This window comes from Streptomyces sp. NPDC001339 (assembly GCF_042895955.1).
Taxonomy (GTDB): Bacteria; Actinomycetota; Actinomycetes; order Streptomycetales; family Streptomycetaceae; genus Streptomyces.
Window position 1 is genome coordinate 1 of the sequence record NZ_JBIAWT010000022.1, and the last position, 51,580, is coordinate 51,580.

Annotated in this window: 49 protein-coding genes and 1 pseudogene; 39 read left to right on the forward strand and 11 right to left on the reverse strand. The window is 65.4% G+C overall.

Annotated elements, in window-relative coordinates; all coding sequences use genetic code 11:
• The first annotated feature begins 445 nt into the window (after window positions 1-445).
• From ACFY12_RS34680 to ACFY12_RS34710, 7 genes are all read left to right on the forward strand, one after another.
• Entirely contained in the window at window positions 446-1,681 is a 1,236-nt protein-coding gene (locus ACFY12_RS34680; RefSeq protein WP_390719971.1) for a HEAT repeat domain-containing protein, read from the forward strand.
• A gap of 121 nt (window positions 1,682-1,802) precedes the next feature.
• A complete protein-coding gene (locus ACFY12_RS34685; RefSeq protein WP_390719972.1) occupies window positions 1,803-2,042 on the forward strand; it encodes a hypothetical protein in 240 nt (79 codons plus the stop codon).
• Entirely contained in the window at window positions 2,039-2,254 is a 216-nt protein-coding gene (locus ACFY12_RS34690) for a winged helix-turn-helix transcriptional regulator (protein ID WP_390719973.1), read from the forward strand. Before ACFY12_RS34685 ends, ACFY12_RS34690 begins: the two co-directional genes overlap by 4 nt.
• A gap of 168 nt (window positions 2,255-2,422) precedes the next feature.
• Complete coding sequence (locus tag ACFY12_RS34695) at window positions 2,423-2,965, forward strand: hypothetical protein (protein ID WP_390719974.1); 543 nt, start codon at window positions 2,423-2,425, stop codon at window positions 2,963-2,965.
• Window positions 2,952-4,490: a terminase large subunit domain-containing protein gene (locus ACFY12_RS34700; RefSeq protein ID WP_390719975.1), complete on the forward strand. Its 1,539-nt coding sequence runs from the start codon at window positions 2,952-2,954 to the stop codon at window positions 4,488-4,490. Before ACFY12_RS34695 ends, ACFY12_RS34700 begins: the two co-directional genes overlap by 14 nt.
• 199 nt (window positions 4,491-4,689) lie before the next feature.
• Window positions 4,690-5,241, forward strand: a complete 552-nt coding sequence (locus ACFY12_RS34705) for a hypothetical protein (protein WP_390719976.1) — start codon at window positions 4,690-4,692, stop codon at window positions 5,239-5,241.
• Window positions 5,242-5,360: 119 nt separating this feature from the next.
• Entirely contained in the window at window positions 5,361-7,016 is a 1,656-nt protein-coding gene (locus ACFY12_RS34710) for a hypothetical protein (RefSeq protein WP_390719977.1), read from the forward strand.
• Here ACFY12_RS34710 and ACFY12_RS34715 read toward each other — a convergent pair.
• Window positions 6,994-7,470: a hypothetical protein gene (locus ACFY12_RS34715; protein WP_390719978.1), complete on the reverse strand. Its 477-nt coding sequence runs from the start codon at window positions 7,468-7,470 to the stop codon at window positions 6,994-6,996. The two genes, ACFY12_RS34710 and ACFY12_RS34715, sit on opposite strands and share 23 nt — an antisense overlap.
• A gap of 157 nt (window positions 7,471-7,627) precedes the next feature.
• On the opposite strand from ACFY12_RS34715, the gene ACFY12_RS34720 reads away from it, so the two are divergent.
• From ACFY12_RS34720 to ACFY12_RS34760, 9 genes are all read left to right on the forward strand, one after another.
• Entirely contained in the window at window positions 7,628-8,296 is a 669-nt protein-coding gene (locus ACFY12_RS34720; protein WP_390719979.1) for a hypothetical protein, read from the forward strand.
• Window positions 8,297-8,367: 71 nt separating this feature from the next.
• Entirely contained in the window at window positions 8,368-8,835 is a 468-nt protein-coding gene (locus tag ACFY12_RS34725; protein WP_390719980.1) for a head decoration protein, read from the forward strand.
• Window positions 8,832-9,881: a major capsid protein gene (locus ACFY12_RS34730; RefSeq protein WP_390719981.1), complete on the forward strand. Its 1,050-nt coding sequence runs from the start codon at window positions 8,832-8,834 to the stop codon at window positions 9,879-9,881. The genes ACFY12_RS34725 and ACFY12_RS34730 overlap by 4 nt, the downstream gene beginning before the upstream one ends.
• Before the next feature lie 266 nt (window positions 9,882-10,147).
• Window positions 10,148-10,465: a hypothetical protein gene (locus ACFY12_RS34735; RefSeq protein WP_390719982.1), complete on the forward strand. Its 318-nt coding sequence runs from the start codon at window positions 10,148-10,150 to the stop codon at window positions 10,463-10,465.
• A 639-nt stretch (window positions 10,466-11,104) separates the two neighbouring features.
• Window positions 11,105-14,386, forward strand: coding sequence for an ATP-binding protein (locus ACFY12_RS34740; RefSeq protein ID WP_390719983.1), 3,282 nt, complete (start codon window positions 11,105-11,107; stop codon window positions 14,384-14,386).
• Window positions 14,383-14,862, forward strand: coding sequence for a hypothetical protein (locus ACFY12_RS34745; RefSeq protein ID WP_390719984.1), 480 nt, complete (start codon window positions 14,383-14,385; stop codon window positions 14,860-14,862). Before ACFY12_RS34740 ends, ACFY12_RS34745 begins: the two co-directional genes overlap by 4 nt.
• 54 nt (window positions 14,863-14,916) lie before the next feature.
• Complete coding sequence (locus ACFY12_RS34750) at window positions 14,917-17,769, forward strand: DUF1156 domain-containing protein (RefSeq protein WP_390719985.1); 2,853 nt, start codon at window positions 14,917-14,919, stop codon at window positions 17,767-17,769.
• A gap of 11 nt (window positions 17,770-17,780) precedes the next feature.
• Entirely contained in the window at window positions 17,781-21,086 is a 3,306-nt protein-coding gene (locus tag ACFY12_RS34755) for a DEAD/DEAH box helicase (RefSeq protein ID WP_390719986.1), read from the forward strand.
• Window positions 21,087-21,584: 498 nt separating this feature from the next.
• Window positions 21,585-21,908 carry an Lsr2 family protein gene (locus tag ACFY12_RS34760; RefSeq protein WP_390719987.1) on the forward strand — a complete coding sequence of 108 codons (324 nt, stop codon included), beginning with the start codon at window positions 21,585-21,587 and terminating at the stop codon, window positions 21,906-21,908.
• A 218-nt stretch (window positions 21,909-22,126) separates the two neighbouring features.
• Here the strand turns inward: ACFY12_RS34760 and ACFY12_RS34765 are convergent, their stop codons facing one another.
• Window positions 22,127-22,381: a hypothetical protein gene (locus tag ACFY12_RS34765; RefSeq protein WP_390719988.1), complete on the reverse strand. Its 255-nt coding sequence runs from the start codon at window positions 22,379-22,381 to the stop codon at window positions 22,127-22,129.
• A 365-nt stretch (window positions 22,382-22,746) separates the two neighbouring features.
• Window positions 22,747-23,139: an Hsp70 family protein gene (locus ACFY12_RS34770; RefSeq protein ID WP_390719989.1), complete on the reverse strand. Its 393-nt coding sequence runs from the start codon at window positions 23,137-23,139 to the stop codon at window positions 22,747-22,749.
• Here ACFY12_RS34770 and ACFY12_RS34775 point away from each other — a divergent pair.
• Window positions 23,118-23,823: pseudogene (locus tag ACFY12_RS34775) on the forward strand (nucleotidyltransferase domain-containing protein). The gene ACFY12_RS34770 and the pseudogene ACFY12_RS34775 sit on opposite strands and share 22 nt — an antisense overlap.
• 185 nt (window positions 23,824-24,008) lie before the next feature.
• Here the strand turns inward: ACFY12_RS34775 and ACFY12_RS34780 are convergent.
• The gene (locus ACFY12_RS34780; RefSeq protein ID WP_390719990.1) at window positions 24,009-25,106 is read right to left on the reverse strand and encodes a hypothetical protein; all 1,098 of its coding nucleotides are present in this window, start codon (window positions 25,104-25,106) and stop codon (window positions 24,009-24,011) included.
• A 342-nt stretch (window positions 25,107-25,448) separates the two neighbouring features.
• Between ACFY12_RS34780 and ACFY12_RS34785 the strand changes: the two genes are divergently transcribed.
• A complete protein-coding gene (locus ACFY12_RS34785) occupies window positions 25,449-26,315 on the forward strand; it encodes a GNAT family N-acetyltransferase (protein WP_390719991.1) in 867 nt (288 codons plus the stop codon).
• A gap of 180 nt (window positions 26,316-26,495) precedes the next feature.
• Here the strand turns inward: ACFY12_RS34785 and thrS are convergent, their stop codons facing one another.
• The 6 genes from thrS to ACFY12_RS34815 all read right to left on the reverse strand — a co-directional run bounded on the left by thrS (window position 26,496) and on the right by ACFY12_RS34815 (window position 32,019).
• Window positions 26,496-28,427, reverse strand: coding sequence for a threonine--tRNA ligase (thrS, locus tag ACFY12_RS34790; RefSeq protein WP_390719992.1), 1,932 nt, complete (start codon window positions 28,425-28,427; stop codon window positions 26,496-26,498).
• Window positions 28,428-28,587: 160 nt separating this feature from the next.
• Window positions 28,588-29,583 (reverse strand): phosphotransferase family protein, encoded by a 996-nt coding sequence (locus ACFY12_RS34795; RefSeq protein ID WP_390719993.1) that lies wholly within the window; start codon window positions 29,581-29,583, stop codon window positions 28,588-28,590.
• 41 nt (window positions 29,584-29,624) lie between these two features.
• Window positions 29,625-30,398 (reverse strand): phytanoyl-CoA dioxygenase family protein, encoded by a 774-nt coding sequence (locus tag ACFY12_RS34800; RefSeq protein WP_390719994.1) that lies wholly within the window; start codon window positions 30,396-30,398, stop codon window positions 29,625-29,627.
• Window positions 30,399-30,418: 20 nt separating this feature from the next.
• Window positions 30,419-30,997, reverse strand: coding sequence for a hypothetical protein (locus tag ACFY12_RS34805; RefSeq protein ID WP_390719995.1), 579 nt, complete (start codon window positions 30,995-30,997; stop codon window positions 30,419-30,421).
• Window positions 30,998-31,095: 98 nt separating this feature from the next.
• Window positions 31,096-31,272, reverse strand: coding sequence for a hypothetical protein (locus ACFY12_RS34810; protein WP_390719996.1), 177 nt, complete (start codon window positions 31,270-31,272; stop codon window positions 31,096-31,098).
• A 339-nt stretch (window positions 31,273-31,611) separates the two neighbouring features.
• A complete protein-coding gene (locus ACFY12_RS34815) occupies window positions 31,612-32,019 on the reverse strand; it encodes a helix-turn-helix domain-containing protein (RefSeq protein ID WP_390720016.1) in 408 nt (135 codons plus the stop codon).
• 482 nt (window positions 32,020-32,501) lie between these two features.
• Here ACFY12_RS34815 and ACFY12_RS34820 point away from each other — a divergent pair, with 482 nt between their 5' ends.
• The 16 genes from ACFY12_RS34820 (at window position 32,502) to ACFY12_RS34895 (ending at window position 47,006) form a co-directional block, all read left to right on the forward strand.
• Complete coding sequence (locus tag ACFY12_RS34820; protein WP_390720017.1) at window positions 32,502-33,740, forward strand: helix-turn-helix domain-containing protein; 1,239 nt, start codon at window positions 32,502-32,504, stop codon at window positions 33,738-33,740.
• Between the two features lie 548 nt (window positions 33,741-34,288).
• Window positions 34,289-35,323: a hypothetical protein gene (locus tag ACFY12_RS34825; protein ID WP_390719997.1), complete on the forward strand. Its 1,035-nt coding sequence runs from the start codon at window positions 34,289-34,291 to the stop codon at window positions 35,321-35,323.
• A gap of 137 nt (window positions 35,324-35,460) precedes the next feature.
• On the forward strand, window positions 35,461-36,870 hold the full coding sequence (locus ACFY12_RS34830; RefSeq protein WP_390720018.1) for an amino acid permease: 1,410 nt from the start codon (window positions 35,461-35,463) through the stop codon (window positions 36,868-36,870).
• Between the two features lie 230 nt (window positions 36,871-37,100).
• Window positions 37,101-38,315 (forward strand): glutamine synthetase family protein, encoded by a 1,215-nt coding sequence (locus tag ACFY12_RS34835; RefSeq protein WP_390720019.1) that lies wholly within the window; start codon window positions 37,101-37,103, stop codon window positions 38,313-38,315.
• A gap of 80 nt (window positions 38,316-38,395) precedes the next feature.
• Window positions 38,396-38,893, forward strand: coding sequence for a response regulator transcription factor (locus ACFY12_RS34840; RefSeq protein WP_390719998.1), 498 nt, complete (start codon window positions 38,396-38,398; stop codon window positions 38,891-38,893).
• 831 nt (window positions 38,894-39,724) lie between these two features.
• Window positions 39,725-40,780 (forward strand): phosphotransferase enzyme family protein, encoded by a 1,056-nt coding sequence (locus ACFY12_RS34845; protein ID WP_390719999.1) that lies wholly within the window; start codon window positions 39,725-39,727, stop codon window positions 40,778-40,780.
• A 207-nt stretch (window positions 40,781-40,987) separates the two neighbouring features.
• The gene (locus ACFY12_RS34850; RefSeq protein WP_390720000.1) at window positions 40,988-41,818 is read left to right on the forward strand and encodes an endonuclease/exonuclease/phosphatase family protein; all 831 of its coding nucleotides are present in this window, start codon (window positions 40,988-40,990) and stop codon (window positions 41,816-41,818) included.
• A 141-nt stretch (window positions 41,819-41,959) separates the two neighbouring features.
• Window positions 41,960-42,529 carry a hypothetical protein gene (locus ACFY12_RS34855; RefSeq protein WP_390720001.1) on the forward strand — a complete coding sequence of 190 codons (570 nt, stop codon included), beginning with the start codon at window positions 41,960-41,962 and terminating at the stop codon, window positions 42,527-42,529.
• Between the two features lie 624 nt (window positions 42,530-43,153).
• Window positions 43,154-43,357 (forward strand): hypothetical protein, encoded by a 204-nt coding sequence (locus tag ACFY12_RS34860; RefSeq protein WP_390720002.1) that lies wholly within the window; start codon window positions 43,154-43,156, stop codon window positions 43,355-43,357.
• The gene (locus tag ACFY12_RS34865) at window positions 43,354-43,920 is read left to right on the forward strand and encodes a sigma-70 family RNA polymerase sigma factor (protein WP_390720003.1); all 567 of its coding nucleotides are present in this window, start codon (window positions 43,354-43,356) and stop codon (window positions 43,918-43,920) included. Before ACFY12_RS34860 ends, ACFY12_RS34865 begins: the two co-directional genes overlap by 4 nt.
• Window positions 43,921-43,933: 13 nt before the next feature.
• On the forward strand, window positions 43,934-44,737 hold the full coding sequence (locus ACFY12_RS34870) for a hypothetical protein (RefSeq protein ID WP_390720004.1): 804 nt from the start codon (window positions 43,934-43,936) through the stop codon (window positions 44,735-44,737).
• Between the two features lie 420 nt (window positions 44,738-45,157).
• Complete coding sequence (locus tag ACFY12_RS34875) at window positions 45,158-45,529, forward strand: hypothetical protein (protein WP_390720005.1); 372 nt, start codon at window positions 45,158-45,160, stop codon at window positions 45,527-45,529.
• Window positions 45,522-45,944, forward strand: coding sequence for a DUF6093 family protein (locus tag ACFY12_RS34880; protein ID WP_390720006.1), 423 nt, complete (start codon window positions 45,522-45,524; stop codon window positions 45,942-45,944). The genes ACFY12_RS34875 and ACFY12_RS34880 overlap by 8 nt, the downstream gene beginning before the upstream one ends.
• Window positions 45,941-46,342 (forward strand): HK97 gp10 family phage protein, encoded by a 402-nt coding sequence (locus ACFY12_RS34885; protein ID WP_390720007.1) that lies wholly within the window; start codon window positions 45,941-45,943, stop codon window positions 46,340-46,342. The genes ACFY12_RS34880 and ACFY12_RS34885 overlap by 4 nt, the downstream gene beginning before the upstream one ends.
• Complete coding sequence (locus ACFY12_RS34890) at window positions 46,339-46,578, forward strand: hypothetical protein (RefSeq protein WP_390720008.1); 240 nt, start codon at window positions 46,339-46,341, stop codon at window positions 46,576-46,578. Before ACFY12_RS34885 ends, ACFY12_RS34890 begins: the two co-directional genes overlap by 4 nt.
• A complete protein-coding gene (locus ACFY12_RS34895; RefSeq protein WP_390720009.1) occupies window positions 46,575-47,006 on the forward strand; it encodes a hypothetical protein in 432 nt (143 codons plus the stop codon). Before ACFY12_RS34890 ends, ACFY12_RS34895 begins: the two co-directional genes overlap by 4 nt.
• 14 nt (window positions 47,007-47,020) lie before the next feature.
• On the opposite strand, the gene ACFY12_RS34900 is transcribed toward ACFY12_RS34895, so the two are convergent.
• Entirely contained in the window at window positions 47,021-47,326 is a 306-nt protein-coding gene (locus tag ACFY12_RS34900) for a transposase (RefSeq protein ID WP_390720010.1), read from the reverse strand.
• A 262-nt stretch (window positions 47,327-47,588) separates the two neighbouring features.
• Between ACFY12_RS34900 and ACFY12_RS34905 the strand changes: the two genes are divergently transcribed.
• From ACFY12_RS34905 to ACFY12_RS34925, 5 genes are all read left to right on the forward strand, one after another.
• On the forward strand, window positions 47,589-48,950 hold the full coding sequence (locus tag ACFY12_RS34905) for a hypothetical protein (protein ID WP_390720011.1): 1,362 nt from the start codon (window positions 47,589-47,591) through the stop codon (window positions 48,948-48,950).
• Between the two features lie 421 nt (window positions 48,951-49,371).
• Complete coding sequence (locus tag ACFY12_RS34910) at window positions 49,372-49,656, forward strand: hypothetical protein (RefSeq protein WP_390720012.1); 285 nt, start codon at window positions 49,372-49,374, stop codon at window positions 49,654-49,656.
• A 510-nt stretch (window positions 49,657-50,166) separates the two neighbouring features.
• Window positions 50,167-50,571: a hypothetical protein gene (locus ACFY12_RS34915; protein ID WP_390720013.1), complete on the forward strand. Its 405-nt coding sequence runs from the start codon at window positions 50,167-50,169 to the stop codon at window positions 50,569-50,571.
• Window positions 50,572-50,576: 5 nt separating this feature from the next.
• Window positions 50,577-51,164, forward strand: coding sequence for a hypothetical protein (locus ACFY12_RS34920; RefSeq protein ID WP_390720014.1), 588 nt, complete (start codon window positions 50,577-50,579; stop codon window positions 51,162-51,164).
• 26 nt (window positions 51,165-51,190) lie between these two features.
• Window positions 51,191-51,490, forward strand: a complete 300-nt coding sequence (locus tag ACFY12_RS34925; RefSeq protein ID WP_390720015.1) for a hypothetical protein — start codon at window positions 51,191-51,193, stop codon at window positions 51,488-51,490.
• Window positions 51,491-51,580: the final 90 nt, after the last annotated feature.

Below are 51,580 nucleotides of genomic sequence, written 5' to 3' on the forward strand. Positions count from 1 at the left end.
CCCGTATGAGGGCGCGATCCGTGCCACACCACATTGGTCACCGATCACCGGGTGCAGCTGATCCACTGGCAACCCGTCAAGGAGACACGGCCTAGTTGCGGTATGCGGCGGGACAGCGGCCATCGCAGGGGGTGACTACTGCAGGAGTCGACATGATCACCCGTCGGTCGATGTGACTGAGCGCCGGAGTTGGCGGGCTTCGCCGACTCGGGCGCTCAGATCGCTGCACTGATGCGGTACACCGTCACTGGCTCGGAGGGTTGGTTCGTCGCCCGTGGCCTTGTCAGGGCGCGGCGGCCTACTGCCCAGCCCGGTGCCCTCCCCCTCCCGTTAAGATCGTCTGTCCGCAAACCGGGGGTTAAGGGCCCATACGGAGCGATCCGAAGACTGCGAATGCTGCTCGGCGGGTCGGCGATGCGGCGTGACAGCGGGAGGAACAGGACACGTGGGCGAGAAGCCACTCATCGCGGCCGTACGCAGGGGGGACGCGGAGGCCGTCGAGGCACTGCTGGAGACAGGGGCCGACCCCGATGCCGTCGACGAGCATGGCACACCCGCGCTGTGCCTGGCGGTGGATGCCTTCGACCTGCCGGTTGCCGAAGCCTTGATGTCGTCGGCCTGGCTGAACCGCATCGCTCCTGACGGCCGTACACCCCTGCTGCGCGCGATCGACCTCGGCGCCTGCGACATCACGGCCGCGCTCACCCATCGTGGGGCACATCTGTGGCCCAAGGACGCCGAGGGGCGCGACGCTCTGGAGCTGGCCCGGTACTGGCACATGAGGGGCACCGAGGCCGAACTGCGCCGCAGGAGCGGTACGTCGACGTCGGTCGGGCGCAGGACGGTGCGGCACGAGTCCGAGACCGTCTGCGAAGAACTGTCGCTCGGCGGCCTGACGGTCCGGAACGGGCACACCGCGATCCTCACCGAGCTGGAGCCCAGATACGGGATCACGCCGTCATTCGCCGAGCTGATGGACCGCGCCCTGGCCGAGCCGGACGTCGACCACGAGGTGTGGTGGGCCACCACATATACGCTCCAACAGCGCAACGACCCCACCGTCTGGGACGCGGCGGCCGCCCTGCGGGACCGTCCGGATGCGTTGCAGCGGTGCTTCGGTGCGGAAGTGCTCCGCCTGGCCATTGTGCTCGACGAGAGCGACGACGAGTCCTTCGACAGGCCGCTCGTCGACCTCATCCTTCCCTGGGTGGCGCGGGAGGAGGATCCACGGGTGATGCGGGCGCTCACCGCCGGACTGGTCGATGCCCTCGATCCCCGGGCCAAGCAGTTGCTGCCGACGCTCACCCGGCACCACGACAGCGAGGTACGGAAATGGGCGGTCTCCGGCCTGCACGGGCCGGTCGCGTGGGGAGACCCCGAGGCACTCGCCGCCGCCATAGAGCGCACTCAGGACGCGAACGCCGTCGTGCGTGTGCAGGCCTGTCGGGCGCTCGCCGAGGCCCCCACGGACTCCCCCGCCCCTTCGAACGCCCTTGCCGCATGCCTCCACGACGAGGAGGAGGCCGTACGGGTCACAGCGGCGGTCCGCCTGGCCCTGCGCGACGACCCGCGCGGCGACGAGGTGCTGCGCGGTCTCAATTCGACCGACCAGGACTCGCCGTACTACTGGGATCTCTATGACGTATGGCGCCACCGTGAGACTCCAAGCCCCGCCAACTGAAGTGCCCAAGCTCGCCAACTAGAACGCTCATCCGTCAACCGTGGCGCTCAGTCACAGTCGACATCACATTCACCCGTTCGTGAGATGCACCGCAATTCGAACATATGGTGGAATCTCTATTGTGACGTCTTACTCCTTCCCCGACGACCTCCTGCAAGCCCAGCGCGAGTGGTATGCCGCGTACCAGCAGCTCGCCACGACAGAGAATCCCGCCCAGACCACGGTCCTACGGCGCACGCTGCAGCGGCTGTCCGTACACATCGCCACCCACCCGTACTGGGCAAGCATCCCGGGCCGGGCGCCAGCTGCCCGTATGGCGCTGAAGCGGCAGGCATGGGATCCAGAAAAGGCCGGGTCATGACCACCAGCTACGTTGCCCACCCTCAGGTGCGGATAGCCCGCGCGATCCGCGAGCTGAGCGACTCTGCTGGCTATCCGCCGTCCATACGGGAGATAGCGGACGAGGTCAGGCTGAGTGCTTCGACGGTGGCCTACCACCTACGGGCAATGGAGCGTCAGGGGATCGTCACCCACACTCCGGGCCACAGTCGCTCGTACCAGGTGCTCCGGTAGGACGAAACTGGGCCAGTTGGGCGGCGGTGCTGCCACGCGGGATACGCATGCCGTGGTCCAGCGGTTGAAGACGGTCTCTGGCCGGCCTGCGCCGAGGCTGGCTTCAGATAGATGACCGCCTTTGAGTCATGGATCATGGTTGGAGGCGCGGGGCCAGGGAGTTGTGTCATGGGCCGCCCCAACCGGGCCACTCGGGCTGCCATCACCCAACGTCGCGCCGATGCGATCGATCTGAAGCTAGCCGGGGTGGACTGGCTGACGATCGGACGCAAGCTCGCCGCCGACCCGGCCATCAACTCCGACGGCATCGCCTACCCCCAGGGGTACGGCATCGACAAATACAAGCGCGGCCAGGAGCCCCCCGGTGACAAACGGCTCATCGAGCTCGCCTGCAAGGACGTCTCCAAGGCCCTCGCCGAACGCAGCACCGCCCTCGACGAGAGCTCCGACGAGTTGCGGCAGCTCATGGTGGAGCGACTGGAGCGACTCTTCTTTGGCGTCTACCGTGCCGCGATCCGCAACGGCGACTACCAAGCCGTCGACCGGGCCGTTCGGATCATCGAACGCAGCAGCCGCCTGCTCGGCCTGGATCGCCCTGTCCGTACGGAGCTGTCCGGACCGGACGGCGGCGCTGTCCAGGTCGAGACCGCGGGCCTGGAGGAGCTGGAGCGACTGATCAACCTCGCCGGCGGCGAGGGTGGCCAGGGCTGACGAGGCCGCGGTCCTCCAGATCTACCGGTCGCTTCCCGCGCAGCGCCGTCGGGAGATAGCCGCAGCCTCCACCCCCGAGCTTCGTGCGCGGCTCGTACGTATCGAGCGCGAGCTGGCGATGGACCGTTCACCCGGCGCGATGGCCTCCGTCCTCACCGACGGGCGGGAGATGCAGGCCCCGCACCTGGGGCTCATCGACGCTGCCTTCGAGCAGGTCGCCGCCGGGAAGCCGACCCGGCTGCTGCTGACGATGCCGCCCCGGCACGGCAAAAGCCGCCGCGCCGCCCGCTGGGCACCACTGTGGTACCTGCGGCGCCGCCCGGAGCACCGGGTGATGATCGCCTCCTACTCCTCCGACCTAGCTGATGATCACGGACGATGGATCCGCGACGCGATCCTCACCTACGGGCCGCAGATCGGCGTCAGCCTGCGTCCCGGCTCCAGTGCGGCGAACCGTTTCGACCTGGCCGGCACCGAGGGCGGCGCCGTCATGGCCGGTGTCGGCGGCGGCCTCACTGGCAAAGGCGCTCACCTAGCGGTCGTTGACGACCCGATCAAGGACGCGGCTGAAGCCTCTTCGCCCACCATGCGGAAACGGCTGTGGGAGTGGTGGCAGGCCGTCCTCCTGACCCGCATCGAACCGGGCGGCTCGGTCATCCTTATCCAGACCCGCTGGGACGAGGACGACCTCGCCGGACGTGTCCTCGCCGAGGAAGGCGACCGCTGGACCGTCATCGACCTGCCCGCCCTCGCACTATTCGAGAACGACGCTCTGGGCCGGCCAGTCGGCGCAGCCCTGTGGCCGGAGCGGTACGACGCCGATGCACTCGCAGAGATCCGCCGCTCCGTCGGTGAACGCGTGTGGTGGAGCCTGTACATGCAGCAGCCGCGCCCGCAGGACGGTGGCGTGTGGCAGTGGCCATGGATCACCAACAACCGCATCAGCGCCGCTCAGCTCCGCGGCATCGATCTCGCCCGCATCGTCGTCGCCGTCGACCCGGCGGGCGGGGAGTCCGCAGTCGGCGACGAGACCGGCATCGTCGCAGCGGCATCCGATCGCAACGGCCACCTGTACGTCCTCGACGACCGCTCCGGCAACCGCGGCGCCGATGCGTGGGGGCGCGAAGCGTGCCTGCTGGCAATCGATCTGCGCGCGGACGCGATCGTGGTGGAGAGCAACTACGGCGGCGACATGTCCCGCCAGATCCTTCAGCAGGCATGGCAGGAACTCCAGCGCGAGCAGCGCACCGAGAACATGCTGATGCCGGCCGTGCTGCCTGTGACCGCCAAGCATGGCAAGAGACTTAGGGCCGAGCCCATCGCCCAGCTCTACGAGCAGGGTCGAGTCCACCACGTTGGCGAATGGCCGGTGCTGGAGCAGCAGATGGTGACATGGGTCGCTGGCATGGACAGCCCGGACCGGATGGACGCAGCCGTGCACGCGCTGACCCAACTCGCGGACCCACAGCGGGCATCGATTGAGACGACGACGTATAGCGACGGCCGTCTCGCCGGCCGCCGATGAGGGACTTTCGCACCTCCGTTCTGTAGGATCCGGTGGCAGCGGATCCAGGGCGCCTCGTAGGGTGTTCAGCCGATAGCACCCATGATGCCTTCGTCGGGGGACCCAAATGACGCTAGACCATGATCGTGATCAGACCCGGGCATCCTCCACATCCGCGTCAGGCAGGAGCGGTCCAGGACAACCGCGTTGGGCTTGGTGGGTGGTGGGCATCGTCATTCCGGTCATCGGCATTCTTGTGACGTTGCTCGTTAGCGGGCGGGATGCCCCAACCGATGAGGACAGCACCACCTCCAGCACCCCCACTGGTGCCTCCGCGGCCAAGAGCGGCGAGGAGGCGGGCGAGACATCCAAGATCATGTTTGGACCGGGGGAGATTGAGGTCCATACGAGCGCGTACGGCGAAGACATTGAGCTGGACGCATCGAGACCCCTCGTGGAGGAGACAATCAAGGGGGCAGACCTGAACCTGATCTCGGCCGGGGATGGCACGGCTGCCTCCGCCACGTTTTTCGGCCCGCTGGCGGCTCACACCTTGGCGCCTCTTCCATCTTCGCCCTCAGAGGCCACGGAGGCAGAATGCGCTAAGTCGCTTCAGAAGAATGCCACCATGCAAGTCGACGGGCTGGTGAAGGGGCGACGTCTTTGCGTACAGACTGGCGAAGGGCGCATCGCCTACGTCCGGGTTGTGTCCGCTCCATCCACGGCTCACATGATCAAGATCTCCGTGACGATCTGGGACCTGCCCTCGTAGAGGGGCCACGTCGTCATGTGGTCGCCGAGGCGATGGGCTTGGCCACAGTCACACGGACTTTGCCTCCCGCACGCCTAGGCTGAGAGTCGGCGCGGGGCCGACGATTGGCTCTTGCTGCTGTGGGTGTGCGTGCTCTGCTGACCGATGCCTGGTCGTGGCTGAACTACAAGCCCGTCATGGCCTCCATCGTCGACGGTCGCCCGCACCGTGCGTTGGCCCCGGAGGTCCAGGCCAGCTGGCTGCCTGAAGATTCGATCCGCCGTCTGGCCGCCTACAAACTGCTGGCCGCCTACGACTCGAACCAGGCCGGGGAACTGGCCGCGCTGACCGGAAACGAGGCAGCCGCCGAACGGCGGGAGTTCGGTGATCCGTCGACGTTCGTTGATACGGCGCTCGCGCATCTGCTGGGGAAGTCCCAGCAGATCATCGTGCCCGGCGCTGAGCATGTCGGCGACGAGGACGCTACCCCCAAGGCCGTGGCTGCGGCGGAGATCCAACAGCGGCTGCGCGAGTGGGCGGAGGCCGAGCTGCTGCCGCTGCGGATGCAAGCAGCAGAGCGCAAGGCGGTCCTGCTGGGGGACGCGGTATATCTGTTGGCGTGGGATCCGGCCAAGGGCCGGGTAACGCTGCGCACGTACGATCCGGGCTTCTACTTCCCGGTGATGGGTGATGATGCCGACCCGGGCGACTACCCAACGAGAGTTCACCTGGCCTGGGAAATACCGGAGGACCCCCGTAAGGGGGTCAAACCCCGGGTGCGGCGGATCACCTTCGAGCTCGGCCCCATTGCCTCAGCCCGCGGCGGCCGCGAGGCCACGCGCCGCTACCCGTGGGCGCCAGAGCGTCCTTCGCATCTCACGTGCTACCTCTCTGACGCCGAATGGTCCATCGACGATCTGCGTCACGGCCAGACACTCGATGAACTCCCCCTGGAAAAGGCCCGGTTCCGTACCCGGCCGGACGGACAGGTCCTCGACCGGCTGGACTTGGTGATCGACTTCATACCGCTGGTCCACATCAGCAACACGGTCGACGACGGGGAGCACTTCGGGCAATCGGTGCTGGCAAAGGTGATGCAGGCCCTGGATGAGCTGGCAGAAACGGACACAGACTCGGCGCGCGCCTCGGCCACGACCGGAGCGCCCATCATCGGTCTTGCGGGGGCACGGGCGGAGCTGGACCGGGTGACCGGTCGGCCGAAGCCGCTGGCAGTGCAGCCTGGCACGATCTTCCAGCTCGCCGACGGCGGGCGCATGGATGTGCTGGACACCTCCAGTCAGCTGGCAGAGCTGCGGGCGCGGGTGGAGGAGATCCGGGACCGGGCAGCGATCAACGCCCGACTGCCGGCCGTCAGCCTGGGCACGGTCGACCCCACCGACGTGCCCAGCGGCTACGCCCTCCAGATCAGCCTTGGTCCGCTGGACTCGCTGGTCGATTCGATGCGGCTGGCCCGTGCCCACAAGTACGCGCTGCTGCTGAAGATGGTGCAGCGGCTGCACCAGGCCGGACGCGCTGACGGGTGGCCACTGGGCGAGACCCTGCCGGCCCGGCTGGTGTTCGGCCCGCACATGCCGACCGACCGGCAGGCCATCCTGGATGAGGTGGTCAAGGGGGTGGGGGCCGGAGTGTTCTCGCTGGAGACCGGCATCCGCATGCTGCAAGATGCCGGCTACCCCATCGAGGACGCCCGCGGGGAGGTCGCGCGGATCACGGCCCGAGACGCGGCTACGAGTCGAGATCAGGAGGCGCGAGCTACGTCTTCTTCAGGTTCTTGAAGCTCTCACGCTGCTCGGCAACCGGTCGGCGTAGCTCTTCTTCTGTCATGCGCCGCTTGGTGCCGCCGCCCCACTGGTACACGTAGGTGTCTTCGCCGCCGGGGACGTTGTCGATGCGCGTGACGACCAGGCAGTCCCCGGCGAAGTCCCCGAACTCCGAGGCGAGCAGCTCTCCTTCCCGGGACTGGCGTGCCTGGGCGATCTTCTTGCCGTCCCCATCGAAGAGGGCGATCTCTTCTTCCGAGGCGTGTGGCACGCACGAGCCGGGCTTCGAGCCCGGGCTGGCGTACTTCCCCGGTGCCACGCTCACCTCGTAGGCGGTGAACGGGCTGTGGTCCACCCACGGCCGCCACACCCACGCGGTCACACCAGCCGCGGCGGCCAGGACGCTACTGCCGGCCGCCCACCACAGTGCCCGCCCCCTGCTCGACTTCTTCGACCGCGGTAAACCCACGGAATCCGTCGATTCAGTCACAGAGCCCTCCTCACCTCTCGAAGATGATCATGCCAGGTGTATCCGGCATCTACCGACGTGCACTCGGTGAGAGCGTAACGTTGGCGTGCGTAGACTCGATCACGGCGCGGGGCCGTCGTGGGAGCAGCACCACTTGATGACCCGCAGTCTGCCTGACCCGTCTGCCGTGCTCGGTTACCGCCGTGACGGGCGTCCGATCCACCCGGTGCTCGGCGCGTCCGCCGAGGATCCGTCCAATGAGGAACCCCAGGTCTCCCTCAGCCAGAAGCAGCTCAGTGCGCTGATGGCGCGGGAGAAGGACCAGGGCGGCAGGGCGGCGGTGCGCGGCGTGGTGGACAAGCTGGGCTTTCCCAACCTCGGTGAGCTGGAGGAATTCGTGCGCGCCCAGCGCCAGGCCGCGGAGCAGCAGCTGAGCGAGGCGCAGCGGCGCGAGCAGGAACTCAGTGCCCGCGAACAGTCACTCGCCGCCCGTGAGACGGCCGCAGCAGCAAGAGAGCGGGAGGCCTCTCGCCGCGCGCTGCTGGCCGGTGTCGGTGCGACCGGCACGGACCTGGACGATGCGCTGGCGCTGCTGCGCGTCGACGAGGATGCCGACGAGGCCGCGGTCAGAGAGGCGGCCGAGGCACTGAAGAGCCGACGCCCCGAGCTGTTCAGCACAGTGGCAGGCAGCGACAGGGTGCTGGCCGCCCCCGGCGGCGCCCCCGCCTCTGCGCCGCCCCCGCGCCCGACCGGGAACCGCTCGCAGCCCGGCGCCGCGGGGCTGGAGATGGCCCGCCGACGGGGACTCCTCCCTCCCGCGCCGTAATCCATCCCGCACTTTCAACGGTCTTGGGGACCACGCCCCGCATCTCGTGGACCGCTCCACCACCCCGGTGAATGCGCGACCACCCGCACACCCAGGAGATCGCGGCGTTGAGTCTTCAGCCGTACACCACCTCTGTGACGGTCACCGCCAACCGGGACTGGCTCGCCTCCCGGCACGGCACCGACTCCACAGAGACCATCACCCTCGACCTGACCACCCTCACCAAGAACGCCCACTACGTCGAGCCGACAGCCGCCCAGCCGCATGGCTACGTCCGCTCCGGTGTCCCGGTCGGCCGGATCACCGACTCGGGCCTGTACGGGGCATACGACCCGGAGGCGAAGGACGGCCGCGAAGTGCTGGCCGGCCTCGTGTACGCAGAGGCCCCGTTTACGCCCGGCGTCACCAAGGTCCCGGCGGCGCTGTTCTGGCACGGCACCGTGAACACGGGGAAGATCCCCGGCGGCCTTGACCCGGCCAAGATCGCCCCGAACCCGGCCGGCGCACAGATCCGCTTCCTCGGGGCGGTGAGCGCATGAGCGTCGCCGACCTCCTGAAGAACGTTTCCGTCGCCGACCTCACGGTCTACGCCCGCACCATCCCAAGCCCGGACGACTTCCTGCTCACCAAGACGGTATTCGCCGAGACCCGGGTGCAGGACGTGAAGTGGCGCATTCGGCAGAACAAGCGCCGCGTAAACGCCGCCTCCTACCGCGCGTACGACACGAGCGTGCCGTTCGCGAAGCGGCAGGCCGAATCCACCCAGACCGAAGGCACGCTGCCTGCGCTCGGTCAAAAGTTGCTCGTCGGCGAGATGGAGCAGCTCCTCCTCGATGCTTCCCGCGGCGCAGATGAGGACCGCCTGGTCGAGTTGCTCTACGACGACGTGGAGCGGCACGTCGAAGCCATCCGCTCCCGCCTGGAACTCGCCGCCGGTGATGTCCTGCTGGACGGCAAGTTCACCCTGGCCGGAGAGAACGGGCTGGCGGTCGAGGTCGACTACGGGGTGCCGGCCGCAAACATGCCGACCGCGCCGAAGCCCTGGTCCGATCCGGACGCGGACCCGATCGCGGACGAGCTGCGGTGGATCGACTACCTCGACTCGATCGGCGCCCCTGCCCCGGAGATGGTCCTCACCTCCCGCAAGGCGTGGTCCCATCTCGCATCGAACGGGGCCTACAGGGCCGCGTACTACGGCACCCCGGCCGGCGGTCAGACTCCGACGGCGACGCTGAACCCGCAGCAGGTCAACTCGGTGCGCGGCAACTACGGCCTGCCCCCGGTGACCTTCTACAAGGCGCAGGTGTGGCAGGACGACGTGTCCAAGCGCGTGCTGCCGGAGGACCGGTGGATCATGCTGCCGCCGGACCGGGCGAAGTGGGGCCAGACCCAGTACGGCACCACCACCGAGTCGCTGGCCCTGTCTCGGGGCACGAACCCGCAGATCGAGCGTGAGGATGCCCCGGGCATCGTCATCACCCGCGATGTTGAGGATGACCCCGTGCAGATCTGGACCAAGGGTGCCGCGGCCGCGATGCCGGTCCTGTACTCGCCGGACTGCCACATCACCGCGAGGGTGCTGTGAGCGCAGCACCGAAGCCGCTCGGGGTTCTCGCAGCGACGGTGCACGTCCTCGACCCAGTAGAGCGTGTTTCTGTCGTTCTCCCGGCCGGGACCGAGGTCACCGATCCGGCGGTCAGCGAGCAGATCACCAACCCGACGTGCTGGCGGGGCGCACCCCAGACCATCACACGGCCGAGTATGCCTCCCCGGAAGGCGAAGGCCGCCCAGGAGTAGCCGCCGCGGCGGGGAGCACCCAGCTCCCCGCCGCTTCCTTGACAGGAGCATTCAGTGAACAGCGAGATCCTGCACTGGCTCCGAGCCCAGCTCGGCTCAGACATTGCCCTTGCGGACCTCACCCAGCGGTATCAGCGTCTCGGCTCCGCCCGCGCCGTCGTTGCCGAGGTCCTGCACGAGAGGATCACCGCGCTCCTCTCCGACCCGTTGAAGGTCACCGTGAACGGCATCGCGACCATCGACAACTCCGCGAACGTCGCTGCGTTAGAGCGCAGCATCGCCCAACTCGACCATCAAAGAGTGCCCGACGACGTTCTTCTCGAAGAGTCCAGCCTCAGCGCCGTTCCCCTCGTAGCCCGTCCACGACGCTGACAGCAGCCGACGAGCGCGCCAGCATTCCGAGACTCAATTTCCGACATCGAGCCTCCCACGTGAGTCCGGGACCGGCCGATCGACAGCAGCGCACCCGCAACGGCGGGAAATGTCAGCCTCAGCCTCCAAGCCCCCCACGGCGGCGGGGGGGGGAGAACTCCCTCCTCGACTCCAAGCGGAAGAAGGACGCCGAAGTATCCCGCCGCGTCGGCGGGGGTAGCCCACCAGAGACCGGCAAAGAGATCGGGGCCCGAAAGGAACAGCCCTGCCCGCCCTCAACGGGGATTCAGACAGGCAGGCAGCGACATAGCTCCTCGCTACCAGCGATAGCAAGCGAGCATGCAGTTGTTGCCAGTAGGAACCCGCCAACTGTGTCACCATCCGTGGTGCTTCGCACATCACAACAGTGATATCGCTTCAGGTCCGGCATGCTTTGACACCTGCGATCCCACCGCCTCGGGCTCATCGGCCCGACTCCGACGCATTCGTGATGATCCAGGCAAGGGCCTTCGACGGCCAACTTGCCTGCCGTGCCGTCACGTGCGTCACGAAACCACATGGCACCCATCGTCGGTGACTTACAATCACATGATTCACAAGAGGGGTGCCGCGCGCACGACGTCTGGGGGCAGGAGAGGCATGGCAGCGTCGAGCCTGGAGGCTTTACGGAAAGTGTGCGTTCCGCGGGAGGACGTACTTGAAGGCGGGTTAGCGGACAATCACTTCGCAGCACAGCTGGACAAGGTGGTCCGCGACGCGGAGCACTATCCGGTGTACGGCGACGCGGAAGCGTTCTTCGCGCAGACCTACCCCACGAGCGGCCTTAAAACGCTGCTCACCAAGACCTTCGGCCGCCTGAGCGGAGCGAAGGGCGTCGCAGGGGAGAACGGTGTTCTTCGCCCCACGACCTCGTTCGGTGGCGGTAAGACTCACGGCCTGACCGCCGTCTACCATCTCGCCAAGGGCGCCCGGCCGTCCAACATCGCCGAATTCCTGGACCCGGCTCTGCTTCCCGACGGCCCGGTCCAAATCGCGGCCCTGGTCGGCGATGCCCTCGACCCCACCCGGGGTGTCGAGACCAACGGCCATCGCACCTACACGATGTGGGGCGAGATGGCCGCGCAAATCAGCGACGACGCGTTCGCAGTGATGGAGGCGAACGACACGCAACGCACCGCTCCAGGCACCGCCACGATCAAGGCCGCCTTCTGCGGCAAGCCGACGGTGGTGATCGTCGACGAGATAGCCAAGCACCTGCGTGCAGTGGCCTCCTCCGGCAGCGAGGACGTACGCCGCATGGCTGGTGCGATGCCCGTCTTCCTCGGCAACCTCTTCGAGGTCGCTTCCGACCCGACCAACAAGGTCTCGGTCATCATCACCCTGGCCGCGACCACCAACGCGTTCGGCGCAGAGACCACCGAGATCAGCGAGCTGACCGGTGAGGAGAAGGAGAAGGCCGACGCCGCCAATGCAGTCTCGGTCAAGGCCGCCCAGGAGACTGGTGACGTGCTGGCCCGTGCGGTCCGGCCGAGCGCGGTGATCACGCCGGCCGATGACAACGAGATCGGAGAAATCCTCAAGAAGCGCATCTTCGCCTCCGTCGACGAGGATGCCGCCAGGGCAGCTGGGGATGCCTACCGGGACTTATACGTACAGCTCGCCAAGACCGAGCAACTCGCTGGCGGCGCCGAGCACCCGGCTTCCTACGGTAACTTGGTAGCCAAAACCTACCCGTTCCACCCCGAGCTGGTCCGCGTCCTCGACAAGCGCCTGGGCAACATCACCGAGTTTCAGCGCGCCCGCGGCGCCCTGAAACTCCTGGCCGAAGTCGTGGCCAATATCTACGCCAACAACGACGACACAGTGATCATCAACGTCGGCGATATCGACTACTCCAACGAGCCGGTCCTCAACCACCTCACTGACGGCCTCGGCCGCGCCGAGTACGCGAGCGTGGCCAAGGGGGACTTCGCTTCCAAGGCATCCCACGCGGCTGTCGTTGACGCTGACGTCTTCCCCGGCAAGCCTGCCTACGCCACCCGCGTGGCTCGCACAGTGTTCACCCACTCCCTGGAGATGGTCTCCACTGCAGGGGCGGGCCGCAACGACTGGCTGGTCGGCACTTTGTGCCCCGGCGAGGACGCCACCATCTTCGAGAAGGCGCTGACCGAGTCGGAGAAGGTCTTCTGGCATCTGTCGTACGACGGTGCTCGCTGGCGCTTCAACATTGAGCCCAACGTCAACGCCATTATCGAGACCGAGAAGCGCAACGTCGCCAACACTGCGGTCGCCGCAGAAGTCGACAGCCTGGTGCATAAGGCGTTCGCCAACGACGGCGGCGTCACCGCGATCCATTTCCCGTCAGGCCCTGTCGAGATCCCAGACAAGGACGCGCTACGGGTGGTCGTGCTCGACCACGATGTCGTCACCGTCGATCCGCGTCACGCCGACCAGCCGCCGGCACAGATTGTGGAGATGCTCGACAAAGCCGGCTCGGTCGGCACGCCGCGCAAGTACCGCAACTCCCTGGTCTTCGCCCTTGCCGACGCCGACCAGGTCCCTGCGCTCAAGGACCGAGCACGTGCTCTGATCGCCTCCAACAACCTCGCCGCGGATACCCACCGACTGGGCCAGTTCAGCGAGGAGGTCCGCAAGAAGGTCGAGGCCTACGACAAGGAGGCCCGCCTCCAGGCACGGATCGCAGTCACCCGGTGCTTCAAGCACATCTACTACCCAGCCGATGAGAAGACCACCGGCTACCTGCGCCACGGTGAGCTCGCCGCCCGGGCCCAGGGAGACCCGAAGAATGCCACCTCCGCCGTCATCACCCTGCTGACCGACGAAGAAAAGATCCGCACCAGCCCGTTCACGGCCTCCTTCCTCCGCAACCGCACTTGGGCCAACAAGGAGGCCACAAGCACGGCAGCGATAGCCGACTACTTCTGGTCCGACCACAAGGTCTCCATCGTCCGCAACACCTCCCTGCTCCGCGACGCGATCGTCAACGGCGTCAACCACGACAACTGGGTGTACTACGACTCCGCCAGAGGCAAGGCTTACACGGCCAACAACCAGGCCGGAATGTCGATCACCTTCAGCGTCGACACCGAGGTCATGATGATGGCCGAGGCGCAGAAGCGCGGCCTGCTGGTCCGTAAACCCACCCAGACTGACCTCCGCTCCGTGCTCACAAGCGACCAGCTCACCGGCGCCGACCTCCGCGCCCGCCTCGAGGCCGCCTGCGGCGGCGAGCCCTCCAAGACCGACGTCCTCGACCTGCTGGCCACCGCCGTCCAGTCCAGCGAGTACGGCTGGTTCGTCGTCACCGACACCGAACCTGCAGCCGGTGTCCGGGCGCTCTCACCCTCGGCGATCAAGGATAAGGGCCTCGACACCCTCCACATCCTGCCCCGCAACACCGCCGACGAGATCCGCGTCGAGGTCCCCACCCGTACTGTCACCTCCAAGACCTTCTCCGCGAGCGGACCTGGCGGCGCGGCCATGCAGAGCCTGCTCGACGCCGTTTCCGACTACACGATCCGCACCATCTCGACTCTCACGTTGAAGGTGAGCGCGGATGCCGCGTCTGGCACGAGCGACCTCGACCTCGCCGTCGCCTCGCTCGGCATGTTGCAGAGGCAGACCATCACGGTTCGCTCCACCATCCGCGCCGAGTACAAGGGGCTCACCGGAGGCGGCATCCAATTCCAAGGCACCGCCGAGCGCGCTGAGTTCCAGGTGGCCTACGGCCACGCCAAGAAGGCGCTCACCGCCGCCACGAAGGTGGTCGGTGACGTCACCCTCACCTTCCGGTTCAACCCTGCACTCGACGTCGACGACCCGCAGTTCGCGCAGATCCACGATGTGATCAAGAAGCTCGGCATCAAGAGCACAACGATGACGGCAGAGGTGACCAAGTGACCATGTCCCAGCGCGCGACCTCTGTCCCAAGTCGACGGCTCGCTGCCGTCGCCGGCGTCCGCGGCTTCCGTCTCATCGTGAAGCCCGGCCGCGGTGAGACCTACGGCCTCACCGTCGAGGAGACTTATGGCGAGGTCGGCTCCGCCCTCGCAACGGCACTCGTCACCCTCACACCGCGGCAGACGGGCCGGGTTGTCGACGCCCTCTTCGCTGCAGTGAAGCGATCGGGCCATCAGCACAGCGTGCTGGCCTTCAACCGCAAGGCACCCATACGGCTCACCGAACCCGACGGCCTGCGCCTGGCCCTGATCCTCCTGGCTACCCAGCCCATCGCCAAGCATGAGCGCGTCCGCGCACTCGTTGCCGGCATCAACGCCATGAGCACCGAGGAGACCTACTACTGGTACTCCAAGTGCATCGGCGTCGACGCCAACCGCGCCCGCAAGGCTCTCCGCACCCTCCTCTCCGACGACTGAAGGCAAGCACCCGTGACAACGCGGCCCAAGGTACTGGCTGAAAATTGGCTGCCGGTGGCAGCTCTGAGCATCGAGTCACGACGCGAAGCTGCCCCGATCCCAGGGCAGTTCCCGAAACTCAAGACCCTCCATCAGTGGTGGGCTCGTCGCCCTATCGTCGCCTCGGCGGCCACAGTTCTGGCGGGCATCCTGCCGGCCTGGAGCAACGAACTCGCGGAGCGGCACCCTACGATCAGCGGGCTGCAAACCGAACGGGCATATCGCGACTGGTTCAACCGCCTCGTCGGTATTTGGGGAGACCCAGTGCTGGCGAAACGAACTAGCGATGCCGCCAAGGCCGTGGGTGTCAAACTCAAGGACAACCCTTACACCTATCGCCCAGCGTTCAAGAACAGTGTTGGCGAGCAGGAGATCCGAGAGTTACACGACGTTCTCATCGACACCTGGGGCCACCTGCCTGCCATCGCTGATGTAACCGCTGGGGGAGGCTCCATCCCTTGGACCGCACTGCGCTTGGGTCTACCGACCTACGCGAACGACCTCAACAGCGTGGCCGTGTCGATCCTGAACGCAAGCCTAACGATCCCAGCCAAACACGGCACGGCGCTAACTCCAGTCCTGCGCAAGTGGGGTCAGCGGATCGTAGACGACGCCACGGCCAAGCTCCTTGAGTACTTCCCGAGGTCTGGCAGGGAGACGGTTACGAACTACCTCTACGCCCATGCGGTGGCTTGCCCCCGTACTGGCCGAATCGTGCCGCTTATGCCGGATTGGTGGCTTCGGAAGGGGCCAAAATCAGCCGCAGTGCGGATGCTCACTGAACTCGGCGGAGTCGAGTTGCAGACGCCGAGATTTGAAGTCGTGCATGGCTCAGATATCGACTTTGATGCCGATAAAGGTCTCTTTGCGGGCGGCCGCGCAATCAGCCCGTACGACGATCTTGTCGTTGATGGCGACTACATCAAGGCCGAGGCTAAGGCCGGCCGCATGACTCAGGTTCTCTATGCAGTTGTCGTCAAGACCTCCACTGGACGAACCTTCCGGTCGCCGACCGATGCCGATCTTGAGGCACTCGATAAGGCTGAGCGAGTGGTGGCGGAGAACATTGCCCTCTGGGAAGCCACTCACATCATTCCCTCGACCCCCATTCCCGAGGTGTCGAACTACGACCGCGGTCATCGGATGTACGGCATCAATAAATGGGCCGACTTCTTTTCCCCTCGCCAGCTCCTCACCCATGCTGCCTTCGTACAAGCGTTCCGGAAGGTTGCAGCAGAAGCGAGGGCTGAGCTCGATGAGAGCCTCTCGAATGACATCCTCACAGAGCTTGCGCTGATGCAGGGAAAGGCACTGAACTACAATGCGCGACAAACGTCTTGGAACGTGAACCGCCAGTCGACTCGCGCCGTCTTCGAGAAACACAACTTCGCGTTCAAGTGGACCTTTGTTGAGTTTCCGGGACCAGGAGAACTGCTGCCGTGGTGTTTGAACCAGCTGATCGACGCTTACCACGAGATCGCACGTCTACTCGAAGAGACTGGTAGCAGCGCGCCCGGTGCACGCCTGGATCGCGCGGTGCAGGTCACCGCCGGCCCCGCGGCCGACATCCCTTCCGTACCTGACGGATCCATCCAGCACATCTGCATGGATCCGCCGTACTACGCCAACGTCATGTACTCCGAGCTCTCCAACTTCTTCTACGCTTGGGAGCGGGAAACCCTCGGGGTTGTGTCGCCGGAGCTCTTCGAAGAGGAAAACACCGACCTCGAAAACGAGGCTGTCACCAATGGTGCACGGTTTGCAGCACTCGGGCGCCGTAAGAAGGTGATCGCTGACCTCGACTACGAGGCGAAGATGGCCGCGATCTTCACTGAGGGCCGCAGGATCTTATCCGACGACGGCGTACTCACGGTGATGTTCACCAACAAGAACGCTCGGGCATGGGATGCGTTGGGCTCGGCGTTGATCGCAGCGGGTTTCACAGTTGAGACGTCATGGCCTGTCGCTACTGAGCCTGAGACAAGCAGCCACCAGGCCAACAAGAACGCCGCAGAGTCCACGATCATGCTGGTCTGCCGTAAGCGGGACCAGGTCGATGATGGAGGGAAGCGGTATCTCGAAGACGTAGCGCACGAGGTTCGCACAGAAGCACGTAACGCGTCATTCCGCTTCGCAGAAGACGGTATCGAAGGTGTCGACCTCATGCTCGCTACCTACGGCCCCGCACTGTCTGTCATCTCACGGAACTGGCCCGTCTACTCGTCGATACCCGACGAGAATGGAGCCGACCGGCTCCTGAGGCCAGAGGAAGCTCTGAATATCGCACGTGAGGAGATCGTCGAACTCCGACGTCGACGCCTCGTAGGCGAAGTGGTCCAAGTCGATAGCCTCACCGACTTCGTACTTATGGCCTGGGACATCTTCAAGGCGCGAGAAGCCGACTTCGATGCTGCTCGGCTGCTTGCTCTAGCCGTTGGCGGACTCGACATCGACCACCTGACAAGAGCCAAGGTGCTCAAGAAAAAGGCTGGAACTGTGGAGTTGCTGACACCTGAGGAGCGGATCCGGAGGGGAAACGAAGGCGATGCTCCCGGAGTCCGCCCAGGGGCAGCTAAGTTTGAGCACCTGATCGATGCCATCGACACGATGCTTTACATCGCCAAGGTTGACGGGATGCAAGCTGCAAAGCGTTTCCTCGATCGGCATGGATACACCAGTGACGGCGCGTTCATCTCCACCATTCAGGGCCTGATTAACGCTATCCCCCGCAAGAAGTCAAAGGGCGCGTGGATCTACCCCGAAGCGGGGCTTCTCGACACGCTGTGCACACTTTACTTCGATAGTGTCCAGCTCCCAGCCGACGAACTCCCTGTAACCCAGATCAACGAAACAGTCGCTCTCTTCTAGATGGAGTGAGGTTGACCGAGCACGGCGATACGTTGTTTCCCGGCGCCGCCAAGTCCGCGGCGCCGACGCAGGATGGCCTCTTCAACCACGACCCGGCCACGGCTGAGGACTCATTCCGCAGTGTGACGCTGAAGGCGATGTACTCGCCCGACGATGCACCGTTCGAGACGTTCTACGAGCCCCTGCTTTCCAGGGCAGTAGCCTACGACCGCGCGGTCGGCTACTGGTCCGGGGCAGAGTTGCAGTTTGCCGCGCAGGGCACTGCGTACTTCATCGCCAGTGGCGGCGTGATGAGACTCATCGCTGGTGCCCAACTCGGCAAGAGGGACGTCGAGGCGGTACTCTCCGGCACTCCGCTCGACGATGTGGTCGCCGAGCGTCTACTGGCTGACCCTGGTCTAGAGGGCACGAAGATCGTGCAGAGCGAGCACCTCAGCGTGCTGGCCTGGATGGTCGCCAACGACCGGCTCCACATTCGAGTCGGCATCCCGGTCGACAAGCACGGCCACTTGCTCACCCACCAGGAGTCGGGCCGCTATTTCCACACCAAGTACGGCATCTTCACAGACTGTTACGGCCACAAGGTCGCATTCAGCGGCTCCAACAACGCCTCGGTGACCGCATGGGTGAAGAACCACGAGACCTTCGACGCCTATCGCTCCTGGCGTACCGAGTCCTGGGAAGACCATGGCAAGTCCAAGGAGCGAGCCTTCGAGCGGCACTGGCGCTCCAACCCCGACCAGGGTTGGGCCATCATTGACTTGCCCACCGCGGTCCGCGAGCACTTGATTGAGCATGCCCCCGACGCTCCGCCGTTCCCCTTCGACACGCTCTTACCGCGGCCGAGGCACGGAGAGGCCGATCACGAGGCACTGCCTGTCGACGTGAGCCCCGAAATCCAGGCGGCCTGGGACGAGCTGATCGCTCTTCGCGATGCGCCGAAGGCGTCCGCGTGGACCGGCGTGGGTACGGCGTGGGCTCAGCCGCTGCCGCACCAGGCCGAGGTGATCGACCGGGTGGTGTCGACGTACCCGCGCGGCTATCTCTTCGCCGACGAGGTCGGTCTCGGCAAGACCGTTGAGGCAGGCATGGTACTACGCGAGCTCTTTACCTCCGGCCGGGCGAAGAAGGCGCTGCTGCTGGTGCCTGCGTCGGTGATGAAGCAGTGGCAGGAGGAGCTCCACGAGAAGATGAACCTCGACGTTGCCCGCTATCACAAGGGCGGCTTCGTCGACCGGTTCGACCAGCCCATCGCGACCGGTCCGAAGGTGAACCCGTGGTCGGCCTTCCCGATCGTGCTCGCCTCCTCCCACCTCGCTCGCCGCCGCACTCGCCGTACCGAGATCCTTGAAGCCGGACCGTGGGATGTCGTCCTCGTCGATGAGGCCCATCACGCTCGCCGCCGCGGCTCCAAGGCGACCGATACTCCCAACTCTCTGCTCGCGCTGCTGCAGGAGATGAAGAAGCGCGACCTGTGGCGTGCGCTCTACCTCGCTTCAGCGACCCCGATGCAGATGCATCCCCACGAGGCATGGGACCTCATCGAGCTCCTCGGGCTGCCGGGCAAGTGGGGAGAGCAGGCGTTCTTCTTCACGCAATACTTCACCTACCTCGGAGACCCGCCCGAGAGGTGCAGCTGGAAACTCATCTGCGACATGCTGGAGGACTACTTCTCCGACCCGCTCGCCGAACGCGACTACGAGCTGGAGGAGCAGGTCAACGACGCACTCGGATGGGCCGACGCGTTCACGGTGACCGGGATGGCCGGCAATCCGCCCTCGCCTGACCTCAGGGCACAGTTCCCCAATGCCACCTCCGATTGGATGGATAGGTGGGCTCGCCGCCACACTCCGATGCGCGATCGGGTCTTCCGCAACACCCGCAAGACCATGCGGGCCTACCAGGCGGCAGGCATCATCCCGGCCTCGGTCGTCATCCCGTATCGGCACGTCACGGACGAGTTCATCCGCCTGACGCCGAACGAACGGAAGCTGTATGAGCGCATCGAGGAGTACATCCGCCGCCACTACAACGCTTACAAGTCCGACAAGTCCACCAGGGCCCTCGGCTTCATTATGACCGTCTACCGGCGCCGGCTGACCTCCTCCTTCGAAGCGATTAAGCGGTCCCTGCAACGCCGCCTCGATGTACTTGAGCAGGGCAAGAGCCTCGCCGATCTCCTCACCGACGACGACGGCGCCGACCTGGAGAACTCTCTCTTCGACCCTGAGACCTTCGATGTCAGTGCCGACCGACTCAAGGAAGAGATCGTCGAGCTCCGCTCCTTCCTCAACGACCTGGGCGACATATCCGGCGAGGACACCAAGGCCAAGAAGCTCGTCGAGGACCTGGCCGAGTCGTTCAAGACGTACGACTCCTCGGTGGTCTTCACTCAGTACGCCGACACCATGGACTACGTCCGCGAGCGCCTCCTGGCCGCTGGCTACCACAGGCTCGGGTGCTACTCCGGCCGCGGCGGCGAGATATACGACCCCGTAAACAGGGAGTGGGTCCCGGTCACCAAGGCCGAGATCAAGACCCGATTCCGCAACCGCGATGTCGAGGTCTTGATCGGCACCGACTCGATGAGCGAGGGCCTCAACCTGCAGACGTCAGGTCGCCTCATCAATTACGACATGCCCTGGAACCTAATGCGCGTCGAGCAGCGCATCGGCCGTATCGACCGCATCGGCGCCGCCTACGAGCGCCTCCAGATCAGCAACTATTTCTACGAAGACACCGTCGAGGAGCAGGTCTACAGGGGCATCAAGGAGGACTACGACGACTTCACCAACATCCTCGGCGGAGCTGCCCCCGTCCTCGGCACCGTCGAGAAGGTCATCGAAGACCTCGTCCTCGCCGCGAACCGCAGCGACGAAGCCATCGCCAGCGAGATCGCCGGCATTCGAACCCAGATCAACGACATCAACAACCAGCCCGTCACCACCGATGACCTCGGCGCCCCCAACCAAGACATCACCATCAAGCCCCCGCCAGACCTGGTCGGAGACATCACTCCATCAGACCTTGCCACCAAGCTCACGAACAACCTCCTCTCAGGCCGCTGCCTAACCCCAGACGACGGGCGCCCCGGTATCTACAGCCTCACCCTTCCGCGTTACGACGCCCGTGTGTCCTTCGGACGTTCCGACGGCGCGACGTCCGTCGAGAGCTACTTGGATCAGCCATCCACGGCCTCAGTCCCCGTGACGTTCGACCGCGATATCTGGGACAACAGCAGCGACGGCGACCTCGTATTCCTGACCTATGGGTCACCCGAATTAGGCTCCCTCCTACCTGCCGAACCCGGTGAGTGACCGGTATGAAGTGACCTCATCAGCACCCAGACCTGGAGGCGGGAACCTACTCATGGAGGGTGCAGCTTTGCGCACGACCTCAGCGGTGAGAGAAGTCGGAGCCTTCTCTTCGCGGAGACGAGCGTTCCGGTGGAGGGCAAGGTGAGCTTCGGTCCGGTCAATCGGACCTGGCCGCTGCCCTGTGGAGGCCTCGTTCGAGAAAGGGAGCGCCGAGAGACAAAGCCGTGTGCTCCTGCCGACTCGCTGAGGCCAGCTCGGCCGGCTGACGACCTCGACGCTGCAAATTACAGCGCCGAATTATGGAGAAATAGGTCGGTTCGATGCGCGCTTTGGGCTGGCTGAAGGAGCTCTCGAAGCGCCTTCACACTCACCGGATCGTGCCCGCCGTGCGTGAATTTCGCGAAGGGCTGCACGCTCCGCACTACCCATGGTCGTTTGAGCGTGGCGAGCACAGAACTGCCGGATATGGCAGACGACAGCTGGCCTTAGACTCTTCACATGGCACAGAAAATTGTCACCATCTACACGGACGACCTCACGGGCGAAGAGTCTGAGGAAGCCGCAACCCATACCTTCTCTCTCGACGGCGTCGCCTACGAGATCGATCTAGGCCCGGACAGCTACGACCAGCTGCTTGAGGCCCTCGGCCCCTTCGTGAAGGCCGGCCGCAAGACCGCGACGACCCGCAGGTCCCGCAAGACGAGCGCCCGTACCGAGGATACTGCCGCAATCAGGGCCTGGGCGAAGGAGCAGGGATACGCTGTCAGCGAGCGCGGACGCGTACCAGCTGATATTCGCGAGGCATACGCGAAGGCGCACTAACCTCGTCTGGGAACGTAAAGAAGCCCCTCCAAGGGGCTTCTTTACTTCCAAATGGCACCCACACTTCATTTGGGACTGAAAAATTTCCACGGCTGCGGCCACGGACAAGTCGAGCCAAGCCAGGGGGTCCTCTTCCTGAAGGGAACGAATGGCAGAGGCCATTCACAATGAGGCGCCTCGGCCATGTTCGTCACCGTGGCCCCTTGCCGGAGACGTGGCTAGCCGAGATGCAGCAGGAGGAGCAGGCCTCCCACGACCAAGATGGGAAGCCCAAGGGCACGAATGAACGCGGGCCGTGCGTTCCACACCGGTACATACGGAGTCTCAAGCCGCCCGTGGCTCCATTGCATCTCGCGGCGCATATCGGCTGCTTTGATCTGCACCCGCTCGCACCTGCGCCTTATGAACCCGCCGACATCGAAAAGCACGCCAGCGCCAATCACGACGAACAGAACCGCAACACCAATGTCCATAGGGGAACCCTACGAGGACCGGCTCCTCCTTCTGGCACGCATGGAGACGGATCGGCCATCCCGTGAGCGGTCGCCGACACCACCGTGGCGGTCAGGGCCGGCCAGCAGCGCGATGTGGCGCAGGACTGCCTGGAGGCCGGAACTGCGGTGCCCGTAACGGAAGGTCAGCCCGTCGATCTGCTCGGTGAACGTCGCCCGCGGGCATCCGCTATCGCCGCAACGGAAACGCCGCAGCCGTAACTCGTTCGCCACGGGGCGACGGCCGACAGCCATGTCCGCGAGACGGCGCACGTACCGGCTGAGGTGACCTCCGCAGCAGGATGTGCATCTCGGCATATGGATGGCTTGGCGCCCCAGCCTGCGCGCTATGCTCTGTCGGATCCGAGCTCGGTGAGCGCCGGTACCGTGGCAGCTGTTGGCTGCCGGTCGGCGAGGGGGACGTTCAGCAGCTGCCCGGCCCGGCCGATCTGCTGCATGAGGTTGTCTCCCAGGGCCTTGAGGCGCTGGAGGTCTGCCTCCGCGTGCATTTCCGTCTCGCGGATCAGGCGTGCGATGTCGCTCGCATCGTGTTTCACGCTGTTGCGGATGGTGATGTTCTCTTGCCGGCCCGTGTCCGGGTCTTTGGCTGAGACTCGCAGGACGCCGTTGTCGTCGATGTCGAAGGTGACCTCGATCTGCGGGATGCCCCGGGGCGCCGGGCGTAGCCCGGTGAGTTCGAGGTCCCGATAGTGGCTCCATGGATCCGGTTGCCGCTGCACGCGCTGTTGTCGATGAGCATCTTCCTGCTGCCCGCGCTGCCTTTCTGGGAGGCAGCGCCGTCACTGAACGCCGTACGGCGATGTCCGATCTGGACATCGTGGTGTTGCTGAGGGGAGAGCCGGCTCCGTACCGGGAGAGCCTCCAGCATGGCCAGTGGCCGGTAGAGCTATTTGTTCACACTGAGGAGTCCTGGCGGGGGTTTGTTGAGCGAGAGATCAGCAAGCGCCGCTCGCCGTTGCTGTGGATGTGTGCCGCCGGCGTGCTCCTCTTCGACCGGGACGGGGTCGGTGGCGAGATCGCCGCGGAGGCCCACCCTCGTAGCTGAGGGAGCCCCGAAGGCGAGATCCGAGGAACTTGAGGACCGGCGATACGCCATCACCGACCTTCTGGATGATCTCGCAGGATGCGACGACCGCGGGGAGCGGCTCTTCGTTGTCACAGAACTGGCCCGGCGGACAGCAGAGCTCATGTTGACAGTGAATGGGTGCTGGCTTGGGGGCGGGAAGTGGCTGGCTCGGCACGTCGATGCCATCGAGCCTGGATTCAGCGGTCAGCTGAGCCAGGCGGTTCGTAATGCTCTGGCGGGCCGTGAGGCTGAACTGGTCAGTGTGGTCGACGGTGTGCTGGGTCGATGCGGTGGACGTTTGTGGTCCGGCTACCGACGTGGCGGAGCCGCAAGGTAGCTCGGTCAGCGAGCATCGGCACGAACTGTGTGCTGACACGCAATGGTTCGTGCCAGGCTCGTCTGTTGTGTGGGCCCGTGGCCAGCGAGCGCGATCAGGGGCCCGAGCGTTGGTCCACATCCACCGCAAGGAGACTCTAACGCACGGCCTATTCTGTGCCCGACCGTCGGGTACAAAGCGGCCGCTCAGCGTTCGGGGGCCGCCTTGCGGAGGGCGGTGATGCAGGTGGCGATGGCCTGCTGGAGCTCTTCCAGCCGGTGGACCATGTCGTCCTCGTAGATGTCATCGGCGTCGTCGAAGGTCAGCTCCTCAAACACCTTCGTCGCCTTCTGCAGACTGCTGTAGAACTTGGTGCGGCGTTCCTGGACGCGCAGTTCGGGGTCGGCCTCGACGGCCTGGACCACGAGGCCCTTGACCGTGTCGTATGCCTCGGTGACCCACTCACCGGCCTCTTCGTCATCGTCCAGTTCATCGAGGAGGGACAGGTGCCGCTCGGCCTCCGCACGGAGTTCGACGGGGGCGTCGATGGTCTGTCCGGCCGGGGTTTTGATCTGGCCGTTCTCCGCGATCTGGCGCACGTATCCGATCCGGTCGGCCGCCCGGCTCTCGGTGGCCACCGCCTTCTTCAGCCCGTCGGTCCGGAGGACGTCGCGGGCCAGCTCGGCCTGCAGGGCCGGGTCCTCCTTGAGCCGGTCCAGCAGTGCGGCCCGGGCGGCCTCGGCTGTAGAGGGGTCGGCGAGGATCGCGGCACGCAGCGCGGTGGGGTTCTCCGCGACCTCCAGGGCCTTGGTCGGCCGGATCCCCTCGGCCTCGGCCGCAGCAGTGATCGCGGTGCCGCGGACGGATGTGGCGCTGTTGCGGGAGCTGTAGTACGAGAGCCACATTTCGGCATCCGGCAGCTCGATGTCCTCACCGGGGGCCAGCGCCTCGAACTGCGGGACAACACCGTCGTCGGCGGCCATGTCCCACGCCTTGTAGAACCGCATTACGCGCTCCGGCGAGCACCCGGCCAGCTCGGCGAACTCCTTCGCGGAGACTTTCGGAGTGTCCCCCGCAGCCTGCCCGCCGGGCCGCACGCTACGCGCGACCTTCAGCGCGAACGACCAGCCGCCGGTCCGCGCGTACGCCCCGAACTCGCGGGCATCCCGCACGACCAGGTCGTCCACAGCACCCGTCGCGACCTCATTACCGGACGACGCCCTCTCGTCCCAGAAACTCTCTTCTCCGGACGTCTCGTCGACGGGTGGGACAGCCGGTTCGGACCCAGCGGTCGCTACGGTCACAGAGAACTCCCCAGATCGATGCGGATGACGGGCAAATAGCCTATATGAACCTGTTCACGCGATTTACGGGCTCCCGTTGAGGTGATCATCGTGCGGCCGCCAGATCTTCTGGGCGATCTTGCGGGATGTGACGACCGCGGGCGCGGCTGTTCACCGTCAGGCACGGTTCCCGTGCCGGACGTGCTGCGGAAGTGGAAGCCGTGCGAGGTCCTGGTGCCGACCGCGAAGAATGACGGCGTCAGTGAATGCTCTGCCCTTCCTTTGAGCCGTGGGTGTGGGAGCGGACGTCCGATCCACCGGAAAACTGCGGGCGCGCGCCGGCAGCACGCGGGATTATGAGGCATGCGCCCGGATGACTGGCACCTCACCGAAGATCTCGACGACTTTCTGGCCCGAGCCGGAGACTTCTTGCGCTCGCGGCCCGCTCTGCACACCATCGCGCTGACCGTGACCGAGGCACTGCGTACGCGTGGGGCTGACGCGTACGGCGCCGAATCCCCTACCTTCGGCTGGCTGGAGCGAGCGGGCGAGGTGAACGCGGCCTTCTTCCGCACCCCGCCCCGCCGTCTGATTTTGACCCCGCTCACCGCCGACGAGGCCGATTCCCTCGCCGCCCATCTGGCCGGCCTCAGTCCCCTCCTACCCGGTGTCACCGCGGACCACGACACCGCCACTGCTTTCGCCGAGGCATGGGAGCAGCACACAGGCGCGACGCCGACGCTCCACGAGCGTGAGCGCCTGTATCGCCTCGGCACGCTCATGGCACCTGAGCCGCTCCCAGAGGGACGGGGGCGAGTCGCCTGCGAGCGCGACCGTGAGCACCTCATTACCTGGTACCGCGAGTTCGTCGACGCCATCGGAGCGGTTGGCCCCGCTGACCCCGGCTCCTGGGCCGACACACGCATCGCCTCCGGACGCGTCACGTTTTGGGAGAACGCGGACGGTACCCCTGTCTCCATGGCGGGCGTGACCCCGATGGTCGCCGGCCAGATCCGGGTGGCCCCTGCCTACACCCCGGCGCATCTGCGCGGCCGCGGTTACGCGGGTGCAGCGACGGTCGAGGTGACCCGTGCCGCGCTGACCGCAGGCGCGGCGGAGGTCCTGCTGTTCGCGGACCTGGCCAACCCCACCAGCAACGGTCTCTACCAGCGGATCGGGTACCGCCCGGTCACCGACTTCGCGGTGTACGACTTCTCGCCTGCCGCATAGGGCATCTATTGAATGGCGCCAAGCTCGCTGGCTGACCGGATCGCAATTAGGATCCCGTCGCCTGTGTGGGAAGGCGTACCAGTCCCCGAAAGCTGGAATCAGTGCGGACTGGCCGGGCCATCAGGGTGGATGCTGTGGCTCGGCCAGCCGACAAACTGTCAAGGCTTAGTTGGACCGGAATTATCCGGCGCTCTCCAAGCTCTTGGTTCGCACCAGCTCGGCTGCCTGCTCAATGAATGCGGGCAAGGAAAGCGTCTGTTCTTCGCCGGAGCGGTAGCGGACCGTGACACTGCTGCTCTCGGCTTCGCGGCGGCCTACGACGAGGATCAGGGGGATCTTCCTCGTCACAGCCTTACGGATCTTCGCGTTCAGTCGGGCGTCGCTGCTGTCGACATCGACCCGCAGGCCGGCCTCGAACAGTGCCTCTCGAACGCTGTGGGCGTAGTCAAGGAGATCGGGCATGACGGGGATGACGCGGGCTTGTTCCGGGGCGAGCCAGATGGGGAAGGCGCCGCCGAAGTGTTCGGTGAGGAAGCCGACGAACCGTTCGTGGGAGCCGAGCGGTGCGCGGTGGATGACCGCGACGGGCTGTTCAGTGCCGTCCTTTGCGGTGTAGGTGAGGTTGAAGCGGCGTGGGGTGTAGAGGTCGACTTGGTTCGTGGAGGCGGCATAGGGCTTGCCGGTTACCGTCTTGAACATGAAGTCGACCTTGGGCCCATAGTGGGCTGCGCCGCCGGGGTCTTCCACGTAGGGGATGCCGGACTCTTCCATGGCTTCCCGGGTGATGCGCTCGGCGTCCTGCCACATTTGCTCGTCGTCGTGGTACTTGCTGGTATTCGCGGGGTCGCGAAGGGCGAGGACCATGTAGAAGTCGGTGATGCCCAGGGTGCGGTAGTAGTCCGCGTGCATCTGCATGACCTCAAGGAACTGGTCCTTGGCCTGGTCCAGCGTGCAGTAGATGTGGGCGTCGTTTTGGGTGAAGCCGCGGGCCCGCATGAGCCCGTAGAGCTGGCCGCTGCGCTCGAAGCGGTACACGGTGCCGTATTCGGCGATCTTGTAGGGGAGGTCGCGGTAGCTGTGTGGCCTGGCCCGGTACACCATGTGGTGGTGCGGGCAGTTCATCGGCCGTAGGTAGTACGTCTCTCCCTCGATCTCGATGGGCGAGTACAAGTCGTCGGTGTAGTAGGGCAGGTGCCCGGACAGGTAGTACAGGGCGTCCTTGGACAGGTGTGGGGTGGAGACTCGTTGATAGCCCAGTGCCCGCTCTTGCTCCCGCGCCCAGTTCTCCAGCTCATCGCGGATGACCGTTCCGTTCGGAAGCCACAAGGGGAGCCCCTTGCCGATCTCCTCACTGAACGCGAACAGATCCAGCTCCTCGCCGATGCGACGGTGATCCCGCTTCGCAGCCTCCTCAAGCCGGAACAGATGCTCGTTCAACGCGTCGCGGGTGGGCCAGGCCGTTCCGTAGATCCGCTGGAGCTGAGGGTTCGCCTCGTTGCCACGCCAGTAGGCAGCAGCGTTCCGCGTGAGCTTGAAGGCAGGGATGAGCCGGGTGGACGGCAGATGCGGGCCGCGGCACAGGTCGGACCAGCACACCTTGCCGCTCTTGGCGTCGAGGTTGTCGTAGATGGTGAGCTGCCCCTCACCGACCTCCATCACCTCGCTGGTGTCGATATCCGCACTGCCTTTGAGGTCGACGAGCTCCAGCTTGTACGGCTCACCCGCCAACTCTGACTTGGCGGCTTCAACCGAGGCGACAACTCGCCGCTGGAAAAACTGTCCAGCCTTGATGATCTCGCGCATGCGCAGTTCGATGCGCTCCAGGTCGTCGGCGTTGAAGGGGATGTCTGTGGCGAAGTCGTAGTAGAAGCCGTCGGTGATGGCCGGGCCGATGCCAAGCCTCGCGTGGGGGAAGAGATCCTGTACGGCTTGAGCGAGGACGTGAGCGGTGGAGTGCCGCAGCACAGCAAGCCCGTCGGGGCTCGACATGCGTACCGGCTCGACGTTCGTGTCCTCGTCTGGCGCCCAGCTGAGGTCCTTGAGGGCACCGTCGGAGGTCCGCACGACGACCACGGCGTTCGGGCCGTGCGTGGTGAGATTTGCTGTTGTCACGGCATCACCGCACGTCGTGCCGGCTGGGACGAACACGGACTCGGCTCCAGCTTGGTCGCGGTGATGAACGGACATCACGGGTCTCCTCGATTGTCTGGAATGACTGTGGGCATGGGCCAGCCCGACGTGGGGCGGCCCAAGACATGAGGTGATGGGGCCGTCAGGCCCAGCGCGTTCGGTGAGCGATCCACGCTCGCGCAATAGATGCCGCGCGGGCCTGGTGCTCGCGCAGGAACGGCACGCCCGGCGGGTTGGTGCGCCGGGCACTGATTTCCCAGTAGCCGCACAGTGCGATGGCGAAAGACGTCAGCACGTCTGGTGAAGGCATCGGCAGGTGGGCTACGGCCTTCTCGGCCTCGCTGGGCGTGTGTCCGGCCATGATGAGCTGCGGGATGAGGAGGACGGGGTCAATCCACGGGGCGCCCTTATGCGGATAGGACCAGTCGATGATGACTGCGGTGCCATCGGCGCGCATGACGAAGTTGTCCGGGCGGAGATCCCAGTGGATGAATGTCTCTCCGCCCGCTGCGGCCTGCCACAAGGGCTCGGTCGAAACTAGGCGGTCAAGGTTTCGCACGGCCCAAGGGTCGAGGTCCTGCGTGGGACCGGCAGCAAGATTGGCCCAGCCAGTCAGCCAAGAACCGACACGCTTGGTGATCGGTTCGGCATCGGCCAGAGGAGCAGGCGTCAGCGCCTTGACCGCTTTCTCGACGGCTTCGATCACTGCTGCTGTGTCGGCGGATCCGGGGGCGAGAGCGGGGTTCCCTCCGGGCAGGTCCTCCAGGCACAGCAGCCACCAGTCTGTCCCCTCTTCGGGGGCCGTAGACCACAGCACCTTAGGCCCGACGCCTTCGGGAATCAGGGGCGTGATCTCCACCTCGGACCGGTACTGCGGCGCGAACGGGTGGTCGCCACCGATGCCCTTCAGAAATGCGCGCCGCCCGTCGGCCAGCTGGAGTCGGCACGCAAGGCCCGGTGTGTAGCCTGCGCCGCATGTCATCGCCTTGGTGACGCCGGCGCCGAGTTGCTCCTCAGCGTAGGCGCGCACCCGGACGGGCAAACTGCTCCAGTCCGGTCGTACAGAGGTGGCGGCATGCATAGAAACCCAATCTAGAGGCAACTGCGGTGCGGCGCTGAGCATTACGAAGATCGCCACACCACCCCGGCACCAGCGGGCACAGAGCTGGCAGGCGTATTTCAGCCAAAAGGCCCCTTGTCGTGCTGGCCCAAGAGACGCAGTAGACGTTCCGAGGCCCCGTCCAGAACATGCTCTGGCATGCGGTAATTGAGGAATGGGTAGAACCGCTGGCTGACGAACCGCCGCCCGTAGGTGGTGGTCAGGAGGTAGCGGGCGTGGCTGGAACGGTTCTGTGCACCGCGGTGCCAGGTCTGATTGTTCACGAGGTACACATCCCCCGCACGGGCGAACAGCGTCGTTGCCCGATCCCCGTCGGGGAGCGTCTGGCTGCGGGGAGGTCTTCTCCCTGACAGATGGCTGCCCGCAACGACCTGAGTGGGTCCGTACTCCTCGGTGAGTGCGTCGCTGAGCAAGACCATCGCGTTGAGGCTGAAGCACGGCAACGGCAGTGCATCCTTCGGGATGTGCCGTAGATGCGCGAGCAACGGATTGAACAGCTCCCCGTCAATGTGCCAGTTGACGATGCCCTTCCCTGTCGGTGTCCGCAACGCGTTTTGTGCAACCACATGGCAGTCGGTCCCCAGGAGTACCTCCACCAGGTCAATGACGGGAGACAAAGTCATCACGTCGCGGAACACCTGGTGGTACTCGAACATACGCATCAGGCTCACGCCGCCCCGTAACAGGTCCAGCTCCGGCTCCGCCGTGTGAGTAGCCGGATCCCGATATCGACGTTCAATCACGTCGCGAAGCTGCCGCACCAGGTCCCCGGCAACGACGGATCGCAGGATTACGTATCCGTCCTCGTGGAACCTGGCCGCGGCAGCATCCATGTCCAGCAGGGTCCGCAACGCTAACCCTTGACGCTCGGCATGGTGGCGTAGTCCTCCTCCGGAACCTCCGGCGGCACGTGCTCAGCGCCAACCCAGATGCGGCGACTAAAGCCCTCGTACTGCTCAGTGTTGAGCATGAACGAGTGCCACACCATGTCAACGGGCCCGGACGGCGCGTTGTGCTCGGCGGGGTAGAGCATGGTCAGGGCGACGTACTGCCGGAACTCCTCGATGAGCGGGACTGCGTACTTCTCGAAGAAGTAGTCGCGGAACTTGATCGCCTTCTCATCTGGAACGCCTTCGAAGTCGCCCTCAGAGGGGTTGAACACCAGCCACTGCCTCATGACCTCGCTGGCCCAGTAGCGGCAGTGCTTGTCCCACTGCCCGAACCAGAGCAGCAGCGGTAGAGCCTGCTCGTTGTCGAAGAGGCGGCCATCGCGGAGCAGTCGGCGCGGGCTCAGTCCCAGCAGCAGGAATCCCATGTCGTATTCCTCCAGCAGTGCCAGCCGCTTGCGGAGGTCATCGTCCATATCCGGTTTCGCCGCGAGGCACTTGTTCACGATCGAGCCGGCATCGGCCACCAGCGTCTTCTTCTCCACCTTCACTCCCGTTCGTGATCTCGGTCTGCACGAGTTGCTGGGAGGGCTGGCCACAGCACAGTGCGCTGCGGCCAGCCCGTGGAACAACGGTGGTGCTGCTACTTCTCTACGACCGCCGGGGCGACGCTGTAGCAGTTGGAGCAGGTCTGTTCACCATCCGGCCAGTGCTGACTGTCACGGGCACCGAAGACTGCCTCCAGGCGGTTCCTCGTGTCGTGGTAGATCGGCGCATAGCCTTCGGCTGTGACTTCGTTGGACGGCACATGTGTGCGCATTCCAAGCCCTCCTTGGGGTTGTTGGAAGAAGACGTCGCCAAGCCAGCTAGCGTTTCCTCCCTCCCAGGAAAGAGGTCCTCTCCTGGGGGCGAAGGGCGGATGTCCGGCTCAGGCAACGGCTCACTCGGAGGCCGTACGACGACTAGAGTGCCCGCCTTCGCGGCGAGAGGCACATAACAAGCGTGATATCACCGCGGTGATGCGAACCTGTGCCGACGCGAGCGTCTCAATACCAGCAACCTCGCCTCCCTCGGAGCCCTGATCTCCACAATTCCGGCTGGGTCACGTGACAGTGACTTGACACGTCCCTCTCTCAATCACCTGTAGCTGTGAACACTGTCAACCATGCTGGGCACTTTGGGCATTGGAAGGTCTCAGCATTGGCCCGGTAAGCTCTGGAGGAGCTTGCAGTCCGTCAAGCAGCTGAATGATCTTGTCGATATTGGTCAGCCTTCGGGTATCAGATTCAAGGTACGACAAGAAAGCCTGGCTCAAACCGGTGGCCACCGCAACGTCCTCCTGCCGAAGCCCCCCGAATCGGCGAATTAGGCGACACATGAGCCCGAATTCACGGTGGATTAATGCATGTTGCACTTCCGGTAACTCCCACACGTGGGCGGGTACGTTGGAATGATTTCGCGACAGTGCCCGATTTTCGCGGCTGCATTCCGCGCAATACTGCTCGTCGTTGTAGCGACTCAGTAGGCAATTGCAGTGTTTACATCGCCTGGGGCTTCCCGTAAACATTTGACCGGCCTTCAGCGTCACCAAGACGGCAGTCTCCTTGTTCTGTGGAGTTAGGGCCAACAGGGGGGCGCATACGTCATCAGTCGCTCACCGCAGCTCTGCTGCTTGGACACCGGGCAGCCAGCGCGATGCACTTGCGAGCTGCGGCCACGAGGGGCGCTTGTTGCTTTGATTCGACTGGACGCAAGAGCAAGATGGCACTCCGTGAGCAACATGCACGGACAGACTGTCCGCAGGTATCGCCTCCGTACCCCTTGACATCCCGATCTGGGCTTCACTAGCCCCTCGCCCTAATTGCCATCATTCATACCTAAATGGCCCTTTGGTCCAGCGATGAACTTCGCGCCGCGCGAGGCCAGCCCCCCTTCCAGACAGGCACGCCGAGCTGGCCAAGGCATTAACACTTGGCACTCCCGTTCGCAGGGCAGGAACAAGTCCGTACTCTGAACCAAGTGCTTCATCGCGAAGGGACCGATCCGCCGATGACCGAACCCGTGACGCTAGGAGACCGTCTCCGTGTAGCCCGAAGGACACGGAAGCTGTCTACCGGACAACTAGCACAGAAGGTTGCGATTTCTCCGAGCTACGTACAGAAACTTGAGTCCGGTAAGCGGAAAGCCTCACCGTCGCTGATCTTGGCGCTCGCCAAGGCTCTGCGCTTCGGCCCAGAGGTTCTGACCGGTCAGCCGTACTATGGCGAACCTGAAGCTGAAGACGGTGTGCATGCAGTAGTTCCCGAGCTGCGCCGCGTCCTACTCTGCTACGACAGTCCCGACGAAATGGAAATCAGCCCGAGGCCGCTCCCGGTGCTTGTCTCCGAGGTCGACCAGATCTCGGCCCTGCGGCGCGATGCGCGCTACGCCCCCATGGGCCCCCTCCTGCCGGCGATCATCACAGAGCTGACCCACGTGGCGCTGGAAGGGCACGTCGAGGATCAAAGCAGGGCCTTCTGGCACCTTGCTCGCGCATATCGGGCAGTGAATTCGCTGGCCCATAAGTTGGGGCACCACGACCTGTCGAACACCGCTTTGGGGTGCGTAAATTGGGCCGCAAGGCGGTCCGGTGATCCTTTGATGCAGATCACCGGCGGATACTTGGTGGCCGGCGCCATGCTGCGCCAGGGGGCATATACGTCGGCTCGCCGTAAGCTTCTAGGTTTGCGGGGAGAACTTGAGAGGCTTCAGCCAGAACGCTCGTTCACCAACGATGCGCTCGCGGTTGATGGCGCACTGGTTCTGAAGCTCGCAGTGCTGGAAGCTCGCGAGAACAAACCAGACCGGGCGAACGAATACCTCCGAGAGGCCGAGGAGGTGGCCCGGATGGCCGGGAACCGTGACTCGCTTGCCTACGAGACGTCATTCGGGCCGACGAACATCCGCATTCACGACGTGCACGCGATGATCGATACGGGAGATACGGAGCAAGCCCTGGCCCGACTCGCCGAATGGGCACCCACGTCTGGAGGTGAGTGGACCCCTCCTGCGACCACCGTTGGGGAGCGGTCAAGCCACCACTTCATCGATGTCGCCTCTGCGAAGCTGGCGTCCGGCGACCGGGCCGGCGCGTTCAGCGATCTCCGGCACGCCCGCAAGATCGCTCCCAATCACACACGGTTCCACCCGTCGGTGCGAGAGACGACTGCTGCCTTGTTGCGGATGGACTCTCATCCTTCCAACGAGCTGTCAGCCTTCGGAAGTTGGGCTGGACTTAGCGCAACCTGAGGCGCTGTCAAGAGATGTGAGCGGAGATTCCCGCGCACAATCTGTCCGCGCACTGCGGTTGCAGGGTGACATGGTCTCCTCACACGTTGTTGTGAGGAGACCACTCCCATGTCCGAAGCAAATCCGGCAACCCGCACTCTCCCGCCACGGTGGATGCCCATCGGCCACGAGGTTGAACTCTGCCCTGCTGGCGCGTGGTGGGATGCCATACGAGTGCCCGAGGCAGTAGGGCGACGCGCAATCGAGATCCTCAGAGAAGGCCGTGATCCGGTTGGTCCAGTGATCCTGGACAGTGGGGGGCCGGAGCCGCGGCTGTACTTCCTCGTGCCCGTGGGGACTGCCGACTCGTGGGAGGAGCCCGAGACGGTACCTCTCGGTCAGCGGTGCCACGTCGTAGTCCCACCGGCCTCCGCCACAGCTCCTCCTGGACTTCACTGGAATGTCTATCCGCCCACGCCACGTACCCTGACTCAGCCCGATGCGTTACGCAGCGCGCTTCGCAAGACACGGCAGGAACGGCGGGGGCCAGCAGAGACGGCCAATTCCTGATGGAGCCGATCTATCACCCTGCAGGCACTGATGGTGATCTGCATTCAGCCATGAAGCAGTTGCAGGTCGGCCGGTGGATAGCCATGCGTGACCTCTTGGCCGAGACGGGTTCGAACTGGCCGTTGCGGAGTTTTCGAACGCAGGTGCTCGGCATCATGGCGGCTGGCTCCGATGTGACGGAGGCGTGGCTGGCTGAGGAGCCGGACAGCTACGACGGGCAGGTGATGCTGGCCCGGGTGTCGGTGGAGCGGGCGCTGCGATCGCACCGTCAACGGCACGGTGCTGCTGGGAGTTTGGAGCAGCGGGCGAGGGGCGCGGCGATGGCGGCGACTCGTCGTGAGTGGCGTGATCCTGTGCCGTGGCTGTGTCTGCTCACGCTGGCTCAGGTCGATGTGCGGCAGGTGTGGCGGGCGCATCGTGTGCGGGCTCCGGAGCCGATGTTGCCGATGGGCCCGTGGGGGTTGCTGTATGAGGTCAACCGGCGTGAGCCCGGTAGCCGAGAGGCGTACCACCGGATGATCCAGTTCCTTCTGGCTCGGCAGGTGGCGGAGGCTGGGGCGCTCGCGGAGGCGATGGACTTCAGCCGGTGGGTGGCGTCGTGGGCGCGCGAGGGTTCGTCGCTGCTGCTGTTGCCGCTGTATGTGCTGGCTGCTCAGTGCCGACGGCAAGGTGGGGGACATCGACCGGCGACGTGGCGGCTTCAGTGGGCTGAGGAGCCCACCATCGGCTACTCCCTCAAGGCGTACCACCACTGGTTCCGCCGCACAGGTCCGGCTGTACGTTCGGTATCCGATCTGAGTCATCTCGCGTGTGCTCTGTGGGCGGGGCACAAGCTGAATGAGGCGGCTGCGGTGTTCGCTGCGATGGGCCCGTATGCAGCCAGGGAGCCGTGGGCGTCGGTGCATGACTACGGGGACCAGCCGGATGCCGCCAAGTCGCTGTTCTTGCGGGCCCGTGCCGAGGCGGAGTCCGCCAGGAGACGCGCCCCACGTCGTGGCCCTGCAGAGCGCCCGCCCGCATACCCATCTGGTTGACATGCACCAGCCCAACCGGGTCCGTTTCTCTGTTTGGAGGTCTTCTCGTGTCTCGCTCGTCCCACCGCTCTCCTGGTTCCAGGTCTGATGACCTGGTGCTGCGGGAGTTGGGCTACAAGCAGCAGCTGGCTCGTCGGATGACCGCGTTCGGGAACGCGGGGGCCAGCTTCACAGTGATCAGCATCCTGTCGGGGTGCATGACCATGTACGGCTTCGGCATGGCGACCGGTGGCCCCGCGGTCATGATGTGGGGCTGGGTGGCGGTCGGGTTCATGGTGCTGTTCGTCGGCGCCGGCCTGGCCGAGGTCACCTCCGCGTATCCCACCAGCGGCGCCCTGTACTTCATGGCGCACAAGCTCGGAGGGCGGCGGTGGGGCTGGTATACCGGCTGGCTCAACCTGCTCGGCCTCGTGGGCGCCATCGCTGGCATCGACTACGGCTGCGCCCAGTTCGTCGCCGCCTTCCTCAACTTGCAGTTCGGCTTCGCGGCAAGCCCTACCTACACCTTCGTGATCTTCCTTGCGGTTCTGCTGCTGCACGCCGTGCTCAACCTCCAGGGCGTGCGTCTGGTCAGCGTCCTGAACGTAGTGAGCGTGTGGTGGCACCTGGCCGGCGTCGCCGTCATCGTCGGCGCTTTAGCCCTGGTTCCCTCTCATCACCAATCGGCGTCGTTCGTTTTCACGGAGTTCGTCAACGACACCGGCTTCGGCTCGACGTGGTACGTCGCGCTTATCGGTCTGCTGTTGGCCCAGTACACGTTCTCCGGATACGACGCTTCCGCGCACCTGTCGGAGGAGACCACCAACGCCCAGGTCGCCGCGCCAAGGGGCATCCTGCGGGCGATCGTGTGGTCGTGGGGAGCGGGATTCGTGCTACTAGCCGGGCTCACCTTCGCCATCCAGGACTACACCGCCGTTCAGGGCGCCGCGGTGCCACCGGCGCAGATCTTCCAAGATGCGCTCGGTGCGGGGGCCGCGAAGGCGCTGCTGCTGCTCGTGGTGGTCGCGCAGCTATTCTGCGGAAACGCCGGGACTGCCGCCGCCTCTCGGATGATCTTCGCGTTCTCCCGTGACCGGGCGCTGCCCGGCTGGCAGCACTGGCAGCGGGTGAAAAACGGCACCCCGCGGGCGGCTGTGTGGCTCTCGGTCACTGCCGCCGCAGTGCTCGTCCTGCCGTCCTTGTACAGCCCCACCGCGTACGGAGCGGTAACAGCGATCAACGTGATCGGGATTACTCCCGCCTATGCCATCCCGATCTTTCTGCGGATCAAAAACCGGCGCCGGTTCACGGCGGGGCCGTGGAATCTGGGCCGCTGGGGAGTCCCGGTCGGTGTGGTGGCCGTGGTGTGGGTGGCGTTCGTGACGATCCTGTTCTGCCTGCCGCAGCACTACCCGATCACCGCTGGCACCTTCAACTACGCGCCGATCGCGCTCGTCGCCGTGCTGAGCGTCTCCACCTTGTGGTGGTGGTTCGCCAAGCGCACCTACACCGTGCCCACCGCACCGGTCGACCGCGATCTGGAAGACCTGGAAAGGCAGGTCATCTGATGCCTCTCCCCCACTCCCCGCTCGGCCAGGTTCCCCGACTTTCCGCCCAGTCCCCTCGCGCAGGGAGCGCAGCGGCGAAGGATCTTCCACAGCGAGACGGCTGGCTGAACCTCGGTGGTTTGCGTACCGCGGTCGGCAACGGCTTGATCGACACCGTGATCCTGGCTGTGCCTGACTTACAGGGCCGACTGAAAGGGAAGCAGTACGGAGCCCAGCATTTCTTGGAACGTGTGGTCGGCGGCGACACCGAGATATGCGCGTACCTGCTGGCCACCGACGTCGACATGAATCCGATCGACGGCTTCGCGCTCACCTCTTGGGAGACCGGCTACGCCGATCTGACGGTCGCGCCGGACTTGAGCACACTGCGGCTGGTGCCGTGGCTGCCGCGGACGGTGGTGGTCTTCGGCCACGCCCTCACCTCCCAGGATCTGCCCCTCGCGGTGGCTCCGCGGCAGATGCTGCGCACGCAGATCGGCCGCCTCGCCGCCCACGGGCTGCACGTCCAGGCCGGGCTGGAGAGCGAATTCCTCCTGTACGAAGGCCGTTTCATCGGCCCTCAGCAGCCCGGGGAGGGCGGCCTGAGGCCGGTGAGCGCCGTGAACTTGGACTATGCGCTTGATCACCCGCCTGTCCTTGACCGGTTCATACGCCGCCTGCAGTCCGCTGTGGCCGGCGCCGGCTCCCCAGTGGAGGCCATCAAGACCGAGTCTGGGCCGGGCCAGGTGGAGGTCACGTTCCCCTACGGGCCCGCCCTGGAGGCGTGCGACACCCACGTGCTGTTCAAACACGCAGTCCGTACCCTCGCCAGCCGCGCCCATCTGACCGCGACATACATGGCCGCCCCACAGACGGGCGTGGCCAGCGGCCTGCACCTGCACGTCTCTCTGTGGCGTGCCGGCAACCCGGCATTCGCGACTTCGGAGGGCGACCTGTCCGACACCGGCCGCCATGCCGTCGCCGGACTCATGCTGGCCCTGCCGCAGCTCGCACCGCTGTACGCCCCGAACACCAACTCCTACCGGCGGTATGCGATGGGCTCCTTTGCCCCGACCCGCATGACGTGGGGATACGATAACCGCACGTGCGCGGTACGGGTCGTCGGCCACGGCAGCGGCCTGCACCTGGAGGTGCGGGTACCGGGCGCTGACGCGAACCCGTACCTGGCGATGTCCGCCGTCCTGGCCGCGATCAACCACGGCCTCGACCACATGCCGTCGCTCCCGCCCGTCCAGACCGGCAACGCGCATCAGGCGACCGACGCGCCACCCATTCCGCTGACGCTGGAGGAGGCCCTGGCCGCGTTCCGCAACAGTCCCATTGCCCAGGACGCCTTCGGACCGGACGTGGTGGCGCACTACGCCCACCTCGCGCAGGTGGAAGTCGACCGCCAGCGTGCCATCGTCCCGGACGCGGAACGGGAACGCTGGCTCACCCAAGCCTGACCCCAAACCACTCTTTCCGCGGCACCAGCCCGCGTCCAGCCACCTGCCCCTGGTCTCGTACGCCCTGAAAGGTTCACCTGATGCCCACGGCTCCGACACCGATCGAATGTCTCACACCTGCCGAAGCCCGAGTCGCTGGAAAAGTCGCCCTCGGTCTGACCAGCTCCGAGATAGCCGACACCCTGCGCCTGGCCAAGGGCACCGTCGATGCGCAGGTCAGACACGCTCTGCACAAACTCGGCGTACACAACAGGGCCGCCCTCATCCACCGCTGCTACGTCAGAGAACAGCTACCTCGCCCCGAACGAAGCCGTCCGCTGACAGGAGCCGACGCCGCCGAGATCGACATTTTGTGGTTGTTGGCCGGCGGAGCTGGCTACGCGGAGATCGCGCAGCACAGCACCCACGGGCTCTCCCATCACAGCACACGGGAGCGGATCAAGGCCCTTCGCGTGAAGTGGGAGGCCCAGAATGATCCGCACCTCATCACGCGCGCTTGGGTGTTCGGTGTTCTCGCCGAGTCACGGCCCATGGGCGAGGCCTTGCGCCTGCGCGGCGAGCCTGCCGTGCTGCGGTAGCCCGGGGTGAGGACGCGCTGTGGATCTGCCGCTGCCCCGATTCTTCGCCTTCCGTGGGTGCGAGGCTCAGGAGCAGATGGTGTTCCACCGGTATTCCCGGCCCTCGCGGCGCGGCCGGGACAGAGTGCGCCGCCGGGGAGAGGCCGATGAACACTTGCTCCGCTCCCAGCATGACCATCGCCCGAAGGAGACCAGTGATCACCAACCGAGACTCCAGCAGTTACAGCCTCTTACGTACCTCGAGATCGCGCACTGCTGAGGAGGGTCGAGCACTCGACGAGGGGTGGTTGGCCATTCACGGCGTGGGGAGGTGACTATGCGATGGCTCACCATCCCCACTGTCCTGATTGCCTGCGTGCGGAGCATGTGCACGGTCACGTTCCACCGGAGCCTCCTGAACCGGACCCGTCAATGCGCGCTGCGACGGTCGTACTCCTGCTCCTGGTCCTCGTAGTGTTCGGCGGTGCATGGCTCGGCCTGGCTTGGCTCGTGGCCCAGGGCGTCGGCTGGCCCTAGACAACTCGTCAGGTACAGCAGCTACCACCCGACAGGCGTACAAGTGGCCCTCGGTGGCTGAGTATCCGCCCCTGCGGGAGCGCCCTTGCTGGTGCCTCGGCTGTCGCATCGCAGGCACGGCCGTTGCGACTTCTTCTGCCGGTCGACGGTCCAAGCCATGTGGGCTCCGTACCGCCCCGAAAGACTCTGAGGACTCCCGCGATCTCTTATGAAGCGAAAGGTTCCCCATGAACATCCCGAGCACCGCGTACCTACGCCAGTTGCCCATGATGACCGAACCGAGCGCATTCGGCGCATTTGCGGGTGGTGGCCCCGGTGCAGGATGAAGAGGCCGTACGCGGCGACGAGTTCCTCTCCAAGGTGCTATCCGACCGGTACGGCGTTGATGTGGCCTGCGTTGAACTCGTGCCGATGGGCACCGAGACCATCAACCGGCTCGTCACCTTGTCCGATTCTCGCCGGATTTTCGTCAAGCAGTACCGCACGTCCGCCGACCTGCAACAGGCCAGTACCGCATGGGCCATCTCGGAGTTCTGTCGCACCGCCCATGTGCCCACCCCGAAGGTCTGGTCCAACCAGGACGGAGAGCTTCTCACTGTCGTCGAGGGCACCGCCTGGCTGGTCACCGATGAAATGCCCGGCCATGTCGCGGACGCACCGATGACTGTGCCGCGCGCCCAGCACATCGGACTGCTCCTCGGACGCATGCACTTCGCCTTGGCCTCGTATCCACCGCCACGGTGCATCCGGCCAACCAAATGGCGGACCGCGCCTTTGGACAGTGCGCTCGCGGCGACCGAGGCGGCCCTGGCACGTGCCGCCGAACAACACGACCCGCGGCTTTCGCAGCTGCGCGAGGAGCTGGAGCAGCGCCGAGATGACCTGCAAACTCACGTGCCTCATCTCCGCAGTGGCCTGCCTGCCCGGCTTGTATCTCAGGCCGGACATGCCGACTTCACCCGCACCAACCTCCTCGCCCAGGGCGACGTGATCACTGCGGTCCTGGACTTCCGAGGAGAGACCTGCCTGGCTGCCTGGGAATTGGGGCGCATCGCGTTCGATCCGCGCACTGTGGCGAACAGCCCGCACTGGCGGCAGAGAGCCATCCGCCTGGTAGGCGCCTATCTCGTGGAAAACCCGCGAATGCCCTATGCCGACGTACGGGCCTGCGTCCGCGTGACTTTGCTGTATCTGCTGTTCAGCCTGTATGGCGCCACCACAACCGAGTATCGGCTACCCGGGCCGGCAGAGACTGATCTGAGGCGTCACTGGGCCGAACGGCAGGTCACTATCCGACGACTCCTCGCTGAGCTCGACGACATCGAAGCCGCGTTCACAGCGATCAAGCCTGGCACGTGGGACAGACCGTGATCAGCTTCCGTCCCATACAGATCGTCGGCGAAGTAGCGTTCGCAGATTCGGCGCAGAGTATGTATCGGGTTGCCAGTCAGTGCGCAGGGGAGAGGTTCCGTGCCCAGTCCGTGATCTGCCCCGGCCGCAAAAGCACCACGCCTACCGAGGCCCCTCTGTCCGCGCTTTCGTTCCACTCACCCCACTAGATAAGGAGATATACCTGTGTTGACTGTTATGAGTCAAAACGTCCAGTATGGAGCCGACAAGGATGGACGGTGGGACGGCATCGTCGAGCAAATCCGCTCCGTCGCCCCACAGCTCGTCCTGCTACAGGAAGTGGACTTCCTCTCTGACCCCGACGCCGCCAAGGCAGCAGAGAATGCTCTTGCTCTGCGCCTCACGGTCGCGCCTAGCCGGAACCTGAACACCGCAGTCGCCTGGGATCCAGAACATCTACAACTGGTCGATGTCGAGACCAAGTACAGCCTGGAATTGCACCACGGCTATTGCGCACCCCAGTTCATACCACTGGGCTTGGACCGCCCGCTGCCGGCTCCGCTGGTCGCGATCAGCACTCACCTGACGCCATACTCCGCACAGGTAGCGGCACAGGAAGCCCAGTTACTGTGCGCGCGGGCCTACCGGTACGGCGGCATCGCCCTGGTCGGCGGAGACATCAACCACATGCCACTCGGCGACCAGGAGATCGACTGGTCCCTCGTCCAGCCCTACAACCGCACCTCACGCTGCCACCAGCGCAAGAGCCCCAACGAGCCCTGGCGGGGAAACCGGATCGTGGGTGAGACTCTCCGCGACGGCGAGTTCACCGACGTTGCCGCGCACCTCGCCGACCTCCGCGAGGACCCCACACTCCGCGCCCACACCGGCAAGCACGGCCTGCTGCGCGTCGACCAGACGCACGTCACGCCCGCCTTGATCCCGACGATCACCGACTACCAGCGCGTCGATCCCGGACCAAACTCGGATCACTACGGCCTCCTCGCCTCGCTCGACCTGAACCGCGTTGACCATTCACAGATCCGCGCATACGCATAACGACCACGCGTCAGTAGATGGGCGGCTACCTCCTCACGTTCTTTGTAGCCGACGAAGGCCACGCCCTCGGCGACGACATAGAGATCGCACCTCAACGCAAAACATGCAATTCCACAGAAGAGGGGAAGGAATATGAAACGTGTGGAGATCATTCCCGGATTGATCGTGGACGAGGAGATGTACGACAAGGCGGTGCACGGCCTGATCGAGCACACGCCGGAGGAGAAGCTCACCTGGGAGAGCTTCACCGACGAGCACAGCTGGCTCCTGATACCGGGACTGGATGGAGCCGGATATAAGGCGGAGCTCGTACTGCGCCGGGAAAAAGACCGCACCATCAAGATCAACCTATGGATGGCTCCGGACCTGCGGGCCGGGCAAACACCGGCACCTCATAACCACCCCTGGGAGTTTCACGCACACATCCTCATGGGCGGCTACACCGAGCAGCGGTACCAGCTCGTCGACGGCAAGGTCCGTACAGAGACCCAGATACACGAGGCCGGCGGACAGAACCACCTACCGCTGGACATCTACCACGAGGTCACCAAGATCCACGCTCCCGCGAGGACTCTGACGCTGATGGTGTGCAGCGGGGGCAGGAAGGGTGATTGGGGCTACTTGAACACCGAGACGGCGGTGTTCGCAGCGAACCAGCCCGACCCGACGTTCAAGGCCCACCTGCAGGCCCTCAATCCCCGGTTGCGCTGACCGGCACCTGCAACTGGTGGTGGGGGGCGATAACGCGACCCACCACCAGTGTCTGCCTCAACGGCACGCTTTCTCGATCAGCTCCCGACTGTCGACGGCATGGTGATGGCCGGATCACCGTCGCCCCGGAGATCACGGTCATCACGGCGAGGATCAGGCCAGGAGACCTGCGGCAGCGGTCCGTTCTCCGAGGCTTGTGTCGGCGACGGTCGGGACGCGAGTTGCCCGACGAGCAGCAGCGGCGGGCCCCGTGCGTGGCGTCGGCGTTCCTTGCGAACCACGCGGACGCGCGGCCAGCGTCCCGTCTCGCGGGCTCAGACCACCATCCCCAAAAGGGTGGCAATGGTCGGCGTGTTGGAGGTGGAGTGCGGCTGCATCGACAAACGCCGCGTGCGCCCGCATAGAAGATGTGGCCCTGCTCACACGCGATCAGGAACGCGCTGGTCAGGCCACACCCGGTACGCGATCGATCACGGTGCGCTGATCTTTCTTCGAAGCGGACTCCACGTTTGGACCCTCCCAAACGATTAGCTGATCCCCAGAGGACGGCGAAGTCCTTGGCACGTAAGCGAGTTGGCGATCGGGGCGTCAGCGGGGTGCCACCTCGATGTGAAAGGAGGAATCGTGCTTGATCTGCTGATCGGCGGGCTGGCCGTGGCCACCGCCGCACGTGTTTTCGTCCCGGACGCGGCGCGCCTGGCACGGCGCGGACTCGCGGCGGGCGTCATGGTCGGGATCGCGTCACTGACCGAGCGAGGGCGCAGCACTCCCGCTCCGAACCCGGCCGGCTCTGAGGCGATCCAGGCCTGTCAGGAGGAGTGGTCGTGAACGAGGAACACTTCGTGGGGGAGCGGACCCCCGTGAAAATCCCGGTGGCCTACTGGGCTTTCCACCGCCAGTACCGGCGTGCCTACCTCCACTACGCGCAACTCCAGCTCGGCGACGAGCGCATGGCCGGCCAGGTCGTGCACATGGTTTTCCTCAGCCTGCTGCACGGCTGGGACCGGCTGATGGAGGAAGCCAACTCCGCCGCCAGCGCCTGGGCCCACCTGAAGGAAGCCGTCTCCGAGGTCCTCCTCTGCGAAGGCCGCGAGCCGGCCCTCCCTGAGACAGCCGCATTCGCCCGCGTACGCCGCGCGGTACTGGAGGACAGCCGCGACGAGTTCGCCGCCATGGAGAGCAGCGCCGGCCTGTACCCGGCCATCGCCCGCCTGCCCGGACGACAGTTCGACGTCGTCGTCCTCCACTACGTCCTCTCCTACACCACCGCCCAAACCGCACGCATCATGGGGATCACCGACGCCACCGTGCGCTCCCACCGCCTGCACGCCCGCCAACGGCTCGCACAAGACCTCGGAATCCCCCTGGACACCGACCGCAACGAAGAATGAGGAGCACACCACCATGCAGCCGCCGCGCACCCTGGACGACCTCCTGGACGACGCCCGCGTGGTCCCCCTCATCGACGACATCGACGAGGAGGACCACGAGTGGGCTTCCCGCAGCCGACTGGCCTACGACTACGTCGCCGCAGTACGGCGCGGCACCGCCAGCGGCGGCTTCCCCCAGCCCGCACTCGGCCCAGCCTCCCTCGGACTGATCACAGGCCGACCAGATCCTTCCCGGCGCGAGCAGGCCGCCCGCGAACTGCGGACACTCTCCTCCTGGGCCATCCGCGGCCCCCACGCCGTCGAACACATCACCAACCTCGCCACCAACCACCAGATCGACGCCGACAACGCCCTCGTCTTCGCCTGCCTGCTCCACCTCGCCGACCGCGACGAGCAAGCCGAATTCCTCTGGCAGTTCTCCGCCGGCGCAGGCAAACCCGCCTCCGCCGAATGCCTCTGTCTGCTCCACACCATCCGCGGCGAACTCCGCCAGGCCCGCCACTGGGCCCACCAGGCAGCCGAACTGGACTACCCCGACGACAACCCGCACCAACCCCCCACGCCCATCGACCTCACCATCGAGCCCAGGCCCCTGACCTCCCTGATGCTGCTGAGAATCTGGCGGGCCCTACGCGGAGAAGAAACAGGGAGGCTGACGATCGGCACCTTCCACGCCTGGGCCGGAACCCTCTCCCGCGCCATGACCCGGACAATCCAAAGCCTCAAAACCGAACCGGACCTCGACTTCGGCCCGTTCAGCCCACTGTCCTGGCCCGACCGCACCCTCGCCGACCAGATGCAAAGCGCCCTTACCTGACCTCGTACATGGATCGCAGCCTACTCGGCCAGTGCCTCCAGGCTCGTCGGGAACTCCTGACAAGCGGGCAGCGTCTGTGGCCACCACACCGTCCTAGACGATGTAGAGCTGCCGCCGCCCGACATCGATTTCGCCACCCGCATCGAAGAACTCACCGCGTGCAATTGAACCGGTCTGGGTACCGCCTTGGCCACGCTGGCTGGCGCGAATTGGCTTCGAGGTGCGCCCTGGCAAGGCGAGTGGGCGATGGATCTTCCCGCTCCGCCGCGGGTGGGCGGAGCGGGTTTCCGAGTAAGCAGCCAGCAGCTCGGATGGATGAACTCTGGTCACGCTACGGCAGCCAAACGCGCATGCCCCGAGAGCGTGCTCTGGGCTCGTCGGCCCGTTGGTCTTGTTCTTCGCGCACTTAGGGTCGGGGTCATGAGCACCACGTGCCAAGACTTTCACCGTGTCCGTATCGTTGCGGCTCCGGGCGATGACGCGGTCATCGAGATCGGCGGTCATGATGTCGCCTCTGCTGTGGAGGCGTATCGGATCACGCAGACCGTCGATGAGGGGCCTGAGGTCACGCTGTATGTGCAGCAGGGGTGGCGTGGCCTGGAGTTCGACGGCATGGCCGAGGTCGTGGTGGAGCCTGCTGACGTTCGGCATGTGGTGATCGGTTTCCTGGATGCCGTCGACTGGCGGCGGCTCGACGAGGCCGTGCTGGATCGCGACGATCTTGACGGCGAGCCTGGTGAGCTGACCCGTGGGGTGCTGGCGCAGCTCAGGGAGTGGGCTGCGGGTGCTTGACCAGTCGGCGATTGCCCGGTTTGCGCAACGGCATCTCATGCTGGACAAGGTGGAGATCTCCCGGGGCAGCGGCGAAGACATGCTGGACCCGGAGACCGGCGACCTGATTCCGGTACCGCCGACGGTCGTGTACGAGGGCATGGGTGGCTTGTACGCGCGTCAGGAGCGGATCCGCAGCGGAGGCTCGGGGCAGGACGGCGCGTGGGTCGAGGAAGTGCGTGCCGGCTACCGGCTGTTGCTTCCGCTCGACGCCGCGGAGGTGTGGGAAAACGACACGGTACTGGTCGTGGAGGCCCGTGATGAGCAGGCTGTGGGCCGTACGTACCGGGTGAGCGCGCAGGGTGAGGTGTCGTCGCTTCCGGTGCTGCGCACGGTGTGGCTGGAGGAGCACAACCGGAAGCCGGTTGCGCGGTGAGCGGCGGCAGCTTCCTACACCCGTCCCAGTTGGCGGCGGCTTTGGAACGTGGTGGGAAGGGTGCGGTGGCCGCAGCCGAGACGGCGATGCAGCACAGCGCGAAGGCCTTGGTGATCCAGGTGCGGCGCAACACATCCGGTCGCCCTGGGCCGCGGGTGATCACCGGACGGTATCGGGCGTCGTGGCAGGCCGACGTGCACCGAGCTGGGCAGGTGATCGTCGCCGAGGTCGGGACGGATGCGCCGCAGGGTCGCCGGTTGGAGTTCGGGTTCGTGGGGGTTGATTCTTTGGGTCGTCACTATGCCCAGCGTCCGTTCCCGCACTTGGGTCCTGCGATCGGCGCCTTCGGTCCGCTGTTGGTACGCGAGCTAGGCCAGGCGGTCTCGGAGGAGCTGTGAACGACATGAACAACTCCCTGGAGGACGCGCTGGCTGGTGTACTCGCCGAGCACGAGCGTGGATTGCTTGCCCGGGCTGTCGTCGTGGCCGAGGTGCTGGATGAGGATGGGGAGCGCAGTCTGTCGATCCTCACCACGCCGGGGGTAATGGAGTGGGATGCGCTCGGCCTGTGCCGGTACGGGGTGCTCAGTATCGAAGGGCCGGCGGCTGCCTATTTTGCCGGAGGCGAGCTGTGATCGACCGAGGCCCAGTCACCGAATCCGTGCAGGTGATGCTGGCCACGGCGACGGGTAAGCCGTGTGGTCGTGGGCGACTGCCGCTCGTCCGGGGAAATCCTGCACCGCTGCCGTACACGGTGCTCTATCCCCAGGGAGGTCCTGTTGACGGGGCGCCGCTGGCAGATAAGTCGGAGGACGGCTATCTCATCTACCAGGTGACGGTTGTCGCAGCGCGGGCAGATCAGGCCGAGTGGCTCGCGGACAGAGTCCGTCAGGCGTTCCTGGGCCGGACGGCCGAGGGCGGGTGGCTGCACTCGGTCGATGTTCCGGGCATGGATGTGTGGGCGCGGGAACTGTTGGTCGACGATGGCGTGGAGTCGGCAGATTCGGATGATGGGGTCGTGACAGTGGTGCAGCGGTACGAGCTGTCCGTCACTGCCTGCTAGGTCTTTCTTTTGGATCATCGTGCGGACCAGAGGAAGATGCCTGCGATGAGGAGTCCGGCCCGGTAGACGGTGGCGGTCTTCTCGTAGCGTGTGGCCAGGCCACGCCACTGCTTGAGGCAGTTGATGCACCTTTCCACGGTGTTGCGGAGTTTGTAGGCATCGCGGTCGAAGGCCGGTGGGCGTCCGCCCTGTTGGCCGCGTCGCTTCCGGTTGGCGATCTGGTCATCGGCTCGGGGATCACTGCGCAGTTGTCGTAGGACGGTGTCGATCAGGTCATCCATGGAAGCGGATCCCAGGTTGGGATCCCTCAAGTCCCGCACGGTATATCCGCGGTCGCGGCTGGATCGGCGAGCGCAGTCTCCATCGCCACGTCGTATCTGGCGGAAGCCGGCCCTCAGGTCGGTCAATCACACATCCCTTTGTGGCTGAGCAGCCCGGAGGATAGCGTGGGCGGATGGAAGAGGGTGGGAGCAGATGATCGGCTGGGATCAGGCGTACGCAAGGGCGGAGGCGCTAACTGCGGCTGATCAGCCCATACGCGACACTTGGGATTTTGCGGGAATTCGGGGCACCCTCGCTATTGTGCTCGCCGCGCTCGGGCCAGATGCCGACCTGGGCCACGTAATGTGGCACCTGGATCAGGGGCCAGCGCACGTTCGGGAACTGGCCGCGGACGTTGTCGGGCCGCAACTGGCAGCCGCAACGGACATCGACCCGTTGTCGGTCGAGACGGACCGTCCGCACATCGCAACATGGGTGTGGCTGACGCGCACCTGGCCCCCGGGGGGACCGTGGGGAATGCCCCGGGGCGTCGCCAGAGGCCTGCCGGACCCAGCGGTGGATCTCCTGACCGAATGGGCGCTGCGAGCAGCTAAGACTGAGCTCGACAGGGTGCGCGGGGCGCTGAACCGGGGCGCGCTGATGCGCATCACGGCTGGCCAGCATGACGGGCAACTGGCCGTGGTGCTGGCCAGCGCGTGGCGTTTCGACGATGAGAAGAAGACCGTCGTCGACGGCCCGCCACCGGGCTATGAGGTGCAGCTCCTGGGGCCGGAATCGGAATCCGAACGCAGGGTCGTTGTGCCTACCGAGATGATGCGTCTCGCGAGGCGGGAAGAGATGGCTGAGGCCGCCGGATTTCCAACGACCTTTTCTGATGACTGGCACGGGTGCGTTTGCTGGGCACAGGGGCTGATCCTGTGGCACCAGCATCACGCCCCCGAGGTATGGGCCCGCGAGCCCGCCCAGGCGTATGCGCCAGCCATCGAACGCCTCTTGACCGTTGCCCTGCTCGATGCCGTCCGTCAGGAAGGGCTGAGCGAGCCCGACGGATCCCGAGTGCATCTCGCGAAATTCTCGGCTGCCCTTGAAATCGTTGGCCGTCCGCACCGATGGGAGCGACTGACCGCAACGGTGGAGCGCCTGGCCGAAGCGGGAATCATCCCTGCGCGTGCTCTCCTTGAGCGCATCCAGCTTGCTCCGGAAAAGGACGCGGCCGACGAGCGCCGCGCGATGCTGGAACTAGCGGCCGCCGTCCTCACTGCCAACGGCTTGGCCGCACGAGTAGTGCCGCCCGGATCCACCCCTGAGCAGCCGCTCGCCGCGGGCACGGTCAGCCCAATGCTCGCAGACCAGGCGTTGGCCATCCAGAAGACTGCCGCAGCAAGCAGCATCGACGACGGCACCGTGTCGGTCCTTGTAGACGGAACCGTGTGGTTCGCAAACGACTCCGAAATGACCTGGTCAAAGGTCTCTTTGGCGTGCGCGGAGTGCCAGGCACGGACCGGTCTGACGCTCATCGCGTCATCCGATCCGGAAGGCGCGTATGAATGCGGTTCTGGCCACCGGCGGCGAGACCACCGCCTGCCGGCCTCGGCGATCCGTCACATCTACAGCTTGCGAGGAGCCCATATCCGTGAGGACCTAGAGATCCGGCGGTCCTGACGGCGGTCTTGGGACTGACCTGGTCTCCGAGGGTGTCGGGGCGACGGTGCCGTAGACCGCCCGGGCCCGACAGCGCGGACGCCCCTGCCTTCAGCGGAGCGTCCGCGTTCACGCCTGCCGGGCGTGCTACCGCGCTTCCGCGCTGCGTGCCATTTCGAGCAGATCCTCCATCTGCCGGCGGAGCTTCGTCATCTCCGGGGAGGGGCGTTCCCGTTCCAGCTTGCGCATCTTCTCCAGCTGCTGCTCGTCATGCGCGGATCACGTCGATTGTGAGGGGATGCCCAGTGGGCAGCAGGGCTCGCCTGTGACGCCCCCGGCTGTCCTCGGGTACCGGTCCGAAGTGCACCAGCTCCGCGGCCTCCTCAGTTGCCACCATGACGTGGATGCTGTGCCGAGTAGAAGCGGCGCGAACGGTCAGCTCTTGCAGGTGTTCTTCGACGCTGTCTGCCCACGGGATGATGGCGCGCAGTACGGCGATGATGTCTGCGGTCGTTGCAGTGCGCTCAAGCAGTATGCCCGGGACTGCGGCATTTGTCGTGACGATGATTTCTACACCGTCGCGAATGCCTCTCACCGATGCGCCGTGCCGGTCAGCGAGGACCTGATGAATGGTGGGAACAGTACCCAGGATGGCGGCGATGTGGTCGACGGCGGAACGCTGGTCTGCCCAGGTGAGCTGGTGGGGGGGGTGGAAAGCTCGACGTGAGGTTGCATGTCCGGCGGGTTCTCAAGCACGCAGGTGACGTCGACGGGGACTAGGTCACTGGCCTCTTCCAGAACGCGTGCCGCCATCTCCAACTGCCGATGAGAACCCCCATGTGGCAAGTCTGCCGGATCGCTGTGGTGTCGTGCCACAGCCGTCGAGGTACGCCATCAGATTCCGTCGCCCTTCGTGTATCTGTGGTGCCACTTCTTGGCGACGGTGACAGCGACGTCGACGGCAGTATGGTGATCTACGTGCAGACAACGGCTCGCTGCTGTCTGGGCTGAGTTCTGCATCCTCACCGCGGAGGCCCGCGCGGACGCCCAACCACCTTGTGGTGTGGGCCGGTTCCCCGACACATCGTCGAGGGACGGGGCCTCCCGAAGTGTGGGCTGCCGTCCCGGAATCGGACAGCAGACCTTGCAGGTAAAGAAGTTCTCCCGGCGCGGAGTAACCCGCGTCCTGTGGCTCCAGAGCGTCGCCGACAGCGGCCATGTCCCTACCCGTGCTGAGTTGACTGCCGGTACTGATCTCACGGATGCGATCGCGGCGATCGATGGCTGGACTCTGTCGAATCAGGCCATCGAGACCCCAGATCTGGGCTCGACGTTCGAGTCGAAGATCCCCGGCACAGACCAGGCAGACGACTCGTCCCTCGGCTTCTACGAGGACAAGGTGTCGGATGAGATCGAGCAGCTGCTGAAGAAGGACGACACCGGCTGGGTCGTCTTCCTCCGCAAGGGCGATGTTCCCAGCTCCCGATCCATGGATGTCTTCCCTGTGCGGATCGGTTCGCGTTCGCCGAACTACTCGACGGACAACGAGGCCGCCAAGTTCACCGTGAACTTCTCGATCACGGAGAAGCCGACGCAGGACGCGGCTGTCCCTGCCGCCGTGGCGCCGAAGAACGAGAAGTGATGCCAGTGCCCACGGAAACCAAGACCTCCTCTGCTCCGCCGGTCAGTGCTGTGGCCCGTGACGCGCATTGGGTGAACAAACTGGCTCGGCTGCGTGCCCGCCAACTGCCGGAGCAGGTCCTTCGGATCTGCGACGACCTGGCAGCGAAAAAGCGTCTGGATCAGGCGAAGCTGAACGTGGCCCAGTGCCGGATCGCAGATGCCGAGGCCGAACAGTCGACGAGCCCGGAGACCGAGCGGGCACAGAACGAACTCGCCATAGCCCAGGAAGCGTTCGACGATGCGTCGCTGACGCTGACGTTCAAGGCGCTGCCCCGGCCGGTACTGGATGGGCTGATCAAGCGGTTCCCGCCGACGGAAGAGCAGGCTGAGGACGGCGATGCGTGGAATCCGGAGACGTTCCCGGCGGCGCTGATCGCGGCCGCGCACATCGAACGCGACGATGCGGGCAACACGGTAGAGGGCATGAGCGAGCAGGATGCGCAGGACCTGCTCGACTCGTGGCCGGTAGCGGAGTCGAATGCTCTGTTCGCGGCGGCGTGGCAGGCTCAGCAGATCGTGCGCACCTCCACCGTGGAGCTGGGAAAAGGCTGATCACGGACGCACAGCTCCGCACTGAGTTGGAGCTGTGCGACCGGTGGGGCATCCCGCACTCGCAGTTTCTCGGCGCAGGTGACGGGCGCTGGACCGAGACCGACCGGGCCAAGGCTCTCGCTTTCGCGGCATACCAGCGGACGGTGTGTGACCACTGCGGTACCCGGCTTGCGGAATGGGACGAGGAGCAGGGCGGGGACCGGTTCGCGTACGTCACCACGACGGTGCGCTGCCCGGGCTGTGAGCTGATCGGACACGAGCAGGACCAGGTGCCCGACGGCCCGGACGGCTATGGGGTGCGGATAGGTCTGGTGTCACGCACCTAGGCCGTGTCTCCTTGACGGGTTGCCAGTGGATCAGCTGCACCCGGTGATCGGTGACCAATGTGGTGTGGCACGGATCGCGCCCTCATACGG

Bases quoted from the DNA above. Each gene is read 5' to 3' on its own strand.
- ACFY12_RS34785 (WP_390719991.1), top strand. From the start codon at position 25,449: ATGCGCCCGGATGACTGGCACCTCACCGAAGATCTCGACGACTTTCTG.
- ACFY12_RS34810 (WP_390719996.1), bottom strand. From the start codon at position 31,272: ATGCGCACACATGTGCCGTCCAACGAAGTCACAGCCGAAGGCTATGCG.
- ACFY12_RS34820 (WP_390720017.1), top strand. From the start codon at position 32,502: ATGACCGAACCCGTGACGCTAGGAGACCGTCTCCGTGTAGCCCGAAGG.
- ACFY12_RS34815 (WP_390720016.1), bottom strand. From the start codon at position 32,019: ATGTTTACGGGAAGCCCCAGGCGATGTAAACACTGCAATTGCCTACTG.
- ACFY12_RS34870 (WP_390720004.1), top strand. From the start codon at position 43,934: ATGCAGCCGCCGCGCACCCTGGACGACCTCCTGGACGACGCCCGCGTG.
- ACFY12_RS34875 (WP_390720005.1), top strand. From the start codon at position 45,158: ATGAGCACCACGTGCCAAGACTTTCACCGTGTCCGTATCGTTGCGGCT.
- ACFY12_RS34740 (WP_390719983.1), top strand. From the start codon at position 11,105: ATGGCAGCGTCGAGCCTGGAGGCTTTACGGAAAGTGTGCGTTCCGCGG.
- ACFY12_RS34800 (WP_390719994.1), bottom strand. From the start codon at position 30,398: ATGGATGCTGCCGCGGCCAGGTTCCACGAGGACGGATACGTAATCCTG.
- ACFY12_RS34765 (WP_390719988.1), bottom strand. From the start codon at position 22,381: ATGGACATTGGTGTTGCGGTTCTGTTCGTCGTGATTGGCGCTGGCGTG.
- ACFY12_RS34690 (WP_390719973.1), top strand. From the start codon at position 2,039: ATGACCACCAGCTACGTTGCCCACCCTCAGGTGCGGATAGCCCGCGCG.
- ACFY12_RS34730 (WP_390719981.1), top strand. From the start codon at position 8,832: ATGAGCGTCGCCGACCTCCTGAAGAACGTTTCCGTCGCCGACCTCACG.
- ACFY12_RS34840 (WP_390719998.1), top strand. From the start codon at position 38,396: ATGCCCACGGCTCCGACACCGATCGAATGTCTCACACCTGCCGAAGCC.
- ACFY12_RS34695 (WP_390719974.1), top strand. From the start codon at position 2,423: ATGGGCCGCCCCAACCGGGCCACTCGGGCTGCCATCACCCAACGTCGC.
- ACFY12_RS34760 (WP_390719987.1), top strand. From the start codon at position 21,585: ATGGCACAGAAAATTGTCACCATCTACACGGACGACCTCACGGGCGAA.
- ACFY12_RS34825 (WP_390719997.1), top strand. From the start codon at position 34,289: ATGGAGCCGATCTATCACCCTGCAGGCACTGATGGTGATCTGCATTCA.
- ACFY12_RS34720 (WP_390719979.1), top strand. From the start codon at position 7,628: ATGACCCGCAGTCTGCCTGACCCGTCTGCCGTGCTCGGTTACCGCCGT.
- ACFY12_RS34830 (WP_390720018.1), top strand. From the start codon at position 35,461: ATGACCGCGTTCGGGAACGCGGGGGCCAGCTTCACAGTGATCAGCATC.
- ACFY12_RS34725 (WP_390719980.1), top strand. From the start codon at position 8,368: ATGCGCGACCACCCGCACACCCAGGAGATCGCGGCGTTGAGTCTTCAG.